Origin of the sequence: Citrobacter sp. Colony219 (genome assembly GCF_019382635.1) — a bacterium.
Taxonomy (GTDB): Bacteria; Pseudomonadota; Gammaproteobacteria; order Enterobacterales; family Enterobacteriaceae; genus Citrobacter; species Citrobacter youngae.
The window spans coordinates 3204999-3248895 of sequence record NZ_CP080033.1 but is presented as its reverse complement, the minus strand read 5'-3'; the positions used below and the strand labels follow the sequence as shown (position 1 = coordinate 3248895).

The window sequence follows — 43897 nt, the reverse complement described above, 5'->3', positions numbered from 1 at the left end:
TAGAAGCTGTAAGTCATGCCAACCGTGTAACGACGACCATCAAGCACGGTGTCATAGGTCTCGTAATCAATCTGTTTATCCAGCACGTTATACACGCCAGCAGTAAGCAGTACATCTTTGGTCGCATAGTAACGCATACCGATATCGACCTGGGTATAGGAAGGGGTGCCTTGCGCCATGGAGGTACGGCTCAGGTATTCTGATGTTTTGCCACGCAGATTCAAACGGCTCCAGAAACCGATATCCTGCGTAGCCTGCCAGTCCAGCGTGGTGTTGAACATATGCTTCGGCATTTTGTTCAACGGCTGGCCCGAGAACTGACCGCTTTTCTGTTCAGATTCAGTGTAGGTATAGTTCGCTGTCCAGTTGATGTCGGAGGTCATCTTCCAACCGAAGGTGGATTCGACACCGCGCATATTGGCTTTATCAACGTTAACCCGATCGCTGACAAAGTCGTAATGAGTGCTGCCAATAGTACAAGCCGGATCGGCACTGCTGTTACAGCGACGGACTTCGGTAATTTTGTTTTTGAAGTCAGTATTGAACAGCGTGACACCCGCATTGAGGTCGTTGCCGTTATCCCACAGCAAACCGATCTCTTCGCTCAGGCTTTTTTCTGGTTTCAGATCCGGGTTGCCGACAATGATACCGTTCAGACGACCGCCACCGGTCACTTGCCCCCAGCTTGCGGATGACTGGCGCAGATCCGGTGCACGATAGCCCGCAGAAACTCCCCCTTTTAAGGTCCACTGATCGCTCAGGTGCCATACGCCATAGCCGCGCGGCGTCCAGTTGTCACCGTAGTTTTCATCTTTATCCATACGCAGACCGCCGGTCAGCGTGAAAGTATCGGTAACCGCCCATTCATCTTCGGCAAACAACGCCCAACTCCAGCGGGTCAATTTGTTCAGACCGTCAGCTGCTTGCAGTTGGTTGCCGTTATCGCGCAGTTTTTCATAACGGTATTGCCCGCCAACTGTCAGGGTGTGCGCCCCGAGGAAGACCTGGTTCTGGTTATTGAAGATCGTGTTGTAGGATTTCATCTGACGACCAGGGTTTTTGGTCTCTTCCTGCTGAACATAGCTGGTGCTGTTGAAATCGTCGTAATAACCGCTGTGGGTTAATGAATACGTTGTGTGTTCATAACGGTTGTAGCTTTTGCTGTTTGGCTTACAAACACCGTTACGGCAGTTTTCTGCCGCCATCGATTCGCCCGGTGTGCTGTTGCGATCCTGTAGTTCATGCGCGACATCGAAGTCGATGTCATTTTTATCATCCGGGGTGAAGTTGAGGGTGAGTCCGCCGTTGCGCAGGCGTTGTTCATTGTAACCATTGACTATCTTATCTTCTCCGCGATGGGAGAACAGCCCGGTCACTTTTGCGCCGAGTAGCCCGTCGATCAGTGGTCCGGACGCGTATGCATTTGTCTGGTAAAGGTCTCCGGAGTCCCGATCTTCCTGGAGGGTGGCATCACCATGCAGGGAGCCGGTCCAGGCTTTAGTATTCGAGACTTTTTTGGTGATCACGTTAATCACGCCGCCCATAGCGTCAGAGCCGTACAGAGACGACATCGGGCCGCGGATCACCTCGATACGCTCGATGGATTCCAGCGGCGGCAGCCAGCCTTGTTCAATACCTGAATTGTCGCTATTAGGACGTGTGCCACGGGTGCTGATGCGTTTACCGTTGACCAGGAAGAGCGTGTATTGCGAAGCCATACCGCGAATACTGATATCGCTGCTGCTCCCCCCGCCGGTCACAACAACACCAGGGACGTCTTTCAGTGCATCGGTCACATCGCGATACGCTTTATCTTCGATCTGCTGCTTGGTAATAACCGAAATGGAGGCGGGGGCATCCTGAATTTTTTGCTCAAACCCGGTGGCGGTGACGACCACGGTATCCTGGTCGGCGGCATAGACGAGTGATGGGAGACTTGCGACGCATACTGCGGCGGCTACAGCCTTAACGTGAGGTATAGTCATTTGTATCATTCCATTTAAATGAATCTAACTGCGTGTCATGTGAAAGGCCATGACAATTGTATGTATTTGTCTTTTAAGGACTCTTTTCAGTAAAGAAGCGGGGGGATTGTACAAAAGTATGAATTTTTGTAAACACAAATGATAATAGAAATCATTTGTATTCGATGTGTTTAGCATGGAAAATCTTTTTAATTCAGTGGGATAGTGGTGAAATAAAAAAGGAGAAAAAGTGAAGGAATGATGGAGAAATGAAGAGGGCTGACGCCCTCACTCAGGCGTTACTTCAGCAAATATTGGGCGTGGAAACGCAGATGATCTTCAATAAATGATGCAATGAAGTAGTAGCTATGATCGTAACCCGGCTGAATGCGTAATGTCATCGGCCATGCGGTTTGACGGGCCGTTTCGGCCAGCACTGCGGGTTGCAGTTGATCGGCGAGAAACTGATCGCTATCCCCCTGATCAATAAGCGTTGGGATCGCATCTGCGGGTTTACTGGCCAGCATCAGCGCACAGCTGTCCCATTCCGCCCACCGTGATTTATCCTCACCCAGGTAGGCGCTAAAGGCTTTCTCACCCCACGGTACGCGACATGGATTGACGATGGGGGCGAAGGCAGAAACGCTGGTGTATTTGCCAGGGTTTTTCAGTGCCATGATCAGTGCACCATGCCCCCCCATAGAGTGCCCGCTGATGGCGCAGCGATCGCTGACGTTAAACTGTGACTGAATGAGTGCCGGCAACTCGTCACGCATATAGTCATACATGCGAAAATGTGAGGCCCACGGTTGTTGCGTGGCATTGAGATAAAATCCGGCACCCTGGCCTAAATCGTAGCCTTCATCATTGGCGACCTGTTCGCCACGCGGGCTGGTATCAGGCATCACCAGAACGATGCCCAGTTCAGCCGCAATACGTTGTGCTCCGGCTTTAGTGGTGAAGTTTTCATCATTGCAGGTCAAACCTGACAGCCAGTACAGCACCGGAGGTGGGGTGTTATCCCGGGGGGGTGGAAGAAAAATACTGAAGGTCATGGTGCAATTTAGCGTGGTGGAGTCATGACGCCAGCGTTGTTGCCAGCCTTCAAAACAGCGGTGCTCTTCAAGCATTTCCATGCGTGGCTCCTTGTTGTGTTGAACCTGAATGTGTTTGCGAACTCACCATAATACAGATTATTCATTGCACTGTGAGTAACTTTCACTTCCGCATTGAGCAAACATACTTCATCATCTATATAACTTTACATTAACACTCGAATTCACCCGGTTGAACGACATATGAAATCTGTGTGCTAAAAGGCAGCACCAATTTCAATAATTATCGCGGTGAATACTGGATTATGTGCGCCGCCTCACGCACAATGTTCTGGCTGTGACACAGCCTAAAAACTTTGCCCCACGCAGGGCAGAGGCGCCCCACCTGCAGGAGAAAAAGAAATGTCATCACTCAGTAAAGAAGCGGCACTGGTTCATGAAGCGCTGGTCGCGCGTGGTCTTGAAACACCACTACGCCCGCCTGTGCAAGAGATGGATAATGAAACGCGCAAACGTCTTATCTCCGGTCATATGACCGAGATTATGCAATTGCTCAATCTTGATTTGAGCGATGACAGTCTGATGGAAACGCCACATCGCATCGCTAAAATGTATGTCGATGAGATTTTCTCCGGCCTCGATTACGCCAACTTCCCGAAAATCACCGTCATTGAAAATAAGATGAAGGTTGATGAGATGGTCACGGTTCGCGATATCACGCTGACCAGCACCTGCGAACATCACTTCGTCACGATTGATGGCAAAGCGACGGTGGCCTATATCCCGAAAGATTCGGTCATCGGTCTGTCGAAGATTAACCGCATTGTGCAGTTCTTCGCTCAGCGCCCGCAGGTCCAGGAACGCCTGACTCAGCAAATTCTCACCGCGCTGCAAACGTTGCTCGGGACGAATAATGTGGCGGTTTCAATTGATGCTGTGCATTACTGCGTGAAAGCGCGTGGTATTCGTGATGCGACCAGCGCTACCACCACTACCTCGCTTGGCGGATTGTTTAAGTCCAGCCAGAATACGCGTCAGGAATTCCTGCGCGCCGTACGTCACCACAACTGATCAGGGCAGGGGCCATGGAGCGTAATGTCACGCTGGATTTTATTCGTGGCGTCGCCATCCTCGGCATCCTGCTTCTCAATATTAGCGCCTTTGGTCTGCCAAAGGCGGCCTATCTGAATCCTGCCTGGTACGGCAACATTACCCCGTCAGATGCCTGGACCTGGGCCGTGCTTGATCTCTTCGCGCAGGTGAAATTCCTCACGTTATTTGCGCTGCTGTTTGGCGCGGGTCTGCAGATGCTGCTACCGCGAGGCAAACGTTGGATCCAGTCACGACTCACTTTGCTGGTTCTGCTGGGGTTTATTCACGGTTTGCTGTTCTGGGATGGCGATATCCTGCTGGCGTATGGCCTGATTGGGCTGATTTGCTGGCGGTTGGTTCGCGATGCCCCTTCCGTCAAAAGTCTGTTTAATACCGGCGTGTTGCTCTATCTGGCGGGCGTTGGTGTGCTGTTGCTGCTGGGATTTATCTCCGGAAGTGAGACCAGTCGGGCCTGGACACCGGATGCTTCTGCGTTGCTGTATGAGAAATACTGGAAGGTGAACGGCGGTATGGAAGCGGTCAGCAATCGCGTAGATATGATGTCCAATAGCTTGCTGGCGTTGGGTGCGCAGTACGGCTGGCAACTGGCGGGGATGATGCTGCTGGGCGCGGCATTGATGCGCAGCGGTTGGCTGAAAGGGCAGTACAGTTTGCAGCACTATCGACGTACCGGCGCGTTATTGGTCATTATTGGGATGGCGATTAACCTGCCTGCTATCGTTGCGCAGTGGCATCTGGACTGGGCCTACCGCTGGTGTGCTTTCCTGTTACAAGCCCCGCGAGAGCTGGGCGCGCCGTTGCAGACCATTGGTTACGCTGCGCTGATGTTCGGTTTCTGGCCGCAGCTTAGCCGTTTAAAATGGGTCATTGCCATAGCCTGCGTTGGGCGCATGGCGCTAACCAACTATTTGTTACAAACCTTAATTTGCACCACGCTGTTTTATCAATTCGGCTTATTTATGAAATTCGACCGGCTGGAGTTGCTGTATTTCGTCATTCCGGTCTGGGCCGTTAACCTGCTTTTCTCCGTCATTTGGTTGCATTTTTACCGGCAAGGCCCGGTAGAATGGCTATGGCGTCAATTGACCCTGCGTGCGTCAGGGACATCATTACCGCGAACATCCAGATAACGATCTGGATCACATTCATTAACAAAATGGATGTAAGCGCTTTCATTCCTGTGACATCACTCACGCAGTCCGTTTCGTTGTGCTGACAAAATACCCAGCCTGGGGTGTCTGCGGGTAACCGCATCTTAAACAGGGTAGTGAATATGGTAACCATCCGTGATGTGGCACGACAGTCTGGCGTTTCTGTCGCGACTGTTTCCCGCGTACTGAACAACAGCGCGCTGGTGAGTCCCGATACGCGTGAAGCGGTAATGAAGGCGGTCACTCAGCTCGGCTATCGACCGAATGCCAACGCGCAAGCGCTGGCGACGCAGGTGAGCGACACGATTGGCGTTGTGGTGATGGATGTTTCAGACGCATTTTTTGGCGCGCTGGTAAAAGCCGTGGATATGGTTGCTCAACAGCATCAGAAGTACGTCCTGATTGGCAACAGCTACCATGAGGCTGAAAAAGAACGTCATGCCATTGAGGTACTGATTCGTCAGCGTTGTAACGCACTGATTGTTCACTCGAAAGCGTTGAGCGATCGCGAGCTGGCCGGGTTCATGGATCAGATCCCTGGCATGGTGCTGATCAACCGCATTGTGCCGGGCTATGCGCATCGTTGCGTCTGTCTGGATAATATTAGCGGGGCTAAAATGGCAACCCGTATGTTGCTGAATAATGGGCATCAACGTATTGGTTACCTGGCATCAAGTCACCGCATTGAGGACGATGCAATGCGTAAAGAAGGGTGGCTAAGTGCCCTGAAAGAACAGGGGGTTACCCCGGCAGACAGTTGGATAGGTACCGGTTCACCGGATATGCAGGGCGGAGAGTCCGCAATGGTGGAACTGCTGGGACGTAACCTGCAACTGACGGCAGTCTTCGCTTACAACGACAATATGGCCGCTGGCGCGCTAACGGCCCTAAAAGACAACGGCATCGCCATTCCATTACATCTATCTATCATTGGTTTCGACGATATTCCTATCGCACGTTACACTGACCCGCAGCTGACAACGGTGCGCTATCCCATTGCTTCTATGGCAAAAATGGCCACTGAGCTTGCGCTACAAGGCGCAGCGGGAACGCTGGATCCTGACGCAACACATTGCTTTATGCCGACGCTGGTGCGACGTCATTCTGTGGCTTTGCGGCAGAATGCGGCACCGATCACTAACTGATAATGTCGGGCTATGTAACCGCTTTCAATATGTGAGTAAATTCACAGTATCTTAACAATGCGATAGCTATGATGACACTGTTTGCTGCGCTGTAACTACTATGTAACGGTGAATAATCACTTTCATCGAGGTATAGGCGTCTTAAACAACAATTAAAGCCTGTTTTTGGAGCGTTGCCAGACACGGAAGAAATATTTTTAAAAGTGAGCTTCGGCGTTCAGTAACACTTCAGTAACGTTCTGCCTGCCGAGCATTTATCTCAAGCACTACCCTGCATAATAAAACCGGAGATACCATGAATAAGAAGGTGTTGACCCTGTCTGCTGTAATGGCAAGCATGTTATTCGGCGCGGCTGCGCACGCTGCTGATACCCGCATTGGTGTGACTATCTATAAATATGACGATAACTTTATGTCCGTGGTACGTAAGGCTATTGAAAAAGATGCCAAAGCGGCGCCGGATGTACAGTTGCTGATGAATGACTCGCAAAACGATCAGTCCAAACAGAACGATCAGATCGACGTGTTGTTGGCAAAAGGCGTTAAAGCACTGGCTATCAACCTGGTTGACCCGGCAGCAGCAGGAACGGTCATTGAAAAAGCACGCGGTCAGAACGTACCGATTGTGTTCTTCAACAAAGAGCCTTCCCGTAAAGCGCTGGACAGCTATGACAAAGCCTATTATGTCGGTACCGACTCTAAAGAGTCCGGGATTATTCAGGGTGACTTGATTGCCAAGCACTGGGCCGCTAACCCGAACTGGGATCTGAACAAAGATGGCAAAATTCAGTTTGTTCTGCTGAAAGGCGAACCGGGACACCCGGATGCCGAAGCTCGTACGACCTACGTAATTAAAGAGCTGAACGATAAAGGCATCAAAACTGAACAACTGCAGTTAGATACTGCAATGTGGGATACCGCTCAGGCGAAAGATAAGATGGATGCGTGGATGTCCGGTCCTAACGCAAACAAAATCGAAGTGGTTATCGCCAACAACGATGCGATGGCAATGGGCGCAGTTGAAGCGCTGAAAGCACACAACAAAACCAGCGTCCCGGTATTTGGCGTCGATGCGCTGCCTGAAGCCCTGGCTCTGGTGAAATCTGGCGCTATGGCCGGTACCGTGCTGAACGATGCTAATAACCAGGCGAAAGCCACCTTTGATCTGGCGAAAAACCTGGCTGATGGCAAAGGCGCGGCAGACGGCACCAACTGGAAAATTGAGAACAAAATTGTTCGCGTTCCATATGTAGGTGTCGATAAAGATAATCTGGCAGAGTTCACCAACAAATAAATACTCCGTCTGTGGGCGCAATTTCATTGCGCCCTTAATTGCGCACTCTGCAAGGCCAACAAGGTATAATTATGGTCAGCACTAATACTCAGTCGTCAGGCGAATACTTGTTGGAAATGAGCGGCATCAACAAGTCCTTTCCCGGCGTTAAGGCTCTTGATAATGTCAATTTAAAAGTCCGCCCACATTCTATTCATGCTCTGATGGGCGAGAATGGCGCTGGAAAGTCAACATTATTAAAATGTCTTTTTGGGATCTATCAAAAAGATTCCGGTAGTATTTTATTTCAGGGTAAAGAAATCGATTTTCATTCTGCTAAAGAAGCGCTTGAGAATGGTATTTCAATGGTACATCAGGAATTAAACCTGGTATTACAACGTTCTGTAATGGATAACATGTGGCTGGGGCGCTATCCCACCAAAGGTATGTTTGTCGATCAGGAAAAAATGTACCGCGATACCAAAGCGATATTTGATGAACTGGATATTGATATCGATCCGCGTGCGCGCGTCGGCACATTATCCGTTTCACAAATGCAGATGATTGAAATTGCGAAGGCGTTCTCCTATGACGCCAAAATCGTCATCATGGATGAACCAACGTCATCGTTAACCGAGAAAGAAGTTAACCATCTGTTCACCATCATCCGTAAGCTGAAAGAGCGTGGATGCGGTATTGTTTATATTTCTCACAAAATGGAAGAAATATTTCAACTGTGTGATGAAATTACCGTACTGCGTGATGGTCAATGGATTGCGACCCAGCCGCTGGAAGGGCTGGATATGGATAAGATCATCGCTATGATGGTAGGGCGTTCACTGAACCAACGTTTCCCGGATAAAGAGAACAAGCCGGGAGAAGTGATTCTGGAAGTGCGTAACCTGACTTCTCTGCGTCAGCCGTCGATTCGTGATATCTCTTTTGATCTCCATAAAGGGGAAATTCTCGGCATTGCCGGCCTGGTTGGCGCGAAACGCACCGATATTGTTGAAACGTTGTTTGGCATTCGTGAGAAATCATCGGGCACGATTACGCTCCACGGCAAAAAAATCAATAACCACAGCGCGAATGAAGCGATTAACCATGGTTTTGCGCTGGTCACCGAAGAGCGTCGCTCAACCGGTATTTATGCCTATCTGGACATTGGTTTTAACTCGCTAATCTCCAATATCCAGAACTATAAAAATAAAGTCGGCCTGCTGGATAATTCCCGCATGAAGAGCGATACCCAGTGGGTAATTGACTCGATGAGGGTAAAAACGCCAGGGCATCGTACGCAAATAGGTTCGCTTTCTGGTGGTAATCAGCAAAAGGTGGTCATTGGCCGTTGGTTGTTAACGCAGCCTGAAATCCTGATGCTGGATGAACCTACACGCGGTATCGATGTCGGCGCGAAATTTGAGATTTATCAGTTGATTGCTGAACTGGCGAAAAAAGGAAAGGGGATCATTATTATTTCCTCTGAAATGCCGGAGTTGTTAGGTATTACCGATCGTATTCTGGTGATGAGCAATGGCCTCGTCGCTGGAATTGTTGAAACCAAAACCACAACGCAAAACGAAATCCTCCGTCTTGCGTCTTTGCACCTTTAAGATTAGGGGCTCCTCATGAGTGCGTTAAATAAGAAAAGTTTTCTTACTTATCTGAAAGAAGGCGGAATTTACGTTGTTCTTTTGGTTTTGCTGGCGATTATTATTTTCCAGGATCCCACTTTCTTAAGTTTACTGAACCTGAGTAATATTCTGACGCAATCCTCGGTGCGTATTATTATCGCATTGGGCGTAGCCGGGCTGATTGTTACCCAGGGGACCGACCTGTCTGCAGGGCGTCAGGTCGGGCTGGCGGCGGTTGTGGCGGCAACCCTGCTGCAGTCGATGGAGAACGCCAACAAGGTGTTCCCGGAAATGGCGACGATGCCAATCATCGTGGTGGTGCTGATTGTCTGCGTGATTGGTGCCATTATCGGTCTGGTGAACGGTATTATCATTGCTTACCTGAACGTGACGCCATTTATTACCACCCTCGGTACGATGATTATCGTTTACGGGATCAACTCCCTGTACTACGACTTCGTCGGCGCATCGCCAATTTCTGGCTTTGACAGCGGGTTCTCAACCTTTGCGCAGGGCTTTATTGCGCTGGGCAGTTTCCGACTCTCCTACATTACTTTCTATGCCTTGATTGCCGTGGCCTTTGTATGGGTGCTGTGGAACAAGACCCGTTTTGGTAAAAATATTTTCGCTATCGGCGGTAACCCTGAAGCGGCGAAAGTGTCCGGGGTAAACGTCGCGCTGAACCTGCTGATCATCTATGCGTTGTCTGGCGTGTTCTATGCTTTTGGTGGTTTGCTCGAAGCTGGGCGTATTGGCTCGGCGACCAACAACCTCGGCTTTATGTATGAGCTGGATGCGATTGCCGCGTGCGTGGTTGGCGGCGTGTCGTTTAGCGGCGGGGTAGGAACCGTGTTTGGCGTGGTGACCGGTGTGATTATCTTCACCGTCATCAACTACGGTCTGACCTACATCGGCGTGAACCCTTACTGGCAGTATATTATCAAGGGCGGCATCATCATCTTCGCGGTCGCGCTGGATTCACTGAAATACGCGCGTAAGAAGTAATCGTACAATGTAAAAAGCCCGGTGCAGCGCAATCTGCACCGGGCTTTTTTGTCAGCGTTACAACGTTAACGCATGTTCTTTCTCGCCGGGTTTAAATTTCACCTCGCCCAGATCAATACAGGCTACCGGGCAAACGTGACCGCACAATAAGCATCCCACACATTTTTCCGTATTGCAGTGCGGTGTACGGGTTTCCTCATTCCATTCCATCGCCTGATGCCCACCGTCGTAACAGGAGATGTAGCAGCGCCCACAGCCAACGCATTTATCCAGATGGATGTTCGGATAAACGATGTAGCTACGGTCAAGCTCCTCGGCGGGGATGATATTACTATTAGCAAGCCCCACCATCTCCTCCAGTGAATCAAACCCTTGATCGGCGAGGTAATGTGACAGCCCGCTGATCATGTCCTCCACAATCCGATAGCCATACTGCATGATCCCGGTGGTCACCTGCAGCGTGGCCGCGCCTAACAGTAAAAACTCGGCGGCATCTTCCCAGGTCTCAATTCCCCCGATGCCGCTAATCGGGAAATCGCGCAGTTCGGGATGCGTGCGCAACTGTTGGATAAATCGCAGGGCGATAGGCTTGACGGCCTTGCCGGAGTAGCCGGAAATACTGGATTTACCGTTGACGACCGGCATCCCGATTTTCCTGTTCAGGTCGATATTAGTGATGGATTTAACCGTATTGATGGTCGCGATACCGTCCGCACCTCCGCGTTTTGCCGCCAGCGCCACCTCACACATATCACCAATATTCGGCGTCATTTTAGCCAGCATTGGCAGAGACGAGCCGCGTTTCACTGCCCGACAATATTTTTCAACCAGCTCAGGGCTTTGTCCTACATCGCTGCCCATAGCATGCGAGGTCATTTGCGGGCATGAGAAGTTACACTCGATCATGTCGGCACCTGCCTCTTCAACCAGGCGGGCCAGTTCCTGCCACTGTTCTTCGTTTTCACCCATGATCGACGCAATCAGGACCTTATCCGGGTAGTCCTGTTTCAGTCGGCGAATTGCGGCCAGATTCTCCTCCAGTGGATGCTCGGCAATTTGCTCCATGTTTTTGAAGCCAATAAAGCCGGTATCTTCTTTGGTCAGATGGTCAAAGCGCGGGGAGACTTCATTGGCAATAAAGAAACCGATCGTTTTAAAAACAATACCGCCCCAGCCGCTATCATAGGCTTTGGCGCACATCTCATAGCAGTTGCCTACCGGAGAAGAAGAGAGGCAGAACGGGTTGGGAAATTTGACGCCGCAAAAGGTAATAGAAAGATCTTTCGTTAACATGAGCAAGCTCCCTCTAAATAGTGATGAATGGCCTGAGCGGCTTCTTTTCCGGTTTTCACGGCGTATACAACGGTTTTATCGCCTTTAACAATATCGCCCGCGGCAAACATAACCGGATCGGCGGTTTGGTAATTGTGCGTATCGATAAGATTGCGCTGTGGCTTTAACGCGGCAAAATCATCAAGCTGCGCATGTTGACCGACGGCAAGAATAATATGTTCGGCTTCAAACGAGAGTTCTCCTGGCAGGCGTACGTGCTTAAAGGTTACGCGATTTCCACTAACCGCCACAGGCGTGAAACCGTCAATAATTGATACCCCTAATGCCTGGGTGCTGTTGAACTCTTTGTCGCTGGCCGGGAAATCAGCGAGTTCTTCACGCGCCACACAGGTGACTGACGGGCAGCCCAGCAGCTTCAACGTACTGGCGACATCCATCGCCACATCGCCGCCACCGATGATCAATGCACTTTTTGCGACGGTAATATCGCCGCTGGCTTGTCGGGCGCGCTGCAGGAAATCGACGGCAATTTCAACGTGATTCGCTCTCTCAAACAGAGGTAACGTTGAACCATAAGACATCCCTACGGTAACCAGTACAGCGCGATATTCAGCTTTGAGTTGCTCAATGGAAAGGGCATGGCCAACTTCGCAATTGCACGTGATGGTCACTCCCATTTCAATGATACGGGCAATTTCATGATCCAAAACCGAATGCGGCAAACGAAACTCTGGGATGCCATAGCGCAACCAGCCGCCTGGCTGAGCCTGTTTTTCGAAGATGGTTACGTCATAACCAAGATTGCTCAGCGTTACGCTGGCCTGTAATCCTGCCGGACCTGCACCGATAATGGCGACCTTACCCAGCGTTTTTGTTGCCGGCTGATAGATTTTCATCGCGGTTTGCTGTTCAAAATCGGTAATAAAGCGCTGCAGACGCGCGATATCGATAGGTTTATCAATTCCTGAACGCGTACACCCGCGCTGGCATAATTTTTCGGTTGGGCAAACTCGAGCGCACACCGCACCGAGCGCATTATTTTCGCGGATAGTTTCAGCCGCGCCTTTAAAATTGCGGAAATAAATGGAACGAATAAATTTCCCCGGGTCGGTTTGCGCCGGGCAATCCTGGCTACAAGGGGCATCGTGACATAATAAACAGCGGGAAGCCTCTTTTATGGCTAATAAAGGGGTAAAAGCAGGCGTGAGCTCATCCAGATAATTTTGTTGTGGCATATTTTCTTCCTTAATGCTTGAGTAAATTAAGGCAAACCGTTAATAACAAAATATAAAAAGTGAAAGGCTATTCTTAAGGCTAAGCACTGCAGGAAGAGTATTCTGTGAAAGGATTCACAAATAGAAGATAGTTTGAGGGAAATGCTGGCGGGCAGCATTAATCCCTTATATTGAAATGGTAACCATTATCATAATATTAGCTATTCTCAAGTGCTAATATAACGGTAATCTCTTTAGCGATAAAAGACTAAATAAATAACCATACCGAAAGATAAACATCCGCATCCGGCATAAACTAATACATAAGACCAGAACTGTAATGGGGCTTCATTCCGGTAGGCATAAACCGGCTCACGCGCATTCTTCTTAATTTTATCTACCGCGCCAGTACGCCAGCCTTTCCAGGCTTCACGGAAACAAAAGAGGGGAATGAGCAGAAAGGCCAATACGACGAAGAGAGTTTGTACATCCATGCTTATTTTCCTTGTTTCTTTTGTAATTCGAGTAATTGTTCTGCAGTGACTGCCGGATATCCCTGAGCATCGTCAGGTACCTGATGCATGGTCGGGATGGGCACCAGCGGACCTAAAAAACGTGGCTCGCGTTTAAAAAGGTAGAGATCGGCCAGCGCACCAAAGCGAGCACCGAATTCGCGCACCCGCACGGTAAGCATATCTTTTGGCGAAGGTACCGCATAACACTGGGCCTGAATCCCCATATGTAGCGCAATAAACAACGCTCGCTCACAGTGGAATCGCTGGGTAATGATAATGAAATCGTTGGTATCGAATACTTTGCGGGTGCGTACAATCGAATCAAGCGTACGGAAGCCTGCGTAATCAAGCACGATGTCAGCGGGATCGACGCCCGCGGCAATCAAGTCTTTACGCATCGTCATCGGTTCGTTATAGCTTTGCTGCGCGTTGTCGCCGCTAAGTAGCAGATAGTTTACTTTGCCGCTGTTATACGCATTTAATGCGCCCTGAATTCGGTAGCGATAATACTGATTGATGACGCCGGTACGGTAGTATTTTGCCGTGCCGAGGACAACGCCAACCTGACGGTAGGGGAGATCCTGTAATTCGTCATAGATGTAGGGGGCCGTCTTCCAGCTCATCCATCTGTCGAGTCCAAGCACAGTCAACAGCAGCAAGCCTACCAGGACTAACAGGCTGTAAAACACGCGCTTTAACATGCAGAAAACTCGTTATTTGGATGGAATTTCAATCAGGCTACTGTACCCAACGGCGGAGCGCAAGAAACAGCAGTCTGATTGAGGGGATTTTAGACATTCTGCGTATTGCCGGATGGCGGTGTAAACACCTTATCCAGCCTACGAACTGGCGTTATTGAAACCATTAACCGAGTAGTACGCGCTCGATATTGTCGCAGCCCAGCGCATTCAGAGTGGCAGATGTCGCGTCCCACTGGATAAGCGCCGCATCCGCTTTTTCTGCCAGCACCGCACGTTGAATGTCCGGATAGTCGTAACCGTTCAGACTCAGCAGGTTTAATGCACCCTGCAACGGTGGCAGCGTTGGGTTGAAGGCGGCGTTTTCAGCATAACTGCCGCTGAAAATTTGACCATCCTTACACTCCAGCGCCACGCCGCTCGGGGATTTGCTGTACGGCATGTGGCATCTGTTGGCGGCGGCAATCGCCGCCTGGGTCAGCGCATCGCCTTGCAGCGCGAAGCCGTGATCCTGGTCATCCATCAACAGCGTTTTGATGTCGAGATCTTTTGGCCCAAAAGCGTCCGGCAGATAGTCGCGTAGTGCGTGTGGTTCACGCCCAGGCAGGTGAATACGTAAATCCAGTCCGCTGTTCAGCTCATTCATAAACTGACGGCAGTGCCCGCAAGGGGTGTAGTTGACGGTAATCGCAGCGAGTCCTTTTTCGCCACGTAACCAGGCATGGCTGATGGCGCTCTGCTCGGCGTGAACGGTTTGCTGCATTGTGGCACCAAGAAACTCCATATTCCCACCGAAATACCAGGTTCCGCTGATACCTCGTGAGATTGCGCCAACGTTGAAGTTGGACAGCGGAGTACGCGCGCAGGCCGCAGCTAAAGGCAGCAGGGCGAATGCCAGCGCGTCTTCGTCCAGTCCCGATTCGCGTTTCAGCAATGAAACCTGCTCAGCCGTCAGCATGGCGGGGAAATGTACATCCGCCAGAATAGGGGCCAGGACTGATTGCAAGTTATCCGCGAGTTGGGCAAAAGCAGTTTGAAAACGTGGATGCATGGCGTTGCCTCATAACAATGTAATGGAACCGTAGTTTACGGGCCTGATAGGGCTTTATATGTGATCCAAATCTCATTGTTTATGCAACTGATGAAACTTAAATGAAAAATGTGCAACGCATCGCAAATAAACAGCTTAAAAATGCAGATTAGCCAACCACTGCCAGGATAACCGGGAACAGGAATGGGGCAACCAATGAGGTAATAATCCCGCAAATCACCAGCGCCAGTGAGCTAAACGCGCCTTCCTGGTAGTCCAGTTCTGCACAACGAGCCGTGCCCAGGGCGTGCGAAGCGGTGCCCATGGCCAGCCCACGAGCGGCCTTGGTGCGAATACGCATCGCATTAAGCAGGGTATGGCCAAATACGGCGCCGAGGATACCGACAAAAATGACGCACACAGCGCTGATTGCCGGAATACCACCAATACTGCCACCCACAGCCATAGCAATAGGCGTGGTTACCGATTTAGGCATAATAGACGCGGCAATTTGCGGTGATGCGCCCATCAACAAAGCGATTGTTGTACCTGTTACCATCGCCACAACGCTCCCGGCAAAACAGATAGCAATGATTGATTTCCAGCGGGCACGGATTTGGTGCAGCTGCTCATATAACGGATAGGCTAGCGCGACGACAGCAGGTTGCAGTAAATCGTTCAGCACCTCGCTGCCTTTGAAGTAGTGATCGTAGGGGATACCGGTCAGCATCAGAAAGGGAATAATCACCACCATGGCGACCAGCAACGGGTTCAATAGCGGCATTTTAAATCGCGCTGCCAGCTTACGTGCAGCAAAAAATACCGCCAGGGTGAGGGGTAACGACCACCAGATATACGACATCATTGTTTAGACCCTTTTTGGCCAACGATTTTGCGTTCGCCGTGAACAATGTGCGAGCTCCAGCTCACTACCAGGAATACGACCAGTGTACTGATGGTGCAGGACACCACGACCGGACCAAATTGTGCGCGTAGCAAGTCAAAGTACTGCATGATCCCCACGCCAATCGGGACAAACAGCAGGGCCATGTAACGAATCAGTACGTAGCACCCTGGGTTTACCCATTTTGCTGGTAAGATCTGTAATGCCAGTAATACAAACAGAATCAGCATGCCGATAATGCTGCCTGGAATCGTTATAGGCAGCAGTGATGCAAGAAAAATACCTGCGTAGAGGCAGGCATAAATGAGGACGAATGCGCGTAAATATTGCCAGATAATGTTCAGTGACTTGCTCATAATTGAAACCCTTGACGAGACTGATTCATCATACAATTAAACTTTAAAACGTGCTACCGATCACATCATGAATTCTAAGCATAGTGGAAATAGATATCAGGAACATCAGGCAATGCCCCCAATCAGCATAACCAAATCTGTGCCCGGCGCTGAGACGCTTTAATCTCCTGCATAGAGACGTTACCATAGCGCCTCTCTTTTTTGCGGGTAACAATATGCGTGTTTTACTGGCGCCGATGGAAGGCGTGCTCGACTCACTGGTGCGCGAGCTGCTGACTGAAGTAAATGATTATGATCTCTGTATCACCGAATTTGTTCGCGTGGTAGATCAACTACTGCCGGTAAAAGTCTTTCACCGCATTTGCCCTGAACTGCTTAACGCCAGCCGCACGACATCTGGTACGCCGGTGCGTATACAACTGCTGGGGCAGTATCCGCAGTGGCTGGCAGAAAATGCAGCCCGCGCGGTTGAGCTGGGTTCGTATGGCGTCGATCTAAATTGTGGATGCCCGTCGAAACTGGTGAATGGCAGCGGCGGCGGCGCAACGTTACTGAAGGACCCTGAGCTGATTTACCGTGGCGCTAAGGCCATGCGTGATGCGGTTCCGGCCCATTTACCGGTGACGGTAAAAGTGCGTCTGGGCTGGGACAGCAGTGACAGGCAATTCGAAATTGCTGATGCCGTCCAGCAGGCCGGTGCCAGCGAGTTGGTGGTACACGGTCGAACCAAAGAACAGGGCTATAAGGCCGAGTACATTAACTGGCAGGCCATTGGCGAGATTCGCCAGCGTCTCAATATCCCGGTTATCGCGAATGGTGAGATCTGGGACTGGCAAAGCGCACAGGACTGTATGGCCATCAGCGGATGCGATGCCGTCATGATCGGGCGCGGTGCGCTTAATATCCCGAATTTGAGTCGCGTGGTGAAATATAATGAACCGCGTATGCCATGGCCTGAAGTCGTGACGTTACTGCAAAAATATACCAGACTGGAAAAACAAGGTGATACCGGGCTGTATCATGTGGCGCGTATCAAACAGTGGCTGGGCTATCTTCGTAAAGAATATGTTGAAGCGACAGAACTGTTTCAGGAAATTCGGGCTTTGAATAATTCACCGGATATTGCACGCGCGATTCAGGCCATCACAAGTGTTGCCTGATTTATTGCCGGATGGCGGCAATTTGTTCAACCGATGGACCCCATTCATCCAAACCTGGTTTTATCTTTAATCCCCCCCTGGCTGAGCGGCGCGGTATAAATAGGATGTTCAGCGGAGAAAACCAGCATTCCGCACGGTATTAATGATTGGTAAATGGTTTGCAATAATCGCTCTATATCGTGCAAATAATGCAGTGCCAATGAGCTAAATCAAGAATATTTTTTCCCTGTAGGGGAGGGAACATGGCTTGTATTGTTGGCCACTCTGGTGCGCCGTCGAGTCCCTTTACTGAACGATCCAGCGTGGCATATCCGGCAAAGAATGTCGGGTCATCATAGATATTTTGTGACATTACGCCTCCATTTATAATTTATTGGAATTATTTTGACAGAACCATTTGCCATGTATATGTTTCTTTATTATGTGATTTTATTTCAAAAGATGTATTGCCACGCGTAACTAAAAAAGAGAATGCGGTAAGTCGTACTCTCTGTGCATCTTTTCTTACCTGTATATTCCCATGAATCGTAACTCTGTTCTTGTTGCAACGGCATGTTTGCCGCTGCTTATTTTGATGGTCGGTTGTGCACCTATGCATGACAATCGTCAATCGCTGTCACAGCAGACGCCCGCTGTGAACGTTGACTCCGCGTTGCCCGCGGCATTAAAAAATGGTTGGCCGGACAGCCAATGGTGGAAGGCGTATCACGATCCACAGCTGAATGCGTTGATTGACAGCACCCTGAAGAATTCTCCAGACATGCAGGTAGCAGAACAGCGCATTCAACTGGCAGAAGCGCAGGCTAAAGCGGTTAAGGCGCAGGATGGTCCAGAAGTTGATTTTTCCGCAGACGTTGAACGTCAAAGAATGTCGGCAGAAGGTTTAATGGGACCGTTTGCCATTACCGATCCTGCTGCAGGCACGACCGGGCCGTGGTACACCAATGGAACCTTTGGTTTAACCGCAGGCTGGAACCTGGATCTGTGGGGTAAAAACCGGGCTGAAGTGGCGGCGCGTATTGGCGAGGTGAAAGCGCGTGAGGCTGAACGTGAGCAAACTCGCCAGTTATTGGCGAGCGGCGTATCGCGTTTGTACTGGGAGTGGCAGACACAGGCGGCGCTTAAAACCGTGCTGACGCAGATTAAAACCGAGCAACAGAACGTCATCACCGTCGATCGTCAACTGTATCAAAACGGGATTACCTCTTCTGTCGAAGGTGTTGAAACGGATATCGATTCCAGTAAAACGGAGCAGCAGCTGAACGATGTCAGCGGCAAAATGAAGGTGATAGAGGCGCGGCTGAGCGCACTGACCAACTCGCAATCTTCCGTCATGAAGCTTAAAGCAACGACGCTACCGGCGGTAGAAAGCCAGCTACCGTCACAGCTTGGTTATTCGCTGCTGGCCCGCCGCCCTGATTTACAGGCCGCACATTGGTACATCGAGTCATCGCTGAGCAGCATTGATGCGGCAAAAGCGGCATTCTATCCGGACGTTAACCTGATGGCGTTTTTACAGCAGGATGCGCTGCATCTGAGCGATTTATTCCGCCATTCCGCACAGCAGATGGGCGTGACGGCTGGACTGACGCTGCCTATTTTTGATAGCGGCAGACTGAATGCGAATCTCGATATCACGAAAGCGCAGAGTAACCTGACGGTGGCAAATTACAACAAGGCAGTGGTCGATGCGGTGAATGACGTGGCGCGTGCGGCATCACAGGTAGAAACGCTGGCGCAGAAGAACCAGCATCAGCAGCAAATTGAACATGACGCACAGCGCGTCGTGGGGCTTGCGCAGGCACGATATAGCGCCGGTATTATTGCGGGTTCCCGGGTTAGCGAGGCCAAAATTCCGGCATTACGCGAACAGCTTAATGGTCTGGTTCTGCAGGGACAGTGGCTGGATGCTTCTATACAGCTGACCAGCGCACTGGGCGGCGGTTACCGCGCCTCCTGATAGTCTGACCCGGCAGAAGCCTCTGTCGGGTCAATTTGCGTGTTCTTTGCGTTTACTTCGCCGTTTCATCCACCAGCGGGCAGCCACTACAACGCCGATAACCAGAACCAACCACACCCCATGTTTAATATGCTGGTCGAGGCTATGCAACCATGGGGCAATCACTTCACCGCCCACATAGCCGAGCGTGGTAAACAGCAATGCCCAGACAAACGCCCCCAGGATATTCAGTGGGATGAAAATCTTCGGTGGCAGGTGGCTGGCCCCAATCAGCAACGGGCCAATGACGCGAAAACCGTACATAAAGCGCGTGCCGACCACAAACAGGTAGGGACGCCGTTGGATCATCTTCTGCGCGTAGTGGATTTTTGCCCGATGACGCGAGAAACGACGTAAGATTTTGCCGCCAAAACGACGCCCAAGTAAGAAGAGTAACTGATCGCCAATCATCCCACCCAACGCGACGGAGAGTACCACCAGCGGAAATTTAAGAATTCCCTGATGCGCAGCAACACCGCCTAGCAAGGTAATGGTTTCGCCTTCGGCAAGGCTGCCAATAATCAGCGCCGCATAGCCGTATTGCTCAACATAATGCGTTATATCCATACGTTGTATGACCTCCACGTTCCATAGCATACACCCAGTGAATAGTTCATGCCGGAAAAGCAGCAACTCAGCGTATCGGTATTTTTCATGTGTACATAAAATAATCAAAAGCTGAATTATACTTGAAGTGTTGAGGTCCGGAGCTGACAAGAAGGGGGCGGTATGAACCATGTCTGGGGGCTGTTTTCCCATCCCGATCGTGAAATGCACGTGATCAACAGCGAAAACGAAAGTGTTTCGCATCACTATACCCACCATGTACTGCTGATGGCGGCAATCCCGGTGATTTGTGCGTTTATTGGCACCACGCAAATTGGCTGGAATTTTGGCGACGGCAATATACTGAAGTTATCCCTGTTTACCGGATTTGCGATGGCAATTCTGTTTTACGGCGTGATGCTGGCGGGTGTGGCCATCATGGGCAGAGTTATCTGGTGGATGGCGCGTAATTACTCGCGACGCCCGTCGCTGGCGCATTGTATGGTCTTTGCCGGATATGTTGCCACGCCGCTGTTTTTAAGCGGGCTGGTGGCGCTGTATCCGCTGGTCTGGCTGTGTGCGCTCGTGGGAACCATCGCGCTGTTTTACACCGGCTATTTACTCTATCTCGGTATTCCAACGTTCCTGAATATCACTAAAGAAGAAGGGCTGAGCTTTTCCAGTTCAACGCTGGCGATTGGCGTGCTGGTGCTGGAGGTTCTGCTGGCGATTACGGTGATCCTGTGGGGTTACGGGTACCGATTGTTCTAGGCGTACAACCTGTCTGTGCTGCGTTGTTGGCGTAAAAGTCAGCAACGCAGCATTTCGAGATGATTCTTCTGTAGCGGCAAACCTGCCGGATCGCTATGATGCCAGAGCTAGCCTGAGATAATCCTTATTTCAGGCGGTGTGCGTTGTGACGTGCGTGAACCATTATCAGAAACCTCATCATGCTGAAATTCCGAGTTTCATTATTAAGTCTTGCCCTGGTGCTGGCTGTTCCTTTTGCACCCCAAGCCGTAGCGAAAACGGCGACTACTGCAGCGGCATCTCAACCTGAGATTGCTTCTGGTAGTGCGATGATTGTTGATCTGAATACCAACAAAGTTATCTATTCGAACCACCCGGACCTCGTGCGTCCGATTGCGTCGATTACCAAATTAATGACGGCGATGGTGGTGCTTGATGCACGACTGCCGCTGGATGAAAAACTGAAAGTTGACATCAGTCAGACGCCGGAAATGAAAGGCATCTACTCTCGTGTGCGTCTGAACAGTGAGATCAGTCGTAAGAATATGCTGCTACTGGCGCTGATGTCCTCAGAAAACCGCGCAGCGGCAAGCCTGGCGCACCACTATCCGGGCGGTTATAACGCATTTATCAAGGCGATGAATGCGAAGGCGAAGTCGTTGGGAATGACCCAGACGCGCTTTGTGGAACCGACCGGGTTATCGATTCATAACGTCTCGACGGCGCGTGATTTAACTAAACTGCTGATTGCCAGCAAGCAGTATCCGCTGATTGGTCAGTTGAGTACGACGCGTGAAGACATGGCGACCTTTGCTAATCCGGCTTATACGTTGCCGTTCCGTAACACCAACCATCTGGTGTACCGTGATAACTGGAACATTCAGCTCACCAAAACTGGGTTTACTAATGCCGCTGGTCACTGCCTGGTGATGCGTACGGTTATTAATAACAAGCCGGTAGCGCTGGTGGTCATGGATGCCTTTGGCAAATATACCCACTTTGCTGATGCCAGTCGTTTACGCACCTGGATCGAAACCGGCAAGGTGATGCCTGTTCCGGCCGCGGCGCTGAGCTATAAAAAGCAAAAAGCCGCACAGATGGCGGCAGCGGGTTCAGCGACAGGTGAGCAAACCGCGCAAAACGATTAAACCGTAGGCCGGGCAAGCGAAGCGCCCCCGGCAACGTGCCCGATGGCGCTTACGCTTATCGGGCCTACGATTCTTTCCAGTACTTCTGCTTACTGGTTTTGCCAATACCTGGATTCATACTGTTGGTCGGGTCGTTTTCGCGATAAAAACGCGTCAATGTTTCTGGTGCTTTATACAGATGCCCCACGTTATGTTCTGCAGGGTATTGTGCCCCGCGCTCACGCAGTAACACTAGCATTTGCTCTTTCAGTTCGTGAGCATCCACACCTTTCTTCACGATGTAATCCTGATGGAAGACATAGCACATAAAGTGGCCGTAATAGAGTTTGTGCACCAGTTTGCTGTCTATTTCCGGCGGYAGRTGCTCATACCATTCGGTATCGTTACGACGCAGCGCAATATCCAGCGCCAGAATATCTTCCACTTCATCCGCATGGACGGCCTGATATCGAATGGCCGCGCCCGCCGCTGCGAAGCGGTGCAAAAATGCCTTGCTACCTTCTTCCGGCGTACAGGCAAAGAAATCACCTTCGGCGGTTTTGAAAAACTCAGTCAGCCAGCTTTGTGCTTCAGCTACACCGCCACCGGCCATTTTTAACAGCAGGTGATGTTCGTATTTATCACGCCAGCTTTTCATCCGTGCCGGTAAATGGCTGGGGAATAAATGGCCAAACTTCTGCATCGCCCGGTCGGTAAAGTGCGGGCGGAAAATTTTCACTTTTTCCAGCATCGCATCGGTGCGGCCTTTCAGCGTAAAGAAAAACGGCATTTTGTCAGTGCCGAGTTTGTCGATCATCAGAAACGTATCTTTGCCATAGGTTTCGGCGATGTCATAGATATCGCGGTGCATATATTCACCCGCGACCGGCAGATGTTCAAATTTGGCCAGAATATGACGACGGATTTCTGTCAGCACTTCTGGCTGGTTGGTACCGATATAAAATACCTGCTGGTTTTTCTCAGCCTCAAAGGTATCCAGGCGCACGGCGAACACCGCAAGCTTTCCGGCGCAACCAGAAGATTCAAACAAACGCTCAGGGTCTGCGTTATAGCGTGCCGGCGTATCGGCCTCAATATCTCTGACGCGGGTGACGTAATCATGATCGTGTGCATGACGCCCATCGTGCTGGACATCATCATCTTTGATCCGCTCGTCATCAAGTTTGCTCAGGATCTGCTCCGGAGTCTGACCCAGCTCGATACCCAGATGGTTGACCAGCTGCAATTTACCTTGTTCGTCAATGCGTGCAAACAGCGACATCTCGGTATATGCCGGACCACGTTGCACCAGCGATCCGCCAGAGTTGTTGCAGATACCGCCGATCACGGAAGCACCGATACAGGAAGAGCCRATCACCGAATGCGGYTCACGGCCAAAMGGYTTSAGCGCCTTTTCCAGCGAATAMAGYGTSGTRCCSGGATAAGCCAGCACCTGTTCACCGTTGCCGATGACGTGCAGCTTATCGAGGCGCAGAGTGCTGATGATAACGATGTCGCGATCGTAATCATTGCCGCTAGGCGTAGAGCCTTCGGTCAGACCGGTATTGGCAGCTTGCATCAGGATTATTTTGTCAGCCGAGACGCAGGCGTTGAGGACACGCCACAGCTCTAATAGCGAGCCAGGGAATACGACGGCGAGCGCATCGCCCTGGCCCGAGCGGAAGCCTTTACGATAACGGGCAGTTTTGGCCGGTTCGGTGAGCAGGTGTGAATGGCCGACCAGTCGGGTCAATTCAGTCAGAAACGCTTTATTATCAATTGTTGTAATGGAAGACATTCTCCACTCCTTGTGGTGGGACTCAATATCAGGAACAAGCATAGCGCTATGTATGACAATACGCTTTCTCATTCGCATTGTCTCTGTGTTGTATCCCACTGATTCATGCTGGTTTTGAAAATTCAGAGAATATCCTTAGCTTTCTTCCCCACTCCCGTTTAGGCTTACGGCAAGCTGCGGTTTTTGTTATATTTTCGCTGCCTCGTCGGGTAGAAATTAAGAGAGAATCAACATGAAATGGCTATGTTCTGTAGGTGTCGCTGTGGGCCTGGCGTTGCAACCAGTGTTGGCGGACACCTTGTTTGGTAACCATCCACTGACGCCTGAAGCGCGGGATGCGTTTGTGACCGATTTACTCAAACAGATGACCGTGGATGAGAAAATCGGGCAATTGCGGTTGATAAGCGTCGGACCTGATAATCCGAAAGAAGCCATCCGCGAGATGATCAAAGATGGGCAGGTTGGGGCGATTTTTAACACCGTCACGCGCCAGGATATCCGTAAGATGCAGGATCAGGTCATGGAACTTAGCCGCCTGAAAATCCCTCTCTTTTTCGCCTATGACGTGCTGCACGGTCAACGTACCGTGTTCCCGATAAGTCTCGGCCTGGCATCCTCTTTTAACCTTGATGCGGTCAGAACCGTTGGCCGTATTTCTGCGTATGAAGCCGCAGACGATGGTCTGAATATGACCTGGGCGCCGATGGTCGATGTCTCCCGCGATCCGCGTTGGGGCCGTGCATCCGAAGGTTTTGGTGAAGATACGTATTTAACCGCCACGATGGGCAAAACCATGGTGGAAGCGATGCAGGGGAAAAGCCCGGCCGACAGGTATTCAGTGATGACCAGCGTCAAGCACTTCGCTGCTTATGGCGCCGTTGAGGGCGGAAAAGAGTACAACACTGTGGATATGAGTCCGCAGCGTTTATTCAACGACTATATGCCGCCATACAAGGCCGGACTGGATGCCGGTAGCGGTGCGGTGATGGTGGGGCTTAATTCATTGAATGGGACGCCCGCCACCTCTGATGCCTGGCTGCTAAAAGACGTGCTGCGTGATGAATGGGGCTTTAAGGGTATTACCGTTTCCGATCACGGCGCGATTAAGGAACTGATTAAGCACGGTACCGCCTCCGATCCTGAAGATGCGGTGCGTGTGGCGATCAAGTCCGGCATCAATATGAGTATGAGCGATGAGTATTACAGTAAGTATCTGCCGGGGCTGATTAAGTCGGGCAAGGTTACGATGGCGGAACTCGATGATGCCGCGCGTCATGTACTGAATGTAAAATATGATATGGGGCTGTTTAATGACCCGTACAGTCATCTGGGGGCCAAAGAATCTGACCCACAGGACACCAACGCGGAAAGCCGTTTGCATCGCAAAGAGGCGCGTGACGTGGCGCGTGAAAGTCTGGTATTGCTGAAAAACCGTCTGGAAACGTTGCCGCTGAAAAAATCCGCCACCGTGGCAGTCGTCGGTCCGTTGGCCGACAGCAAGCGTGATGTGATGGGCAGTTGGTCCGCTGCCGGTGTTGCCGATCAGTCGGTAACGGTACTGACTGGGATTAAAAATGCCGTCGGTGATAAGGGCAAAGTGCTGTACGCCAAAGGGGCGAATATCACCAACGACAAAGGCATTGTCGATTTCCTCAATCTGTATGAAGAGGCGGTGAAGGTTGACCCGCGCTCGCCGCAGGCGATGATCGATGAAGCCGTGAACGCAGCGAAGCAGTCTGACGTGGTGGTTGCGGTAGTCGGCGAAGCGCAGGGTATGGCGCATGAAGCTTCCAGCCGCACCGATATCACTATTCCACAGAGTCAGCGTGACCTGATTGCCGCGCTGAAAGCAACCGGTAAACCACTGGTGCTGGTGCTGATGAACGGTCGTCCGCTGGCGTTGGTTAAAGAAGATCAACAGGCCGATGCGATCCTCGAAACCTGGTTTGCCGGGACGGAAGGCGGTAACGCCATCGCCGATGTGCTGTTTGGTGATTACAACCCGTCAGGTAAACTGCCGATGTCTTTCCCGCGCTCTGTCGGACAGATCCCGGTCTATTACAGCCATCTCAATACCGGTCGCCCGTATAATGCGGACAAGCCGAACAAGTACACGTCGCGCTACTTTGATGAAGCGAATGGTCCGTTGTATCCCTTTGGCTATGGTCTGAGCTACACCACGTTCACGGTTTCTGATGTGAAGCTCTCCTCCCCAACGATGAAGCGTGACGGGACCGTGACGGCCAGCGTGCAGGTGACCAACACCGGCAAGCGCGAAGGTGCAACGGTTATTCAGATGTATTTGCAGGATGTGACCGCTTCAATGAGTCGTCCGGTCAAACAGCTGAAAGGTTTTGAGAAAGTGAACCTCAAGCCAGGTGAAACCCAGACCGTCAGCTTCCCGATAGACATTGAAGCGCTGAAGTTCTGGAATCAGCGTATGCAATACGATGCCGAACCGGGCAAGTTTAACGTCTTTATCGGCGTGGATTCTGCCAGAGTGAAGCAGGGCGAATTTGAGCTGCTGTAATTGATTAGCGAATAAAGGCCGGGTTTCCGGCCTTTATCTTTAGGCGTACGCGCCGCGTCTGCTTCTTATTTCTCATCACGTTACGGTTAACGAATCCCTCTCTTACTCCCCAATTGCAGGTTAAGCCCTGATTTTTCGACTATGCTTTTTCCTCAAGTCTCTGAAAAGGGCAGCAAAAGGATGAGGAGAGCAGCATGATAATCTCAAAGGTATGGGTGGGTTCGCTGGCGTTACTGGCCACGATAAGCTTGCCTTTACAGGCCGCGTCACCCGTCACTGTGGGGTCAAAAATTGATACCGAAGGGGCGCTGCTCGGCAATATTATTTTGCAGGTGCTTGAGAGCCACGGCGTGAAAACTGTCAATAAAGTACAACTGGGCACTACGCCCGTGGTGCGTGGGGCCATCACTTCCGGTGAACTGGATATTTATCCGGAATATACCGGCAATGGCGCATTCTTTTTTAAAGATGAAAACGACCCCGCGTGGAAAAATGCGCAGGCCGGTTTCGAGAAAGTGAAAAAACTGGACGCTGAGCAAAATAAACTGATTTGGCTAACGCCTGCGCCAGCCAACAATACCTGGACTATTGCAGTACGTCAGGATATCGCTGAAAAAAACAAACTTGTCTCTCTTGCGGATTTAGGCCGCTACCTGAAAGAGGGGGGGACGTTCAAACTGGCGGCCTCTGCTGAGTTTATTGAGCGTGCAGACGCGCTGCCCGCATTTGAAAAAGCGTATGACTTCAAACTCAATCAGAACCAATTGTTGTCGCTGGCAGGGGGCGATACCGCAGTGACAATTAAAGCTGCGGCGCAGCAGACCTCCGGAGTTAATGCCGCAATGGCTTACGGAACCGATGGCCCTGTTGCCGCGCTGGGGCTGCAAACATTAAGCGATCCTAAAGGGGTTCAGCCGATTTACGCGCCAGCGCCCGTCGTGCGTGAGTCGGTGCTGAAAGACTACCCGCAAATGGGGGAATGGCTACAGCCGGTATTTGCCAGCCTGGATGAAAAAACGCTGCAGCAGCTCAACGCCAGTATCGCCGTTGAGGGGCTGGATGCGAAAAAAGTCGCGGCAGATTACCTGAAGCAAAAAGGATGGGTGAAGTAACGGATTTGCAGCAGGTGAGTGTTGTGTCGAAGATATCCGTTAATCGGGTGCTGTTGCTGCTGGTGGTTCTGACCGTGGCCGCAGCCGCGCTTCCTTTCATCAGTTATGCCCCTAATCGTCTGGTTTCCGGTGAAGGCCGCCAACTCTGGGAGGTCTGGCCCCACATGGCGTGGGGACTGGCGGCGACACTTTTACTGCTCGTGGTTCTATGCTTCATACCCGGTAAATCCGGCAGTGTATTGACGCTGGTTATTGTCCAGTTACTGGTGATAGCGGCGTTGTTTATGGCCGGGAAAACGGCAACGCATCTGGCTCAGACGGGAACTTCTGTCGCCAGAACCAGCCTGGGGAGCGGTTTCTGGCTTGGGGTAGGGGTGTTGTTGCTGGCTGGCAGTGACGCCATTCGGCGTATCACCGCTCAGCCGCTGTGGCGCTGGGTGCTGCATGCGCAAATTGTCATTGTGCCAGTGGCGCTGCTGCTGACCGGCACCCTTAACGATCTTTCTCTGCTCAAAGAATATGCCAACCGCCATGATGTCTTTGATGATGCTCTGGCGCAGCACCTGACTATTCTGTTCGGTACTGTGGTGCCTGCGCTGTGTATTGGCGTGCCGCTGGGTATCTGGTGCACCTTTTCTGCTTCGCGTCAGGGGCCAATATTTGCTGTGCTGAATATCATCCAGACGATCCCCTCCGTCGCGTTGTTTGGTTTGTTGATCGCGCCGCTTGCCGGACTGGTTAAGCATTTCCCGTGGCTTAGCTCGCTCGGCGTAGCGGGAACGGGCCTGACGCCGGCGCTGATTGCGCTGGTGCTGTATGCCTTATTGCCACTGGTTCGTGGCGTGGTGGCTGGGCTGAATCAGGTTCCGCGTGATGTGATGGAAAGTGCTCGGGCGATGGGGATGAGCGCGCGTCAGCGTTTTCTTTCGGTGCAGCTTCCGTTAGCGCTACCCGTTTTCCTGCGTAGCTTGCGGGTGGTGATGGTACAGACGGTGGGGATGGCGGTCATTGCCGCATTGATTGGGGCTGGCGGATTTGGCGCGTTGGTCTTTCAGGGACTGCTCAGTAGCGCCGTTGATTTAGTGCTACTGGGTGTGATTCCGGTGGTGGTACTGGCAGTGCTGATTGATGCGCTGTTTGATTTAGGCTTAGCGCTGCTGAAGGTGACAAACGATGATTGAATTTAGCCATGTCAATAAAACCTATAACCAGCAACAGGCCGTGAGCGATCTCAATCTGCATTTAGGCGAAGGGAGCTTTTCGGTATTAATTGGGACCTCCGGTTCGGGGAAATCCACCACGTTGAAAATGATCAACCGGCTGGTCGAGCATGACAGTGGGCAGATCCGTTTTGCCGGGGAAGAGATCCGTAGCCTGCCGGTGCTGGAATTAAGACGACGTATGGGCTATGCCATCCAGTCGATTGGCTTATTTCCACACTGGACTGTCGCCCAGAACATTGCCACCGTACCACAGCTGCAGAAGTGGTCACGTGCACGTATTGATGACCGAACAGAAGAACTGATGGCGTTGCTGGGGTTGGAAGCGGATTTGCGTCACCGCTATCCGCATCAGCTTTCCGGCGGCCAACAGCAGCGGGTCGGTGTGGCACGCGCGCTGGCGGCTGACCCTCAGGTCCTGCTGATGGACGAACCTTTTGGCGCGCTGGATCCGGTAACACGCAGTGCGCTACAGCAGGAGATGACGCGTATCCACCGTCTGTTGGGTCGTACCATCGTGTTGGTGACGCATGATATCGATGAAGCGCTGAGACTGGCGGAGCACCTGGTGTTAATGGATGCGGGCCAGGTGGTGCAGCAGGGCACGCCGCTGTCGATGTTGACGGCTCCGGTGAATGATTTCGTGCGGACCTTTTTTGGCCACAGTGAACTGGGTGTAAGACTGCTGTCATTGCGCACGGTGGGAGATTTTACCCGTCGTGGTGAACAGTTGGCCGGTGAGCCGTTGGTGGACGAGATGACGTTACGTGATGCGTTATCTGTTTTTGTCGCCCGTGGCTGTGATGTGTTGCCGGTGGTTAATGCCCATGGCGTGGCCCGTGGTACGTTGCATTTTCACGATCTGCTTTCGGAGACACCGCACAGTGAAACATCTGTTTGATCCTCTGCTGTGGCTCATTGCGCTGTTCCTGGTGTTGCTGGTGGGATTGCCCCACAGCCAGACACTGTTCAGCGCGTTGTTTCCCCAATTGCCGCGTCCTGTTTATCAGCAAGAGAGCTTTATGGCACTGGCGCTGGCGCATTTCACGCTGGTGGGCATTTCAAGCCTGATTGCTGTCATTATTGGCGTTGGGGCAGGTGTAGCGGTAACCCGATCCTGGGGCGCGGAATTCAGGCCGATAGTGGAAACCATTGCCGCCGTGGGGCAAACTTTTCCGCCGGTTGCGGTGCTGGCGATCGCCGTACCGGTGATGGGGTTTGGCTCGGAGCCTGCGATTATCGCGCTGATCCTGTATGGGGTGTTACCGATCTTACAGGCAACGCTGGCAGGGCTGGGAGGGATCTCTGCCAGCGTAATAGATATCGCCAGCGGGATGGGCATGAGTCAGGGGCAGCGGCTACGGAAAGTCGAACTTCCGCTCGCGGCACCGGTTATTCTGGCCGGGATTCGCACGTCAGTGATTATTAATATTGGCACCGCAACGATTGCCTCTACCGTTGGTGCGAATACGTTAGGAACACCGATTATTATCGGGTTAAGCGGGTTTAATACCGCCTATGTGATCCAGGGGGCGCTGCTGGTCGCATTGGCCGCAGTCATTGTCGATCGCGGGTTTGAGCGATTAGCGTACTACCTTACCCGGCACGTAAAATAAAGGTATAACCTGCCAGCATCACGCCGCCGATACCACCGATGGCCATCAGCAGGAAGAGGGTTATAACACCGATTTTAGCTGCGCTCATTTTGTACTCCTTATGTGAATTCAAGGATTGTACACGTTTGTTAATAAAATATTAAATACCGAGTGGATAAATATCGTGACCTAACGCGCGCCACTCATCCAGTTGTTGGTGTTGTGCAGGGGTTTGGTTCTCTCCGCACCAGACGAGCAGGGTGCGTCCTTCAAACAGTTCGGGCCGTAGCTGATTGAGCGAGTGGGCCAGTACATCAACACGCCATCCTTGCTGGCTGGCAACCCAGCCTTCCAGCCATAAGCGGGTGGTATCGTGGATATTCCAGCCGACTACCAGGGCATCTTTACCCTGTTTTTTACGCGCCGAGGCAAGGCAAATCGCAATATAATTGATGAGCACACCGTCAAGGATCCCCAATAGCGCCTGAAGAATGGGCTGCTGGCATTGCAGACGTCGGCGTAAGGGAATAAACAAATGCGTATTGAGCGTTTGCGCAGGGTAATCCTGACCACGCTCTTTGATCCACAACCTGAGGCTGTGCAAATTGTTACTTTGCAAATAGCTCAATAGCGTTTCTTGTTGCTCACGCCAACCGTTATGCACATCAATGTTCTCATTGCTGAGTAACATTTTAACTTTACTGACCTGAACGCCATTATTTATCCAGCGTTTTATCTCACGGATCCTGTCAATGTCCGCATCGTTAAACAGGCGATGCCCCCCGTCTGTACGCTGAGGTTTTAGTAATCCGTAACGCCTCTGCCATGCACGTAAAGTGACAGGGTTGATATCACAAAGCAAAGCCACTTCACCTATCGTGTAAAGCGCCATCGTTGTCTCACTCTTGCTCGCGAGGTCCCAGTTTTACTTTAGACGCTCTTTTGCGAACCAGGTAGTTTTGTCTGTTTTTTGATCAAAAGAAGGGTGAGATTGTCGTCATACTCGCGCTTTCGAGTGATCGTTCTCACAAATTCCTGTTTTTTTGCAACAGTTCAAAGAAAGTTACGCGCAGCCCATGTATGTTACGCGCTTTTAAGAAATGTGTGGTTGGCGGGTATGTACGAGTTTAATCTGGTGTTGCTGCTGCTTCAGCAGATGTGCGTGTTTCTCGTTATCGCGTGGCTAATGAGCAAGACGCGCCTGTTTATCCCGCTGATGCAGGTCACTATACGACTGCCGCACAAACTTCTGTGTTACGTCACCTTCTCCATCTTTTGCATCATGGGCACCTACTTTGGGCTGCATATTGAAGACTCCATTGCGAATACTCGCGCCATCGGCGCGGTGATGGGCGGTCTGCTTGGCGGTCCTGTTGTTGGGGGACTGGTTGGCCTGACCGGCGGTCTTCATCGCTATTCGATGGGGGGCATGACGGCGCTCAGTTGCATGATTTCGACCATCGTGGAAGGCCTGCTTGGGGGACTGGTACATAGTGTCCTTACCCGACGTGGCCGTACTGATAAAGTGTTTAGTCCACTGACTGCGGGCGCGATTACCTTTGTCGCCGAGCTGGTGCAGATGCTGATCATTTTGCTGATTGCGCGTCCCTTTGAGGATGCCTTGCACCTGGTCAGTAACATTGCCGCGCCGATGATGGTGACCAATACCGTTGGCGCTGCGTTGTTTATGCGTATTCTGCTCGACAAACGCGCGATGTTTGAAAAATACACCTCGGCGTTTTCTGCCACTGCGCTAAAAGTTGCCGCCTCTACGGAGGGGATTCTGCGACAGGGATTTAACGAGGTTAACAGCATGAAGGTCGCTCAGGTGCTGTATGAAGAGTTGGATATCGGTGCGGTGGCGATTACTGACCGCGAGAAGCTACTGGCGTTTACCGGCATTGGTGATGACCATCACCTGCCAGGCAAGCCCATATCCTCTTCATATACTCAACGGGCGATTGAAACCGGAGAAGTCGTGTATGCCGATGGTAATGAAGTGCCTTATCGCTGTTCATTGCATCCGCAATGCAAATTAGGGTCGACGCTGGTGATCCCGTTGCGTGGTGAAAACCAGCGGGTGATGGGGACGATTAAACTGTATGAAGCTAAAAACCGTCTCTTTAGCTCAATTAACCGCACGCTGGGAGAAGGGATCGCCCAGTTGCTTTCCGCGCAAATCCTGGCCGGACAATATGAGCGACAAAAAGCGATGCTGACGCAGTCAGAAATCAAACTTCTGCACGCTCAGGTTAATCCCCATTTTCTGTTTAACGCGTTGAATACGATTAAAGCCGTGATCCGTCGTGACAGCGAACAGGCCAGCCAACTGGTGCAATATCTCTCGACTTTCTTTCGTAAGAATTTAAAACGACCGTCGGAAATTGTGACGCTGGCTGATGAAATTGAACACGTAAATGCCTATCTGCAAATTGAAAAGGCACGATTCCAGTCCCGTCTGCAGGTGACCTTAACGGTCCCGGAAGCGCTTGCGTATCAGCAATTACCTGCGTTTACTCTGCAACCGATAGTCGAGAATGCGATTAAGCATGGCACTTCCCAGCTACTTGATACCGGAGAAGTCTCTATCACGGCTCGTCAGGAAGGGCAGTATCTGATGCTGGATATTGAAGATAATGCCGGACTGTATCAGCCCACGACTGAGTCCAGCGGGCTTGGAATGAGTCTGGTGGACAAACGCCTGCGGGAACGGTTTGGCGATGATTTTGGCATCAGCGTAGCCTGTGAGCCTGACCTCTTTACCCGAATTACTTTACGACTTCCCCTGGAGGAACTGGCATGATCAAAGTGCTGATTGTCGATGATGAACCGTTAGCGCGGGAGAACCTGCGGATCCTGTTACAGGAGCAAAGCGACATCGAGATAGTCGGAGAGTGTTCGAATGCGGTAGAGGCCATTGGTGCAGTACATAAGCTGCGTCCGGATGTGCTGTTCCTCGATATCCAGATGCCGCGTATCAGCGGGCTGGAAATGGTGGGTATGCTGGATCCCGAGCATCGCCCGTATATCGTTTTTCTCACCGCTTTTGACGAATATGCAGTGAAAGCCTTTGAAGAACATGCCTTTGATTATCTGCTTAAGCCGATTGAAGAAACGCGGCTGGAGAAAACGCTGATCCGTTTACGTCAGGAGCGCACGAAGCAGGATGTGTCGTTACTGCCGGAACATCAGCAGGCGCTTAAGTTCATTCCATGTAGCGGTCATAGCCGAATCTATCTGCTGCAAATGGATGATGTGGCGTTTGTCAGCAGTCGGATGAGCGGCGTTTATGTGACCAGTAGCGATGGCAAAGAAGGATTCACCGAGCTGACGCTCAGAACGCTGGAGAGTCGTACTCCGCTGCTGCGCTGCCACCGACAATACCTGGTCAACATGGCCCATTTGCAGGAGATCCGTCTGGAAGATAACGGTCAGGCTGAGCTGATTTTACGTAACGGACTGACTGTCCCGGTGAGCCGTCGGTACCTCAAAAGTCTAAAAGAGGCGATTGGCCTGTAAAACTGGTACACTGCGCGCCATTGCATCACCGACAGTTGAAGGCTCTATGCTAAGTAACGATATTCTTCGTAGCCTGCGCTACACCCTGAAAGCGAACAATAACGATATGGTGCGCATTCTTGCGCTTGCTGAGATGGAATCCACCTCAGCAGGTTTCGACACCTGGATGACAAAAGAAGATGAGGACGGGTTTGTTCGCTGCCCGGATATCATTCTCTCCGGTTTCCTGAACGGTCTTATCTACCATCTCCGTGGCAAAGATGATTCTGCGCCGGAACTGGCGATTGAACGTCGTGTTAACAACAATACGGTGCTGAAAAAACTGCGTATCGCGTTTTCACTGAAAACTGATGATATTCTGGCCATCATGACCGAACAGAAATTTCGCGTATCGATGCCGGAAATCACCGCGATGATGCGTGCACCGGACCATAAAAATTATCGCGAATGTGGCGATCAATTCTTGCGCTATTTCTTGCGCGGTTTAACTGCGCGAGTACATAACGCGAGGTCGTGATTTTTGGCCAGCGGCGCGGTGCTTGCAGGACCTACGGGATTTGTAGACCGGGTAAGGCGAAGCCGACAGCCGGAAAAAAACAAAAAAAAGCCGGAGATAATCTCCGGCTTTTTTGTTATTTCACCTGCTGACCAGGTTTCGCACCGTCATCCGGGCTTAACAGGAAGATGTCTTTTCCGCCAGGGCCTGCTGCCATCACCATCCCTTCAGAGATACCGAAGCGCATCTTACGCGGCGCCAGGTTCGCCACCATAATAGTCTGGCGACCAATCAGGGCTTGCGGATCCGGGTAGGCGGAGCGAATACCGGAGAAGACGTTACGCTTCTCACCGCCAAGATCCAGCGTCAGGCGCAGCAGTTTGTCGGAACCTTCCACGAACTCGGCGTTTTCAATCAGCGCCACGCGCAGATCAACTTTAGCGAAATCGTCAAAGGTGATAGTGTCCTGGATAGGGTCATCCGCCAGCGGGCCGGTCACCGGTGTGGCTGCGGCTTTCACTTCTTCTTTGGAGGCTTCCACCAGCGCTTCTACCTGTTTCATGTCGATACGGTTGTAGAGCGCCTTAAAGGTGTTGACCTTGTGACCGAGCAGCGGTTGCTCAATGGCATCCCAGGACAGGTCGCTGTTCAGGAATGCCTCAACACGTTCAGCAAGCGTCGGCAGTACCGGTTTCAGGTACGTCATCAGAACGCGGAACAGGTTAATACCCATGGAGCAAATTGCCTGCAGGTCGGCGTCACGGCCTTCCTGTTTAGCCACGACCCACGGTGCCTGTTCGTCAACGTAGCGGTTCGCCACGTCGGCCAGCGCCATGATTTCGCGGATTGCTTTCCCGAATTCACGGCTTTCCCACGCTTCGCCAATTACCGCTGCGGCGTCGGTAAAGGTTTTGTACAGTGCCGGATCGGCCAGTTCAGCAGCCAGAATGCCGTCAAAACGCTTAGCAATAAAGCCCGCGTTACGCGACGCCAGGTTGACCACTTTGTTAACGATATCGGCGTTAACGCGCTGGACAAAGTCTTCCAGATTCAGGTCGATATCATCAATGCGCGAAGAGAGTTTCGCGGTGTAGTAGTAACGCAAACTGTCGGCATCAAAGTGTTTCAGCCAGGTGCTGGCTTTAATGAAGGTTCCGCGAGACTTGGACATCTTCGCGCCGTTTACCGTCACATACCCGTGAACGAACAGGTTGGTCGGCTTACGGAAATTACTGCCTTCCAGCATGGCAGGCCAGAACAGGCTGTGGAAGTAGACGATATCTTTACCGATGAAGTGATACAGCTCGGCGTCGGAATCTTTCTTCCAGTACTCATCAAAGCTGGTTGTGTCGCCACGCTTGTCGCACAGGTTTTTGAACGAGCCCATGTAGCCAATTGGCGCATCCAGCCAGACGTAGAAATACTTGCCCGGTGCATTCGGGATTTCAAAACCGAAGTACGGTGAATCGCGGGAAATATCCCACTGCTGCAGGCCGGATTCAAACCACTCCTGCATTTTGTTCGCCACTTGCTCCTGCAACGCACCGCTGCGCGTCCACGCCTGCAGCATTTCGCTGAACGACGGCAGGTCAAAGAAAAAGTGCTCGGAGTCACGCATTACCGGCGTCGCGCCAGACACAACGGATTTCGGCTCGATAAGTTCAGTCGGGCTGTAGGTTGCGCCGCAGACTTCACAGTTATCGCCGTACTGATCCGGAGATTTACATTTCGGGCAGGTGCCTTTAACGAAACGATCCGGCAGGAACATACCTTTTTCCGGGTCGTAAAGCTGGGAAATCGTACGGTTCTTAATAAAACCGTTCTCCTTCAGGCGTGTGTAAATCAGCTCAGACAGCTCACGGTTCTCTTCGCTGTGCGTTGAGTGGTAGTTGTCATAGCTAATGTCAAAACCTGCAAAATCAGTCTGATGCTCCTGACTCATTTCACCGATCATCTGCTCTGGTGTGATCCCAAGCTGCTGTGCTTTCAGCATGATTGGCGTACCGTGTGCGTCGTCCGCGCAGATGAAGTTAACCTGGTGGCCGCGCATTCGCTGGTAACGGACCCAGACATCAGCCTGGATGTGCTCCAGCATATGGCCGAGGTGGATTGAGCCGTTGGCGTACGGCAGCGCGCACGTTACCAGAATTTTCTTCGCGACTTGAGTCATAGTGGGCAATTACTTCTTTTGTAGTGAAAAGGGCTTTGATAGTACCAAAATGGTAATTACTGCGCCAAGCGATAAGGGCATTTATCCGTAAATGAATAATTGTTGCGGTTGGAGTAAACTACCTGGTGACTATTGTATATTCAGAACAACAAAAAGGAGTCGGGATGAACGCACAATCCCAGGCCAAATCACCAGAGACCCTGCGCGCGATGGTTGCCGGGACGCTGGCGAATTTTCAGCATTCAACCCTGAAGCATAATCTGACGACGCTTAAAGCGTTGCATCACGTCGCCTGGATGGATGACACGTTGCACGTTGAGCTGGTCATGCCGTTTGTCTGGCATAGCGCGTTTGAGGACTTAAAAGAGCAATGTAGCGCCGATCTGCTGCGCATTACCGGAGCGAAAGCGATCGACTGGAAACTGTCGCATAACATCGCGACGCTGAAGCGTGTGAAAAACCAGCCGGGCATAAATGGTGTAAAAAACATCATCGCCGTCAGTTCGGGTAAAGGCGGTGTGGGTAAATCCTCTACCGCCGTGAACCTGGCGCTGGCGCTGGCTGCGGAAGGAGCGAAGGTAGGTATTCTGGACGCCGATATTTATGGCCCGTCTATCCCGACAATGCTCGGCGCGGAAAACCAGCGTCCAACCTCGCCAGATGGCACCCACATGGCGCCGATCATGTCTCACGGTCTGGCGACGAACTCCATTGGTTATCTGGTCACTGACGATAACGCGATGGTGTGGCGCGGCCCGATGGCCAGTAAAGCGCTGCTGCAGATGCTGCAGGAAACCTTATGGCCGGATCTTGATTACCTGGTACTGGATATGCCGCCGGGTACGGGTGACATCCAGTTGACGCTGGCGCAGAACATTCCGGTAACGGGTGCTGTTGTGGTGACTACGCCGCAGGACATTGCGCTGATCGATGCGAAAAAAGGCATTGTGATGTTCGAGAAAGTCGAGGTGCCGGTGCTGGGTATTGTTGAGAATATGAGTATGCATATTTGCAGCAACTGCGGTCATCACGAGCCTATCTTTGGCACCGGTGGCGCGCAGAAACTGGCCGAGCAGTATCACACCCAACTGCTGGGACAAATGCCGCTGCATATTTCCTTGCGTGAAGATCTCGACCGCGGTATGCCGACGGTTATCAGTCGTCCCGACAGTGAATTCACCGCGATTTACCGCAGCCTGGCAGGGCGTGTTGCTGCCCAGCTTTACTGGCAGGGAGAAGTTATCCCTGGTGAGATCGCCTTCCGCGCCGTGTAATTAACAGTGTTACAAATATTCACCACATCAATGATATATTGATGTGGTGAATATATCGAGCTAAAAAGTCCACGATATATTTCATCCTGCCTTAATAAACCATGTCTTTTTCTGAATGAACGCCCTCAATGCATCATTGTAATTGATCAAATTGATCTCATTAATCTATAATTTCCATTGGATTGAACAGCGCGTTTCACCCGTATTACGCTGACAGGCCATCTGCATGTTATTTGATGTTAACCACAGAGGTGACGATAAAAATGAAAATTAGCTCGCTGATGGGAACTATAATTCTGACTTATGGAATAAGTGCATCTGCGTTTGCTTCCGATACCGCGACCTTAACAATCAGTGGACGAGTAACCGAACCAACCTGTAGTACCGATGTTGTAAATAACAACGTGCAACAGCGGTGTGGTAAGACGTTCCATTTTTCAACTGTTAACAATGTCGCTTCTTCACCTGCACGTGGGGTGGTGACGGAAATGGTTACAGTCCCTGGCGATACCACGCGACAGATCGTACTCAATCGCTACGATTAAAAAGAACGCCTTTATTAACCACATATCATTTTAATGAATGATATGTGGTTTTCTATGCATAGAATAAATTTATCCAGACAGTTAATCGCATAAATTTATTAATCCTGAAAATAATACAAATCCTGATTTATTTGTTACATGTATATTGCGATTTGTAACTTGTTTTAAATCAATAAAACAACGTGTTTACATTGCGGCAACGTTTCACCTGTGAGAATTTAATTTCAAGAGATAACCCCTCTTAACAAATCGAAATTAATTCATTAAGGAAGATATTATGAAACGTTCAATTATTTCTGCTGCTGTCTTGTCTGCTGTATTTATGAGCGCTGGGGTTTTTGCTGCTAATAATGAAGAGGGTACTCTAACTATTAATGGGGAAATTAAAGGATCTTCTTGCTATTTTGACAGTGGCAAAGACTCTGAAATTCTTCAATTGAATGCCGTTGATGCATCACTTTTCGCCAATAAAGCGGTCGGGGAGGTGGTTGAAGGCAATGCCCAAAAAGCAACAAATATGAAGATAATTTGCCCTGGGAATTCGAAGTTAACAAGCATTAATATCACAAATGTTGTTTTTGGTGATGGCGGCATTATTAAACCGTCAACAGGGGCGGATACTAACGTTGGTTTCAAACTTAAAATGGACGAAAAGCATATTGATAAAACTGGCGTTATTGATATTTCATCTTTAAATAAAACGCTGGGAGGGGAAGGGGAGATCTATACTTTGAATTTTGATGCCGACTATTCTCGATTGAATTTAAATCCGGTTAAAAATGGTCAACTTAGCGCCACAGTCACTTTTTCTGTTTCGGCTGAATAAATTATTTTGCCGGTAATTATTACCGGCATTATTTTGGATGGCACCGTATGAAACGAATATTTATCTCAATGCTTGTGATATGCTCTTTTTCTGGACACGCAGGGATCGTGATTTATGGTACTCGCGTAATCTACCCAGCAGAAAAAAATGAAGTTCTGGTACAGTTGATGAACCAAGGGGAGCGTTCGTCACTGGTGCAATCATGGATTGATGACGGCAATACGTCATTACCGCCGGAAAAAATTAACGTACCCTTTATGCTTACACCTCCAGTAGCGAAGATTCCCGGAGATTCAGGCCAGCAACTGAAAATTAAAAAAATGCCGAATACGCTGCCTAACGATAAAGAGAGTTTATTTTTTCTTAATGTACTGGATATTCCACCGAATAATCCTGATAGCGCCGGAAAAAATGTACTCAAATTCGCCATGCAGAATCGAATTAAACTTTTTTATCGGCCAAAAGGTATTTCCGCCGTTAATAAAAATACTTTCCATAAACTGGCGTTAACACGCAGTGGTAATAGTTATTCTATCAGAAATGATGCTGCTAACTGGGTTACGGTGACAGAAGTTAAAGCTAATAATGTCAAAATCAACAATGAAAGTATTATGCTTGCTCCGCTCTCCAGTGCGAATGTGGCATTGAAAAATACTAATGCCAATCAGTATAAAATGACCATTATTGACGATCACGGCAATTATATTAGTGATAACGTCAGCCTAAAATAACAGGAGCTGGTTATGTTAAGGATGACTCCGCTTGCTTCGGCAATACTGCTGTTGTTGGTTGGCATTGACGCCCAGGCCGCAGAAGATACGTTTGACACCCACTTTATGATGGGCGGTATGAAAGGCGAAAAAGTCTCAAATTTTCGCCTCGATGATAACCAACCACTGCCAGGCCAATATGATATTGATATCTACGTCAATAAGCAGTGGCGTGGTAAGTATGAAATAACCGTTAAGGATAATCCGGATGACACCTGTTTATCCCGTGACGCATTAACGCGTCTGGGGATAAATACACAAGCATTGGACCAGCAGAATGAATGCCCAACCCTAAAGCAGGCGGTACAGGGAGGCAGTTACGCCTGGAATATCGGCACGTTTCGTCTTGATCTCAGCGTACCGCAGGCGTATGTCGATGAGCTTGAGAATGGCTATGTTCCTCCGGAAAACTGGGATCGTGGCATCAATGCCTTCTATACCTCGTACTATGCCAGCCAGTATTACAGCGACTATAAGGATTCTGGTAACAGTAAAAGTACCTATGCACGCTTTACCAGTGGGTTAAATCTGCTGGGCTGGCAGTTGCATTCCGATGCCAGCTATAACAAAACCGATGACAGCAACGGGGAGTGGAAAAGTAATACCCTGTATCTGGAACGTGGCATCCCGCAAATTCTGGGCACTCTGCGTGCCGGGGATATGTATACCTCATCAGATATTTTTGACGCGGTACGTTTTCGGGGCGTGCGGCTGTATCGCGATATGCAGATGCTGCCAAACTCAAAGCAGAATTTTACGCCGCTGGTTCAGGGGATTGCGCAAAGCAACGCGCTGGTTACCATCGAACAAAACGGTTTTGTGGTTTACCAGAAAGAGGTTCCGCCTGGCCCGTTCTCCATTGCTGATTTGCAGCTGGCTGGAGGGGGAGCGGATCTTGACGTCAGTATCAAAGAGGCTGACGGCTCGGTAACAACCTATCTGGTACCGTACGCTGCGGTGCCCAATATGCTGCAGCCGGGGGTCTCAAAATATGATTTTGCCGCTGGACGTAGCCATATCGAAGGCGCCAGCAACCAGACCGATTTTGCGCAGATGAGCTACCAATACGGGCTGAATAATCTGTTAACGCTGTATGGCGGCACCATGCTGGCAGATAACTACAATGCGTTTACGCTTGGAACCGGCTGGAATACACGTATCGGCGCGATTTCCGTCGATGCGACACAATCGCACAGCAAACAGGATAATGGTGATGTGTTTGACGGGCAGAGCTACCAGATTGCCTATAACAAATATTTGACGCAAACCGCCACCCGTTTTGGCCTGGCAGCTTATCGCTACTCATCACGGGATTATCGGACATTTAACGATCATGTCTGGGCAAACAATAAGAACAACTACCATCGCGATGAAAATGATGTGTACGACATCGCGGATTATTACCAGAATGATTTTGGTCGTAAAAACAGCTTTTCGGCTAACGTCAGCCAGTCTTTGCCGCAAGGTTGGGGCTCTTTTTCGCTCAGTACGCTGTGGCGCGATTACTGGGGACGGAGCGGTAACAGTAAAGATTATCAGGTTAGCTATTCCAATAGCTGGCAACGGATTAGCTATACCTTTTCCGCCAGCCAGACTTACGATGAAGATCATCATGAAGATAAACGTTTTAACGTCTTTATCTCTATACCTTTCGATTGGGGAGATGATATTAGCGCTCCACGCAGGCATTTATATGTGTCTAATTCCACGACGTTTGATGATGATGGTTTTGCGTCCAACAATACCGGACTTTCGGGCACCGCAGGCAGTCGCGATCAGTTTAACTATGGGGTGAATCTGAGCCATCAGCGGCAGGGTAGCGAAACAACGGCAGGCGGCAATCTGACGTGGAATGCGCCAGTTGCGACGCTTAACGGCAGCTACAGTCAGTCGTCTAAATACACACAAACTGGCGGCAGTATTTCAGGTGGCCTTGTGGCCTGGTCTGGTGGCGTGAATTTAGCCAACAGACTGTCAGAAACGTTTGCCGTCATGCATGCGCCTGGTCTGGAAGGGGCGTATGTGAACGGGCAGAAATATCGCACCACTGACCACAATGGCGTGGTGGTTTACGACGGCTTAACGCCTTATCGCGAAAACCATCTGATGCTGGATGTGTCCAATACCAATAGTGAAACCGATCTGCAGGGGAACCGCCGGAACGTTGCGCCATATCGCGGTGCGGTAGTGCTGACAACATTTGATACTGACCAGCGTAAACCGTGGTATATCCGGGCGCAGCGCCCTGATGGTTTACCGCTGACGTTTGGTTATGAAGTTGAAGACAATCATGGACACAATATTGGCGTAGTAGGCCAGGGAAGCCAGCTTTTTATTCGCACCAATGAAGTGCCATCGGTGATAAAAGTGGCGGTCGATAAACAACAGGGACTTTCATGCTCAATCACTTTCGGCAAAACGATTGATGAAAGTAAAGTTTATATTTGTCGGTGAGAGGTGGATATGAAATATTTGTTTTTTTTAATTGCATTAATTAGTTTTGGTGCAAGTAGTCATTGTTATATTTCTAATGGGGCTGAAACCTATGTGTCTGGCGATGAATTAAAGCTTAATAATATGAAAGGCAATGTTGTCAATATATCCAATTTTAAATTTACGCATAAGCCTATATGTAGAAATTTATTTGACATGGGGGGGGAAACTGTATTTAGTATAGAATTTCCTAGGGAAACCTATTATGTATACCATGCTGATGCTGGTGACATATATTTGAGGGCTACATTTTCTTCTGACCCTGCACATATCTTGTATGATAAAAAAAACTCTTTTACAGAGATGGATATAGGAAAAATAAATAAGGCAGAAATTACCTTAACTTTTGATGTTGTTTCAAAAGCTACTGGGGTAAGTCAAAATGCAAAAAATATAAATGAAGGCATCCAGATAGATTTTATTCCTGAGAAATGCTTTTCAACAGGATGTTTGTTCGGGCATGATAATACGAATCATTATTATCGTGTAACTTATATCCCACAAATCACGCAAATGACAAAAACTTGTAGATTTAATGATGGTGTACTTACTGCCCCAGCAGTTACGATATCAGATCTGAATAATAATGCTTCCAGGTATCTAAAGCTTGAACCTACATCAGGTAACGTATCTTTTATTTGCAATAAAGGATTGTCCTCTTATTCTTTTAAGTATCATTTTGAGTCGGAGAGTATTCAAGGTAATATCCTCAAGAATGAATATGAAAATGAATATGGAGGTGCTGGGGATGTTGGGTTTGAAATCTCACTAAATGGAAGTCAAGCAATTAATTTTAGTGCAGGGAATAGTTCCAGCTATGATCTTTTGAATTTTAAAGATGTAACTCCAGAAGAACAACGCGTTAACTTAAATCTATATGGGAGATATGTTGTATATGGACAAAATATTCGACCAGGTAAAGTACAAAGTAGAGTTAAAGTTGTTACGGAATACGAGTGATATTTAATTGACGCACCCTTTATATAGGGTGCGTGTTTTTTTACCGGTGATAAAAAATCTCGCCGTCGTAGGCTTTAATGATTTTACCGTCGGCATCATTGACCAGCACATACGCGCCGCCCATATAGGTCCAGTGGGTGCCTGGCGTCGGTGCGGGCAGGTTGCGCAGATTCCACTGCTTAATGGTGTATTCTTCGGTGAGATACAGTGGTGGAACCTTGTCACCGGGTTTGAAATGGGTGAAGTCAGCAATAAAGCTGCTCAGCTCATACTTATCGATACCGGTGGGGGCTGCTGTTGCGGCTGGCGCGGCCCAGACGACGCTGCTCGCAAGCAGAAGTGCGCCCAGCAACATTTTATTTTTCATACCCATCCTTTCTACCTCTTCGGGTCATCAAAATCAGTCGTGTATCATTTCTGGCTTACAGGATATCTGACAAGCACTATTTTGTGTGTACCCCAGTTATTTCGTAAAAAGTGTAAATGAAGTGCAGATATGTAGGCAATGTTGGCCTGCAATTTACAACATGCCGTGCAGACAGTATCCTGTTGCTGAAACCTGAATATCATATTTGTGTTTCAACGACTCGGGGTGCCCTTCCGCGTGAAGGCTGAGAAATACCCGTACCACCTGATCTGGATAATGCCAGCGTAGGT

General features: G+C 50.3%; 39 protein-coding genes, 1 pseudogene and 1 riboswitch. Of the genes and pseudogenes, 24 read left to right on the top strand and 16 right to left on the bottom strand.

Annotation, left to right across the window (positions count from 1 at the left end):
- Both JTI85_RS14705 and fghA read right to left on the bottom strand, forming a co-directional pair.
- The coding region (locus tag JTI85_RS14705) for a ligand-gated channel protein (RefSeq protein ID WP_115601778.1) at window positions 1–1985 on the bottom strand (1985 nt) is incomplete at its 3' end.
- Window positions 1986–2263: 278 nt separating this feature from the next.
- Window positions 2264–3100, bottom strand: coding sequence for an S-formylglutathione hydrolase (gene fghA, locus JTI85_RS14700; RefSeq protein WP_048211168.1), 837 nt, complete (start codon window positions 3098–3100; stop codon window positions 2264–2266).
- Window positions 3101–3421: 321 nt separating this feature from the next.
- Here fghA and folE point away from each other — a divergent pair, with 321 nt between their 5' ends.
- From folE to mglC, 6 genes are all read left to right on the top strand, one after another.
- Window positions 3422–4090, top strand: a complete 669-nt coding sequence (gene folE / locus JTI85_RS14695) for a GTP cyclohydrolase I FolE (protein ID WP_003027410.1) — start codon at window positions 3422–3424, stop codon at window positions 4088–4090.
- Between the two features lie 14 nt (window positions 4091–4104).
- Window positions 4105–5262 (top strand): DUF418 domain-containing protein YeiB, encoded by a 1158-nt coding sequence (gene yeiB, locus JTI85_RS14690; protein ID WP_061068164.1) that lies wholly within the window; start codon window positions 4105–4107, stop codon window positions 5260–5262.
- Window positions 5263–5405: 143 nt separating this feature from the next.
- Window positions 5406–6428 (top strand): HTH-type transcriptional regulator GalS, encoded by a 1023-nt coding sequence (gene galS / locus JTI85_RS14685; RefSeq protein ID WP_061068163.1) that lies wholly within the window; start codon window positions 5406–5408, stop codon window positions 6426–6428.
- Between the two features lie 295 nt (window positions 6429–6723).
- Window positions 6724–7722, top strand: a complete 999-nt coding sequence (gene mglB, locus JTI85_RS14680; protein ID WP_003027399.1) for a galactose/glucose ABC transporter substrate-binding protein MglB — start codon at window positions 6724–6726, stop codon at window positions 7720–7722.
- 71 nt (window positions 7723–7793) lie between these two features.
- Window positions 7794–9314: a galactose/methyl galactoside ABC transporter ATP-binding protein MglA gene (mglA, locus tag JTI85_RS14675; RefSeq protein WP_048211171.1), complete on the top strand. Its 1521-nt coding sequence runs from the start codon at window positions 7794–7796 to the stop codon at window positions 9312–9314.
- A 15-nt stretch (window positions 9315–9329) separates the two neighbouring features.
- Window positions 9330–10340, top strand: a complete 1011-nt coding sequence (gene mglC / locus JTI85_RS14670) for a galactose/methyl galactoside ABC transporter permease MglC (RefSeq protein WP_003027393.1) — start codon at window positions 9330–9332, stop codon at window positions 10338–10340.
- A gap of 57 nt (window positions 10341–10397) precedes the next feature.
- Here the strand turns inward: mglC and preA are convergent, their stop codons facing one another.
- From preA to JTI85_RS14635, 7 genes are all read right to left on the bottom strand, one after another.
- On the bottom strand, window positions 10398–11633 hold the full coding sequence (gene preA, locus JTI85_RS14665; RefSeq protein ID WP_061068161.1) for an NAD-dependent dihydropyrimidine dehydrogenase subunit PreA: 1236 nt from the start codon (window positions 11631–11633) through the stop codon (window positions 10398–10400).
- Entirely contained in the window at window positions 11627–12868 is a 1242-nt protein-coding gene (locus tag JTI85_RS14660; protein ID WP_219351672.1) for an NAD(P)-dependent oxidoreductase, read from the bottom strand. Before JTI85_RS14660 ends, preA begins: the two co-directional genes overlap by 7 nt.
- 233 nt (window positions 12869–13101) lie before the next feature.
- Complete coding sequence (locus JTI85_RS14655) at window positions 13102–13341, bottom strand: DUF2542 family protein (RefSeq protein WP_048211174.1); 240 nt, start codon at window positions 13339–13341, stop codon at window positions 13102–13104.
- A 2-nt stretch (window positions 13342–13343) separates the two neighbouring features.
- On the bottom strand, window positions 13344–14063 hold the full coding sequence (sanA, locus tag JTI85_RS14650; protein ID WP_048211175.1) for an outer membrane permeability protein SanA: 720 nt from the start codon (window positions 14061–14063) through the stop codon (window positions 13344–13346).
- A 163-nt stretch (window positions 14064–14226) separates the two neighbouring features.
- Window positions 14227–15111: a cytidine deaminase gene (cdd, locus tag JTI85_RS14645; RefSeq protein WP_061068159.1), complete on the bottom strand. Its 885-nt coding sequence runs from the start codon at window positions 15109–15111 to the stop codon at window positions 14227–14229.
- A gap of 148 nt (window positions 15112–15259) precedes the next feature.
- On the bottom strand, window positions 15260–15955 hold the full coding sequence (locus JTI85_RS14640; RefSeq protein ID WP_048211176.1) for a CidB/LrgB family autolysis modulator: 696 nt from the start codon (window positions 15953–15955) through the stop codon (window positions 15260–15262).
- The gene (locus tag JTI85_RS14635; protein ID WP_005129194.1) at window positions 15952–16350 is read right to left on the bottom strand and encodes a CidA/LrgA family protein; all 399 of its coding nucleotides are present in this window, start codon (window positions 16348–16350) and stop codon (window positions 15952–15954) included. Before JTI85_RS14635 ends, JTI85_RS14640 begins: the two co-directional genes overlap by 4 nt.
- A gap of 215 nt (window positions 16351–16565) precedes the next feature.
- Here JTI85_RS14635 and dusC point away from each other — a divergent pair, with 215 nt between their 5' ends.
- The gene (gene dusC, locus JTI85_RS14630) at window positions 16566–17510 is read left to right on the top strand and encodes a tRNA dihydrouridine(16) synthase DusC (protein WP_048211177.1); all 945 of its coding nucleotides are present in this window, start codon (window positions 16566–16568) and stop codon (window positions 17508–17510) included.
- Between the two features lie 74 nt (window positions 17511–17584).
- On the opposite strand, the pseudogene JTI85_RS14625 reads toward dusC, so the two are convergent.
- Window positions 17585–17862: pseudogene (locus tag JTI85_RS14625) on the bottom strand (SAM-dependent methyltransferase); the annotation flags it as partial.
- A gap of 168 nt (window positions 17863–18030) precedes the next feature.
- Between JTI85_RS14625 and mdtQ the strand changes: the two are divergent.
- Window positions 18031–19470, top strand: coding sequence for a multidrug resistance outer membrane protein MdtQ (gene mdtQ / locus JTI85_RS14620; RefSeq protein WP_048211178.1), 1440 nt, complete (start codon window positions 18031–18033; stop codon window positions 19468–19470).
- Window positions 19471–19500: 30 nt separating this feature from the next.
- On the opposite strand, the gene JTI85_RS14615 is transcribed toward mdtQ, so the two are convergent.
- Window positions 19501–20076 carry a DedA family protein gene (locus JTI85_RS14615; protein ID WP_048211179.1) on the bottom strand — a complete coding sequence of 192 codons (576 nt, stop codon included), beginning with the start codon at window positions 20074–20076 and terminating at the stop codon, window positions 19501–19503.
- A 162-nt stretch (window positions 20077–20238) separates the two neighbouring features.
- Here JTI85_RS14615 and JTI85_RS14610 point away from each other — a divergent pair, with 162 nt between their 5' ends.
- Both JTI85_RS14610 and pbpG read left to right on the top strand, forming a co-directional pair.
- Window positions 20239–20826 (top strand): Yip1 family protein, encoded by a 588-nt coding sequence (locus JTI85_RS14610; RefSeq protein WP_005129189.1) that lies wholly within the window; start codon window positions 20239–20241, stop codon window positions 20824–20826.
- Window positions 20827–21005: 179 nt separating this feature from the next.
- The gene (pbpG, locus tag JTI85_RS14605) at window positions 21006–21953 is read left to right on the top strand and encodes a D-alanyl-D-alanine endopeptidase (protein ID WP_048211180.1); all 948 of its coding nucleotides are present in this window, start codon (window positions 21006–21008) and stop codon (window positions 21951–21953) included.
- A gap of 64 nt (window positions 21954–22017) precedes the next feature.
- Here pbpG and dld read toward each other — a convergent pair whose 3' ends face one another.
- Window positions 22018–23730, bottom strand: a complete 1713-nt coding sequence (gene dld, locus JTI85_RS14600) for a D-lactate dehydrogenase (protein ID WP_101741576.1) — start codon at window positions 23728–23730, stop codon at window positions 22018–22020.
- A gap of 232 nt (window positions 23731–23962) precedes the next feature.
- Between dld and bglX the strand changes: the two genes are divergently transcribed.
- The 5 genes from bglX to JTI85_RS14575 all read left to right on the top strand — a co-directional run bounded on the left by bglX (window position 23963) and on the right by JTI85_RS14575 (window position 30208).
- Window positions 23963–26260, top strand: a complete 2298-nt coding sequence (gene bglX / locus JTI85_RS14595; protein WP_219351671.1) for a beta-glucosidase BglX — start codon at window positions 23963–23965, stop codon at window positions 26258–26260.
- Window positions 26261–26454: 194 nt separating this feature from the next.
- Window positions 26455–27372, top strand: coding sequence for an ABC transporter substrate-binding protein (locus tag JTI85_RS14590; RefSeq protein WP_142879381.1), 918 nt, complete (start codon window positions 26455–26457; stop codon window positions 27370–27372).
- Window positions 27360–28553, top strand: a complete 1194-nt coding sequence (locus JTI85_RS14585) for an ABC transporter permease (protein WP_219351670.1) — start codon at window positions 27360–27362, stop codon at window positions 28551–28553. The genes JTI85_RS14590 and JTI85_RS14585 overlap by 13 nt, the downstream gene beginning before the upstream one ends.
- On the top strand, window positions 28546–29493 hold the full coding sequence (locus JTI85_RS14580) for an ABC transporter ATP-binding protein (protein WP_086523389.1): 948 nt from the start codon (window positions 28546–28548) through the stop codon (window positions 29491–29493). Before JTI85_RS14585 ends, JTI85_RS14580 begins: the two co-directional genes overlap by 8 nt.
- A complete protein-coding gene (locus JTI85_RS14575; protein WP_219351669.1) occupies window positions 29477–30208 on the top strand; it encodes an ABC transporter permease in 732 nt (243 codons plus the stop codon). The genes JTI85_RS14580 and JTI85_RS14575 overlap by 17 nt, the downstream gene beginning before the upstream one ends.
- Here JTI85_RS14575 and JTI85_RS14570 read toward each other — a convergent pair.
- Complete coding sequence (locus JTI85_RS14570; protein ID WP_003027354.1) at window positions 30189–30296, bottom strand: protein YohO; 108 nt, start codon at window positions 30294–30296, stop codon at window positions 30189–30191. The genes JTI85_RS14575 and JTI85_RS14570 overlap by 20 nt on opposite strands.
- A 51-nt stretch (window positions 30297–30347) precedes the next feature.
- A complete protein-coding gene (mlrA, locus tag JTI85_RS14565) occupies window positions 30348–31079 on the bottom strand; it encodes an HTH-type transcriptional regulator MlrA (RefSeq protein WP_048211186.1) in 732 nt (243 codons plus the stop codon).
- Window positions 31080–31304: 225 nt separating this feature from the next.
- Here mlrA and JTI85_RS14560 point away from each other — a divergent pair, with 225 nt between their 5' ends.
- From JTI85_RS14560 to JTI85_RS14550, 3 genes are read left to right on the top strand one after another with little or no spacing between them, the layout of a single operon-like run.
- The gene (locus JTI85_RS14560) at window positions 31305–32990 is read left to right on the top strand and encodes a sensor histidine kinase (RefSeq protein ID WP_061068154.1); all 1686 of its coding nucleotides are present in this window, start codon (window positions 31305–31307) and stop codon (window positions 32988–32990) included.
- Window positions 32987–33706 (top strand): two-component system response regulator BtsR, encoded by a 720-nt coding sequence (gene btsR / locus JTI85_RS14555; protein WP_005129174.1) that lies wholly within the window; start codon window positions 32987–32989, stop codon window positions 33704–33706. Before JTI85_RS14560 ends, btsR begins: the two co-directional genes overlap by 4 nt.
- A 46-nt stretch (window positions 33707–33752) precedes the next feature.
- Window positions 33753–34223 carry a DUF1456 family protein gene (locus tag JTI85_RS14550; protein WP_124020721.1) on the top strand — a complete coding sequence of 157 codons (471 nt, stop codon included), beginning with the start codon at window positions 33753–33755 and terminating at the stop codon, window positions 34221–34223.
- Window positions 34224–34338: 115 nt separating this feature from the next.
- Here JTI85_RS14550 and metG read toward each other — a convergent pair whose 3' ends face one another.
- Window positions 34339–36372 (bottom strand): methionine--tRNA ligase, encoded by a 2034-nt coding sequence (gene metG, locus JTI85_RS14545; protein ID WP_048211188.1) that lies wholly within the window; start codon window positions 36370–36372, stop codon window positions 34339–34341.
- Between the two features lie 164 nt (window positions 36373–36536).
- Here metG and apbC point away from each other — a divergent pair, with 164 nt between their 5' ends.
- From apbC to JTI85_RS14515, 6 genes are all read left to right on the top strand, one after another.
- Window positions 36537–37646 (top strand): iron-sulfur cluster carrier protein ApbC, encoded by a 1110-nt coding sequence (gene apbC / locus JTI85_RS14540; protein WP_048211189.1) that lies wholly within the window; start codon window positions 36537–36539, stop codon window positions 37644–37646.
- Between the two features lie 263 nt (window positions 37647–37909).
- Window positions 37910–38191 (top strand): DUF2574 family protein, encoded by a 282-nt coding sequence (locus JTI85_RS14535; RefSeq protein ID WP_219351667.1) that lies wholly within the window; start codon window positions 37910–37912, stop codon window positions 38189–38191.
- 277 nt (window positions 38192–38468) lie between these two features.
- Window positions 38469–39017: a fimbrial protein gene (locus tag JTI85_RS14530; RefSeq protein WP_061068153.1), complete on the top strand. Its 549-nt coding sequence runs from the start codon at window positions 38469–38471 to the stop codon at window positions 39015–39017.
- Between the two features lie 47 nt (window positions 39018–39064).
- A complete protein-coding gene (locus JTI85_RS14525) occupies window positions 39065–39748 on the top strand; it encodes a fimbria/pilus periplasmic chaperone (protein WP_061068152.1) in 684 nt (227 codons plus the stop codon).
- Between the two features lie 12 nt (window positions 39749–39760).
- Window positions 39761–42241: a fimbrial biogenesis outer membrane usher protein gene (locus JTI85_RS14520; RefSeq protein ID WP_115601790.1), complete on the top strand. Its 2481-nt coding sequence runs from the start codon at window positions 39761–39763 to the stop codon at window positions 42239–42241.
- 9 nt (window positions 42242–42250) lie between these two features.
- Window positions 42251–43240 (top strand): fimbrial protein, encoded by a 990-nt coding sequence (locus JTI85_RS14515; RefSeq protein ID WP_124020718.1) that lies wholly within the window; start codon window positions 42251–42253, stop codon window positions 43238–43240.
- Between the two features lie 40 nt (window positions 43241–43280).
- On the opposite strand, the gene JTI85_RS14510 is transcribed toward JTI85_RS14515, so the two are convergent.
- A complete protein-coding gene (locus JTI85_RS14510; RefSeq protein ID WP_086523387.1) occupies window positions 43281–43613 on the bottom strand; it encodes an RcnB family protein in 333 nt (110 codons plus the stop codon).
- 205 nt (window positions 43614–43818) lie between these two features.
- A riboswitch (TPP riboswitch) is annotated at window positions 43819–43897 on the top strand.

Excerpts from the sequence above, each read along its gene's own strand:
- JTI85_RS14610 (WP_005129189.1), top strand. The coding sequence starts at position 20,239 with ATGAACCATGTCTGGGGGCTGTTTTCCCATCCCGATCGTGAAATGCAC.
- mglA (WP_048211171.1), top strand. The coding sequence starts at position 7,794 with ATGGTCAGCACTAATACTCAGTCGTCAGGCGAATACTTGTTGGAAATG.
- preA (WP_061068161.1), bottom strand. The coding sequence starts at position 11,633 with ATGTTAACGAAAGATCTTTCTATTACCTTTTGCGGCGTCAAATTTCCC.
- JTI85_RS14570 (WP_003027354.1), bottom strand. The coding sequence starts at position 30,296 with ATGAGCGCAGCTAAAATCGGTGTTATAACCCTCTTCCTGCTGATGGCC.
- JTI85_RS14515 (WP_124020718.1), top strand. The coding sequence starts at position 42,251 with ATGAAATATTTGTTTTTTTTAATTGCATTAATTAGTTTTGGTGCAAGT.
- apbC (WP_048211189.1), top strand. The coding sequence starts at position 36,537 with ATGAACGCACAATCCCAGGCCAAATCACCAGAGACCCTGCGCGCGATG.
- JTI85_RS14530 (WP_061068153.1), top strand. The coding sequence starts at position 38,469 with ATGAAACGTTCAATTATTTCTGCTGCTGTCTTGTCTGCTGTATTTATG.
- JTI85_RS14615 (WP_048211179.1), bottom strand. The coding sequence starts at position 20,076 with ATGGATATAACGCATTATGTTGAGCAATACGGCTATGCGGCGCTGATT.
- galS (WP_061068163.1), top strand. The coding sequence starts at position 5,406 with ATGGTAACCATCCGTGATGTGGCACGACAGTCTGGCGTTTCTGTCGCG.
- JTI85_RS14580 (WP_086523389.1), top strand. The coding sequence starts at position 28,546 with ATGATTGAATTTAGCCATGTCAATAAAACCTATAACCAGCAACAGGCC.
- metG (WP_048211188.1), bottom strand. The coding sequence starts at position 36,372 with ATGACTCAAGTCGCGAAGAAAATTCTGGTAACGTGCGCGCTGCCGTAC.
- bglX (WP_219351671.1), top strand. The coding sequence starts at position 23,963 with ATGAAATGGCTATGTTCTGTAGGTGTCGCTGTGGGCCTGGCGTTGCAA.
- JTI85_RS14590 (WP_142879381.1), top strand. The coding sequence starts at position 26,455 with ATGATAATCTCAAAGGTATGGGTGGGTTCGCTGGCGTTACTGGCCACG.
- cdd (WP_061068159.1), bottom strand. The coding sequence starts at position 15,111 with ATGCATCCACGTTTTCAAACTGCTTTTGCCCAACTCGCGGATAACTTG.
- sanA (WP_048211175.1), bottom strand. The coding sequence starts at position 14,063 with ATGTTAAAGCGCGTGTTTTACAGCCTGTTAGTCCTGGTAGGCTTGCTG.
- JTI85_RS14520 (WP_115601790.1), top strand. The coding sequence starts at position 39,761 with ATGTTAAGGATGACTCCGCTTGCTTCGGCAATACTGCTGTTGTTGGTT.
- JTI85_RS14640 (WP_048211176.1), bottom strand. The coding sequence starts at position 15,955 with ATGATGTCGTATATCTGGTGGTCGTTACCCCTCACCCTGGCGGTATTT.
- JTI85_RS14535 (WP_219351667.1), top strand. The coding sequence starts at position 37,910 with ATGAAAATTAGCTCGCTGATGGGAACTATAATTCTGACTTATGGAATA.
- folE (WP_003027410.1), top strand. The coding sequence starts at position 3,422 with ATGTCATCACTCAGTAAAGAAGCGGCACTGGTTCATGAAGCGCTGGTC.
- JTI85_RS14585 (WP_219351670.1), top strand. The coding sequence starts at position 27,360 with ATGGGTGAAGTAACGGATTTGCAGCAGGTGAGTGTTGTGTCGAAGATA.
- yeiB (WP_061068164.1), top strand. The coding sequence starts at position 4,105 with ATGGAGCGTAATGTCACGCTGGATTTTATTCGTGGCGTCGCCATCCTC.
- mdtQ (WP_048211178.1), top strand. The coding sequence starts at position 18,031 with ATGAATCGTAACTCTGTTCTTGTTGCAACGGCATGTTTGCCGCTGCTT.
- JTI85_RS14655 (WP_048211174.1), bottom strand. The coding sequence starts at position 13,341 with ATGGATGTACAAACTCTCTTCGTCGTATTGGCCTTTCTGCTCATTCCC.
- mglC (WP_003027393.1), top strand. The coding sequence starts at position 9,330 with ATGAGTGCGTTAAATAAGAAAAGTTTTCTTACTTATCTGAAAGAAGGC.
- btsR (WP_005129174.1), top strand. The coding sequence starts at position 32,987 with ATGATCAAAGTGCTGATTGTCGATGATGAACCGTTAGCGCGGGAGAAC.
- pbpG (WP_048211180.1), top strand. The coding sequence starts at position 21,006 with ATGCTGAAATTCCGAGTTTCATTATTAAGTCTTGCCCTGGTGCTGGCT.
- dusC (WP_048211177.1), top strand. The coding sequence starts at position 16,566 with ATGCGTGTTTTACTGGCGCCGATGGAAGGCGTGCTCGACTCACTGGTG.
- mlrA (WP_048211186.1), bottom strand. The coding sequence starts at position 31,079 with ATGGCGCTTTACACGATAGGTGAAGTGGCTTTGCTTTGTGATATCAAC.
- JTI85_RS14550 (WP_124020721.1), top strand. The coding sequence starts at position 33,753 with ATGCTAAGTAACGATATTCTTCGTAGCCTGCGCTACACCCTGAAAGCG.
- JTI85_RS14635 (WP_005129194.1), bottom strand. The coding sequence starts at position 16,350 with ATGAGCAAGTCACTGAACATTATCTGGCAATATTTACGCGCATTCGTC.
- mglB (WP_003027399.1), top strand. The coding sequence starts at position 6,724 with ATGAATAAGAAGGTGTTGACCCTGTCTGCTGTAATGGCAAGCATGTTA.
- JTI85_RS14525 (WP_061068152.1), top strand. The coding sequence starts at position 39,065 with ATGAAACGAATATTTATCTCAATGCTTGTGATATGCTCTTTTTCTGGA.
- JTI85_RS14660 (WP_219351672.1), bottom strand. The coding sequence starts at position 12,868 with ATGCCACAACAAAATTATCTGGATGAGCTCACGCCTGCTTTTACCCCT.
- fghA (WP_048211168.1), bottom strand. The coding sequence starts at position 3,100 with ATGGAAATGCTTGAAGAGCACCGCTGTTTTGAAGGCTGGCAACAACGC.
- JTI85_RS14510 (WP_086523387.1), bottom strand. The coding sequence starts at position 43,613 with ATGGGTATGAAAAATAAAATGTTGCTGGGCGCACTTCTGCTTGCGAGC.
- JTI85_RS14560 (WP_061068154.1), top strand. The coding sequence starts at position 31,305 with ATGTACGAGTTTAATCTGGTGTTGCTGCTGCTTCAGCAGATGTGCGTG.